56 protein-coding genes and 4 tRNA genes (1 of these 60 cut by a window edge) are annotated in these 57671 nt (G+C 37.8%); 4 read left to right on the top strand and 56 right to left on the bottom strand.

All coding sequences use genetic code 11. The features are described from left to right. Positions 1-15: 15 nt before the first annotated feature. From QSJ81_RS06735 to nadE, 12 genes are all read right to left on the bottom strand, one after another. Positions 16-92: transfer RNA gene (locus tag QSJ81_RS06735), tRNA-Arg, on the bottom strand. A gap of 95 nt (positions 93-187) precedes the next feature. Then, entirely contained in the window at positions 188-1123 is a 936-nt protein-coding gene (cysK, locus tag QSJ81_RS06730) for a cysteine synthase A (RefSeq protein WP_285716664.1), read from the bottom strand. 327 nt (positions 1124-1450) lie between these two features. Continuing rightward, positions 1451-2389, bottom strand: coding sequence for an N-acetylmuramoyl-L-alanine amidase (locus tag QSJ81_RS06725; RefSeq protein ID WP_285716641.1), 939 nt, complete (start codon positions 2387-2389; stop codon positions 1451-1453). Positions 2390-2547: 158 nt separating this feature from the next. Beyond that, the gene (locus QSJ81_RS06720; RefSeq protein WP_285716640.1) at positions 2548-2694 is read right to left on the bottom strand and encodes a hypothetical protein; all 147 of its coding nucleotides are present in this window, start codon (positions 2692-2694) and stop codon (positions 2548-2550) included. A gap of 69 nt (positions 2695-2763) precedes the next feature. Then, a complete protein-coding gene (locus QSJ81_RS06715) occupies positions 2764-2886 on the bottom strand; it encodes a hypothetical protein (protein ID WP_285716639.1) in 123 nt (40 codons plus the stop codon). Between the two features lie 135 nt (positions 2887-3021). Beyond that, complete coding sequence (locus QSJ81_RS06710; RefSeq protein WP_285716638.1) at positions 3022-3954, bottom strand: hypothetical protein; 933 nt, start codon at positions 3952-3954, stop codon at positions 3022-3024. A 596-nt stretch (positions 3955-4550) separates the two neighbouring features. Beyond that, complete coding sequence (locus QSJ81_RS06705) at positions 4551-5669, bottom strand: acyl-CoA dehydrogenase family protein (RefSeq protein ID WP_285716637.1); 1119 nt, start codon at positions 5667-5669, stop codon at positions 4551-4553. An 87-nt stretch (positions 5670-5756) separates the two neighbouring features. Next, on the bottom strand, positions 5757-5999 hold the full coding sequence (locus QSJ81_RS06700; RefSeq protein WP_285716636.1) for an acyl carrier protein: 243 nt from the start codon (positions 5997-5999) through the stop codon (positions 5757-5759). A gap of 78 nt (positions 6000-6077) precedes the next feature. After that, positions 6078-7148 (bottom strand): hypothetical protein, encoded by a 1071-nt coding sequence (locus QSJ81_RS06695; protein ID WP_285716635.1) that lies wholly within the window; start codon positions 7146-7148, stop codon positions 6078-6080. 1 nt (position 7149) lies between these two features. Next, the gene (locus QSJ81_RS06690) at positions 7150-8718 is read right to left on the bottom strand and encodes a class I adenylate-forming enzyme family protein (RefSeq protein ID WP_285716634.1); all 1569 of its coding nucleotides are present in this window, start codon (positions 8716-8718) and stop codon (positions 7150-7152) included. 33 nt (positions 8719-8751) lie between these two features. After that, positions 8752-9702, bottom strand: coding sequence for an adenine nucleotide alpha hydrolase family protein (locus tag QSJ81_RS06685; RefSeq protein ID WP_285716633.1), 951 nt, complete (start codon positions 9700-9702; stop codon positions 8752-8754). A 40-nt stretch (positions 9703-9742) separates the two neighbouring features. Continuing rightward, positions 9743-10741, bottom strand: coding sequence for an NAD(+) synthase (gene nadE, locus QSJ81_RS06680; protein WP_285716632.1), 999 nt, complete (start codon positions 10739-10741; stop codon positions 9743-9745). A gap of 913 nt (positions 10742-11654) precedes the next feature. Here nadE and QSJ81_RS06675 point away from each other — a divergent pair. The 3 genes from QSJ81_RS06675 (at position 11655) to QSJ81_RS06665 (ending at position 13271) form a co-directional block, all read left to right on the top strand. Beyond that, the gene (locus QSJ81_RS06675; RefSeq protein ID WP_285716631.1) at positions 11655-12350 is read left to right on the top strand and encodes a FadR/GntR family transcriptional regulator; all 696 of its coding nucleotides are present in this window, start codon (positions 11655-11657) and stop codon (positions 12348-12350) included. Between the two features lie 133 nt (positions 12351-12483). Continuing rightward, on the top strand, positions 12484-12843 hold the full coding sequence (locus QSJ81_RS06670; RefSeq protein ID WP_285716630.1) for a sulfite exporter TauE/SafE family protein: 360 nt from the start codon (positions 12484-12486) through the stop codon (positions 12841-12843). Then, the gene (locus QSJ81_RS06665) at positions 12840-13271 is read left to right on the top strand and encodes a sulfite exporter TauE/SafE family protein (RefSeq protein WP_285716629.1); all 432 of its coding nucleotides are present in this window, start codon (positions 12840-12842) and stop codon (positions 13269-13271) included. Before QSJ81_RS06670 ends, QSJ81_RS06665 begins: the two co-directional genes overlap by 4 nt. A gap of 142 nt (positions 13272-13413) precedes the next feature. Here the strand turns inward: QSJ81_RS06665 and QSJ81_RS06660 are convergent, their stop codons facing one another. From QSJ81_RS06660 to QSJ81_RS06545, 24 genes are all read right to left on the bottom strand, one after another. Next, positions 13414-13935 carry a gamma carbonic anhydrase family protein gene (locus tag QSJ81_RS06660; protein WP_285716628.1) on the bottom strand — a complete coding sequence of 174 codons (522 nt, stop codon included), beginning with the start codon at positions 13933-13935 and terminating at the stop codon, positions 13414-13416. A gap of 209 nt (positions 13936-14144) precedes the next feature. Further along, the gene (locus QSJ81_RS06655; RefSeq protein WP_285716627.1) at positions 14145-14294 is read right to left on the bottom strand and encodes a hypothetical protein; all 150 of its coding nucleotides are present in this window, start codon (positions 14292-14294) and stop codon (positions 14145-14147) included. 325 nt (positions 14295-14619) lie between these two features. Then, positions 14620-14696: transfer RNA gene (locus tag QSJ81_RS06650), tRNA-Arg, on the bottom strand. 21 nt (positions 14697-14717) lie between these two features. Then, positions 14718-14791 (bottom strand) — tRNA-Gly (locus tag QSJ81_RS06645). Positions 14792-14813: 22 nt separating this feature from the next. Continuing rightward, positions 14814-14890: transfer RNA gene (locus QSJ81_RS06640), tRNA-Pro, on the bottom strand. A 228-nt stretch (positions 14891-15118) separates the two neighbouring features. Beyond that, the gene (sdhB, locus tag QSJ81_RS06635) at positions 15119-15877 is read right to left on the bottom strand and encodes a succinate dehydrogenase iron-sulfur subunit (RefSeq protein WP_285716626.1); all 759 of its coding nucleotides are present in this window, start codon (positions 15875-15877) and stop codon (positions 15119-15121) included. A 17-nt stretch (positions 15878-15894) separates the two neighbouring features. Continuing rightward, positions 15895-17646 (bottom strand): succinate dehydrogenase flavoprotein subunit, encoded by a 1752-nt coding sequence (sdhA, locus tag QSJ81_RS06630; protein ID WP_285716625.1) that lies wholly within the window; start codon positions 17644-17646, stop codon positions 15895-15897. Between the two features lie 22 nt (positions 17647-17668). Further along, the gene (locus QSJ81_RS06625; RefSeq protein WP_285716624.1) at positions 17669-18283 is read right to left on the bottom strand and encodes a succinate dehydrogenase/fumarate reductase transmembrane subunit; all 615 of its coding nucleotides are present in this window, start codon (positions 18281-18283) and stop codon (positions 17669-17671) included. A gap of 303 nt (positions 18284-18586) precedes the next feature. Beyond that, positions 18587-19144, bottom strand: a complete 558-nt coding sequence (locus tag QSJ81_RS06620) for a Fe-S-containing hydro-lyase (RefSeq protein WP_285716623.1) — start codon at positions 19142-19144, stop codon at positions 18587-18589. Between the two features lie 14 nt (positions 19145-19158). Beyond that, positions 19159-20004 (bottom strand): fumarate hydratase, encoded by an 846-nt coding sequence (locus tag QSJ81_RS06615; protein ID WP_285716622.1) that lies wholly within the window; start codon positions 20002-20004, stop codon positions 19159-19161. 264 nt (positions 20005-20268) lie between these two features. Further along, complete coding sequence (locus QSJ81_RS06610) at positions 20269-21672, bottom strand: aspartate ammonia-lyase (protein WP_285716621.1); 1404 nt, start codon at positions 21670-21672, stop codon at positions 20269-20271. 119 nt (positions 21673-21791) lie between these two features. After that, positions 21792-22841: a [citrate (pro-3S)-lyase] ligase gene (gene citC, locus QSJ81_RS06605; RefSeq protein WP_285716620.1), complete on the bottom strand. Its 1050-nt coding sequence runs from the start codon at positions 22839-22841 to the stop codon at positions 21792-21794. 2 nt (positions 22842-22843) lie between these two features. Then, complete coding sequence (gene citF, locus QSJ81_RS06600) at positions 22844-24385, bottom strand: citrate lyase subunit alpha (RefSeq protein ID WP_285716619.1); 1542 nt, start codon at positions 24383-24385, stop codon at positions 22844-22846. Beyond that, a complete protein-coding gene (locus QSJ81_RS06595; protein ID WP_285716618.1) occupies positions 24385-25257 on the bottom strand; it encodes an HpcH/HpaI aldolase/citrate lyase family protein in 873 nt (290 codons plus the stop codon). The genes citF and QSJ81_RS06595 overlap by 1 nt, the downstream gene beginning before the upstream one ends. Then, positions 25257-25550 (bottom strand): citrate lyase acyl carrier protein, encoded by a 294-nt coding sequence (gene citD, locus QSJ81_RS06590; protein WP_285716617.1) that lies wholly within the window; start codon positions 25548-25550, stop codon positions 25257-25259. Before citD ends, QSJ81_RS06595 begins: the two co-directional genes overlap by 1 nt. 112 nt (positions 25551-25662) lie before the next feature. After that, on the bottom strand, positions 25663-26568 hold the full coding sequence (locus tag QSJ81_RS06585; RefSeq protein WP_352230872.1) for an alanine-tRNA synthetase second additional domain-containing protein: 906 nt from the start codon (positions 26566-26568) through the stop codon (positions 25663-25665). Positions 26569-26598: 30 nt separating this feature from the next. Next, positions 26599-27849 carry a methylaspartate ammonia-lyase gene (locus tag QSJ81_RS06580; protein WP_285716615.1) on the bottom strand — a complete coding sequence of 417 codons (1251 nt, stop codon included), beginning with the start codon at positions 27847-27849 and terminating at the stop codon, positions 26599-26601. Between the two features lie 90 nt (positions 27850-27939). Next, a complete protein-coding gene (locus QSJ81_RS06575) occupies positions 27940-29394 on the bottom strand; it encodes a methylaspartate mutase subunit E (RefSeq protein ID WP_285716614.1) in 1455 nt (484 codons plus the stop codon). Between the two features lie 5 nt (positions 29395-29399). Beyond that, positions 29400-30782 (bottom strand): methylaspartate mutase accessory protein GlmL, encoded by a 1383-nt coding sequence (glmL, locus tag QSJ81_RS06570; protein ID WP_285716613.1) that lies wholly within the window; start codon positions 30780-30782, stop codon positions 29400-29402. Between the two features lie 13 nt (positions 30783-30795). Beyond that, a complete protein-coding gene (gene glmS / locus QSJ81_RS06565; protein WP_285716612.1) occupies positions 30796-31212 on the bottom strand; it encodes a methylaspartate mutase subunit S in 417 nt (138 codons plus the stop codon). Positions 31213-31260: 48 nt separating this feature from the next. After that, a complete protein-coding gene (locus tag QSJ81_RS06560; RefSeq protein WP_285716611.1) occupies positions 31261-32217 on the bottom strand; it encodes a GntR family transcriptional regulator in 957 nt (318 codons plus the stop codon). Positions 32218-32509: 292 nt separating this feature from the next. After that, the gene (locus tag QSJ81_RS06555) at positions 32510-33589 is read right to left on the bottom strand and encodes a type II asparaginase (RefSeq protein ID WP_285716663.1); all 1080 of its coding nucleotides are present in this window, start codon (positions 33587-33589) and stop codon (positions 32510-32512) included. A gap of 191 nt (positions 33590-33780) precedes the next feature. After that, positions 33781-34638 (bottom strand): response regulator, encoded by an 858-nt coding sequence (locus QSJ81_RS06550; RefSeq protein WP_285716610.1) that lies wholly within the window; start codon positions 34636-34638, stop codon positions 33781-33783. A gap of 102 nt (positions 34639-34740) precedes the next feature. After that, a complete protein-coding gene (locus QSJ81_RS06545; RefSeq protein ID WP_285716609.1) occupies positions 34741-36087 on the bottom strand; it encodes a sensor histidine kinase in 1347 nt (448 codons plus the stop codon). 295 nt (positions 36088-36382) lie between these two features. On the opposite strand from QSJ81_RS06545, the gene QSJ81_RS06540 reads away from it, so the two are divergent. Further along, positions 36383-37636, top strand: a complete 1254-nt coding sequence (locus QSJ81_RS06540) for a dicarboxylate/amino acid:cation symporter (RefSeq protein ID WP_285716608.1) — start codon at positions 36383-36385, stop codon at positions 37634-37636. 44 nt (positions 37637-37680) lie between these two features. On the opposite strand, the gene QSJ81_RS06535 is transcribed toward QSJ81_RS06540, so the two are convergent. The 20 genes from QSJ81_RS06535 to QSJ81_RS06440 form a co-directional block, all read right to left on the bottom strand. After that, positions 37681-38160 (bottom strand): metallophosphoesterase, encoded by a 480-nt coding sequence (locus QSJ81_RS06535; protein ID WP_285716607.1) that lies wholly within the window; start codon positions 38158-38160, stop codon positions 37681-37683. Next, positions 38157-38753 (bottom strand): XTP/dITP diphosphatase, encoded by a 597-nt coding sequence (locus QSJ81_RS06530; RefSeq protein WP_285716606.1) that lies wholly within the window; start codon positions 38751-38753, stop codon positions 38157-38159. Before QSJ81_RS06530 ends, QSJ81_RS06535 begins: the two co-directional genes overlap by 4 nt. After that, positions 38750-39493 (bottom strand): ribonuclease PH, encoded by a 744-nt coding sequence (gene rph, locus QSJ81_RS06525; RefSeq protein WP_285716605.1) that lies wholly within the window; start codon positions 39491-39493, stop codon positions 38750-38752. Before rph ends, QSJ81_RS06530 begins: the two co-directional genes overlap by 4 nt. Positions 39494-39523: 30 nt before the next feature. Continuing rightward, positions 39524-40840, bottom strand: a complete 1317-nt coding sequence (locus QSJ81_RS06520; protein ID WP_285716604.1) for a histone deacetylase family protein — start codon at positions 40838-40840, stop codon at positions 39524-39526. Continuing rightward, entirely contained in the window at positions 40840-42498 is a 1659-nt protein-coding gene (locus QSJ81_RS06515; protein ID WP_285716603.1) for a hydantoinase/oxoprolinase family protein, read from the bottom strand. The genes QSJ81_RS06520 and QSJ81_RS06515 overlap by 1 nt, the downstream gene beginning before the upstream one ends. A 300-nt stretch (positions 42499-42798) precedes the next feature. Then, positions 42799-43467 carry a coenzyme F420-0:L-glutamate ligase gene (locus tag QSJ81_RS06510; RefSeq protein WP_038672204.1) on the bottom strand — a complete coding sequence of 223 codons (669 nt, stop codon included), beginning with the start codon at positions 43465-43467 and terminating at the stop codon, positions 42799-42801. 11 nt (positions 43468-43478) lie between these two features. Continuing rightward, the gene (locus tag QSJ81_RS06505) at positions 43479-44027 is read right to left on the bottom strand and encodes a hypothetical protein (protein WP_285716602.1); all 549 of its coding nucleotides are present in this window, start codon (positions 44025-44027) and stop codon (positions 43479-43481) included. A gap of 106 nt (positions 44028-44133) precedes the next feature. Beyond that, positions 44134-44943, bottom strand: coding sequence for a glutamate racemase (gene murI, locus QSJ81_RS06500; protein ID WP_285716601.1), 810 nt, complete (start codon positions 44941-44943; stop codon positions 44134-44136). Between the two features lie 42 nt (positions 44944-44985). Further along, positions 44986-45408 (bottom strand): acyl-CoA thioesterase, encoded by a 423-nt coding sequence (locus QSJ81_RS06495; RefSeq protein ID WP_285716600.1) that lies wholly within the window; start codon positions 45406-45408, stop codon positions 44986-44988. A gap of 176 nt (positions 45409-45584) precedes the next feature. Then, positions 45585-46271 carry a TVP38/TMEM64 family protein gene (locus QSJ81_RS06490; RefSeq protein ID WP_285716599.1) on the bottom strand — a complete coding sequence of 229 codons (687 nt, stop codon included), beginning with the start codon at positions 46269-46271 and terminating at the stop codon, positions 45585-45587. A 197-nt stretch (positions 46272-46468) separates the two neighbouring features. Beyond that, positions 46469-47650, bottom strand: a complete 1182-nt coding sequence (locus QSJ81_RS06485; protein ID WP_285716598.1) for an acetyl-CoA C-acetyltransferase — start codon at positions 47648-47650, stop codon at positions 46469-46471. Positions 47651-47711: 61 nt separating this feature from the next. Continuing rightward, on the bottom strand, positions 47712-48389 hold the full coding sequence (locus tag QSJ81_RS06480; RefSeq protein ID WP_285716597.1) for a 3-oxoacid CoA-transferase subunit B: 678 nt from the start codon (positions 48387-48389) through the stop codon (positions 47712-47714). Beyond that, on the bottom strand, positions 48389-49048 hold the full coding sequence (gene atoD, locus QSJ81_RS06475) for an acetate CoA-transferase subunit alpha (protein ID WP_285716596.1): 660 nt from the start codon (positions 49046-49048) through the stop codon (positions 48389-48391). The genes QSJ81_RS06480 and atoD overlap by 1 nt, the downstream gene beginning before the upstream one ends. Before the next feature lie 260 nt (positions 49049-49308). Further along, positions 49309-50730: a sigma-54 interaction domain-containing protein gene (locus tag QSJ81_RS06470; RefSeq protein ID WP_285716595.1), complete on the bottom strand. Its 1422-nt coding sequence runs from the start codon at positions 50728-50730 to the stop codon at positions 49309-49311. 72 nt (positions 50731-50802) lie between these two features. Next, the gene (locus QSJ81_RS06465; RefSeq protein ID WP_285716594.1) at positions 50803-52779 is read right to left on the bottom strand and encodes a methyl-accepting chemotaxis protein; all 1977 of its coding nucleotides are present in this window, start codon (positions 52777-52779) and stop codon (positions 50803-50805) included. A 212-nt stretch (positions 52780-52991) separates the two neighbouring features. After that, positions 52992-53300 (bottom strand): AtuA-related protein, encoded by a 309-nt coding sequence (locus tag QSJ81_RS06460; RefSeq protein ID WP_285716593.1) that lies wholly within the window; start codon positions 53298-53300, stop codon positions 52992-52994. A 1-nt stretch (position 53301) separates the two neighbouring features. Then, entirely contained in the window at positions 53302-54642 is a 1341-nt protein-coding gene (locus tag QSJ81_RS06455; RefSeq protein ID WP_285716592.1) for an acyclic terpene utilization AtuA family protein, read from the bottom strand. A 30-nt stretch (positions 54643-54672) separates the two neighbouring features. Then, entirely contained in the window at positions 54673-55971 is a 1299-nt protein-coding gene (locus QSJ81_RS06450; RefSeq protein ID WP_285716591.1) for a CitMHS family transporter, read from the bottom strand. Positions 55972-56484: 513 nt separating this feature from the next. Continuing rightward, positions 56485-57114 carry a DsbA family protein gene (locus QSJ81_RS06445; RefSeq protein ID WP_285716590.1) on the bottom strand — a complete coding sequence of 210 codons (630 nt, stop codon included), beginning with the start codon at positions 57112-57114 and terminating at the stop codon, positions 56485-56487. Positions 57115-57174: 60 nt separating this feature from the next. Then, positions 57175-57671, bottom strand: partial view of an NAD(P)-dependent oxidoreductase gene (locus QSJ81_RS06440; RefSeq protein ID WP_285716589.1) — the 3' portion only. It continues 136 nt past the right edge of the window; only the last 497 of its 633 coding nucleotides appear in the window; its start codon lies beyond the right edge, outside the window — the gene reads right to left on this strand; its stop codon occupies positions 57175-57177.

The raw sequence follows: 57671 nt of genomic DNA, 5'->3' as shown, positions 1-57671 counted from the left end.
TCTAATGACCTAATATGGTGACCCCGGCAGGATTCGAACCTGCGACCTCTTGATTCGTAGTCAAGCGCTCTATCCAGCTGGGCTACGGAGTCGATTTTTGTTTGCCTTACTTGAATAAGTATACTTGTTTTAATTAATAATGTCAACTGTTATTTAAAATGTTTTTGAAGTATCTTGTCAGATTCAATTACTCTTCCTGAAATAAAGGAGTAGATAAATATCTTTCTCCGGTGTCAGGTAGGAGTACAACAATACTTTTCCCCTTATTCTCAGGGCGCAAGGCTAATTGAGTCGCAGCAAAAAGCGCCGCACCAGAGGATATTCCTACCAACAACCCTTCCACTTTAGCTAAGTCTCTAGCAGTTTTGAAAGCGTCTTGATTTTCTACCTTGATAATTTCATCAACCACTGCGGGATTGAATATGTCTGGCACGAAACCTGCACCAATGCCTTGTATTTTATGTGGACCTGGCTTTCCTCCAGATAATACAGGCGAATCACTTGGTTCAACGGCTACAATTTTAACCGCTGGATTCTTTTCTTTCAATACCTGACCTACACCTGTTATAGTACCACCTGTGCCTACACCAGCAACAAAAATGTCTACGTGTCCTTCTGTATCTTGCCAAATTTCTTGTGCCGTCGTCTTACGATGAATTGCAGGGTTCGCTAAATTCTTAAATTGTTGAGGCATGTAGGAATTAGGAAATTCCTCTAGTAACTCTTCCGCCTTAGCAATAGCCCCCTTCATGCCCTGAGTACCTGGAGTCAAGACTATTTCAGCCCCTAACGCCTTCAATAAATTCCTTCTCTCAATACTCATCGTATCTGGCATAGTCAAAATTAGCTTATAACCTTTTGCTGTAGCGGCGAAAGCCAAGCCAATTCCTGTATTACCACTAGTAGGCTCAACAATGACAGTCCCTTCACGAATTAGCCCTTTTTCCTCTCCATCTACAATCATGGCATAGCCTACCCTATCTTTTACACTGCCCATGGGATTAAAATATTCTAGTTTAGCAATTACCTTTGCATTTAAATTCTTAGTTCCGTTATAATTACTAAGTTCTAGCAAGGGCGTGTTACCAATTAAATCTGTCAAACTCTTAGCAATTTTCATTATTACCACTCCTTATCTTTCAAAAAAACTATACTTTTTTATTATTTCCTATTTTGTTTGTAGAATCCTGCCTACAGTAAAAAATTGACCTAGTGAAATGAATCTTTTGCCAGTTTGGCTCTCAATGATAATGTTAACCGGAAAGGCTCTAAACAAAAAAGCTTCCAACTCAGTTTTTACTGGAGGGAAGCCTTTATTTTTAATTTAAGAACACAGTACGACTCCATCGGTTTTCGTTTCCTTATCGATATATTGGGTAAGGATTATATCTTTTAATACATAGGCAGCACTAAATAATTCACTCCGAAACATATACTGGTTCGGTATTAGTTAGAATATGCCAACCCCTTGTTGTTGATACCAGATTGCTTTTCCTCGCAAAACATTACCGCCTTCTCCTTTAGGAACACCTGGCATAAACCACAAGTCCCAGCGTTCCCAACTAAAGCCAGGTCCATATTTCCCATCGGGATATCCGTTAACTTCATAATCTGGATTAAGGCCATCCATATTATTAGCAGCCTCTGCATGTGTCATTACCCGGTAAATATCAATTGTCAAATCCAATGCTTTGCATAATACAGCGATTACTTGACTCATTGCTTCAATCTGCATTTCTGTAGGAGGCTGATATCCAAGGCTTTCTGTTGTGGCATTGTAACAGCAAGCTAGCGATATACCAATTGCACCTGTATTACGTTTATATGTATGAGACTTAATTGTATGTAAATTACCACTACTTACATAAATACTACCATCCTTATCAATATTGATATGATACTCATCAAAAAATTGTCCATAACGCCCGGCTGACCAATGAAGATATAACTTTACATCTCGCCCCACGCTTTGCGCTGCAGACCATAGTTCGCTTTTGCTCTGTAAAGCCAGCTGATTAAGTTCTAGCAGAGTTACTTTCCTCATCGCATTCCTATCCTCATGCAAATCGAGAGTTTCTGTTGATTGCTGCATTTTACGAATTGCGGCAACCTCCGAATCAATAATCCAGCCAATTAGCCCCGTTGGAATTAAAATCTTTTGCCAACCTAAAATTTCATTAATTTGTTGTATAGCTCGAGACCGTTTCTCTTCATTTTCCATTTGATCAGCAAATTCATCTAGTAGTAAAATTATACCCCGGATAGCAAGTTTTAGTCTACTGTCCTGCATTTTTGCAAATATCACGAAAAGTGTCATTGCTAATACATTGACCGACAAAAGTGCCCCTACAGCCCAGATAATAATTTGCAACTCGTTGGAAATCCCCATATTTAACGCCCTCCTTTTTCTTGGTTTCAGTCCAAGCAATCGCCCTTCCATGTATGCTATGTTTCAAGCTTCTTAATTGTGAATCGACTTCTTGATTACTTATTACCAGGAAATAATATAGTAAGGACAAAAAAACCGCCATCTGGGCGGTTTTTGCGTTAATCAATTTCTTCAATTGATATTTTAACTGTGCTCCCATCTAAAAAGTACTCATCTAACATACTCCATAGATCACGATCGCCTAACATCAATTTTGGCATTTCTGCATCCATGTCTAGTTTTCCTACTAAAACAATTCGGTTCAATCTATCGCCCCCAAAATGTCTTTTAATCCTAAATAATAGTAAAAGGTGGCTTTCGCCACCTTCGTTATTTTAACAATCTTTTTGTCTTTTTTGTTCTTCTTTTCTTCTATTTTCATTGTTAGCAATTTCTTTTGCAAACTCGAGGTTTTTGTTTTCTTTACGTTGTTCTTCTTGTTTACATTCTTTTCTCATATTTATCACCTCCCCAATACTAATATGTCCATAATTAATATTGAAAAGTAGTGGAAATTAAACCCTGAGAATTATTTCCACTATCGATTATTAAATTACAGTACCGGCTGGTTATCAAAAAGGAAAATCCCGTGTTCAATTAGTCATTTTCTTTTCTTCCAAGCAAGTCGCTCGAACTAATCCCTGTTTAAAATGATGCCTCATTCTCCTTATAACGAAATCTAAACTAACTCTTTGTCTTGTTACAACAAAAAACACCATTGTTTCACCAATAGCCCAAGTAAAGGCATATGCTAATGCCGCTTTTACCACTAAGGCTGATTGATATGGAATTGATCTTAGAATAAGAGTAGCAATTTCTTTTGAAGCCTTTGCTAAACTAAATAATAAAATAATATCTAACACATGTTTTAATTGTATTTTTTCACCCATCAGACCTATAATTTCAAACATTAGCTTGATCTCATTAACGGTAAGAACAATGAAATCCGCAAATATTTCTAAAGGTGCAACAATCATTTTATGAGGAGCAGGCAAGAAGCTGGGTAATGCAGAGATAAAGACCCAAGCCGCATTTTGAGTAGCCGTCTCTTGAATTTCAATTTTAGCATGCTCAGGACGAAAAACAGGAAAATTATGTGATAAGGTAAATCTTATCCTTTCATGATTAGCTAATATCTGAGCTGCCAAGCCAGCGTCGTTGATATCGAAAATATAAACTTCTAAATGATGTTCCTTTACCGCATCGGCTAGACACGGCTCAACAATACAAAAATTTGAAGCTTTTATCAAATTTCCATTGATCTCCGCTCCTACCAAAGTGGGAACAAGTAGGAGTCGCTTCATTACCTCTTTTTTATTGTATACCTTATAATTACCATCTATCGGTAATTCCAAGGAGGTATAAGGGAAACTAATTAACCATTTTATCATTTCCTCAATCATTTCCGAAGAACCTATTAGTCCAATTTGAAGATTCTGCTGACATGCTCGATTTATTTTATGCATATTTATCCCGCTTAATTCATCCCATAATTTCTTAATAATGAAAGTCTCTTCGCCAGCCATTTTAATATCCCCCCCTTCTGATAGGATCTCTATTTTAGCATTTCCTATCCACCATAATAGATAGTGATTTTTGGAAGATTTATATCTATCTATTATGGCGGGAATGGAAGATGGATAAAATATGGAGCAACTTACAGAAAAGCCAAGATACAGGGTTGCCTACCTCCCCTCCACTTTGTCTAATGCTTTTGTTGTGTCACAAATGCCATAACCGCGTTAGCGGTAATTATTCGCTGTAATTTGATGTAATTCTATTGATTAGCATTGACTACTATACACACAAACAAAAGAAGTACCACCAAACTATTCTTTATTGAAAAACAAGAAAAGCCCTCAAGGTTAATTGAATTCCCCTTGAAGGCTTGAATTTATTGATATTTACTGTGCCTGGAGCGATTCGAACACCCGACCCACGCCTTAGAAGTTATAATGCAGGGTTATTAGAATTTTAGGACAGTAATACCGTTACTTTCGAATATTATGAGGTAGCAACAATACTAATCCCATTATTTAGCATATTAATTAACAATGATCATGAAGAAGAGTTCGATTTTCGGGGATCCCGTGTAAAAGCAATCCTTTCAAACAATATATCTCTACCAAACTATTCTACCCTTTCCGATCTTAGTATTATTAAATAATGCGTTTCGTAAAACGTTATTAGACCCACCACCACTTGACAGCGGTGCAATATCCGAATATAAAGTTCCTAAAATAACATCCTGCAAATATCCATTTGCCCCTTCTAATTGCATAAGGTCCTGCAAGATTTGTCTTCCTGTTTCCGTTGAATTGATTTTTGATATTAGAACTTCCTTTATACACGACTTACCTTCAACTAATAACTTAGCAGTATTGGTAATATAATTTTTAATCAATTGATATTCTTGATATTTATTAACCATACTGTGCTGTATTAATTGATAATTCATTAGTGACATCTCATCATGCTTCCTATCGCACAAGTATTCCACTGTACTTTTTATTCCTAGCTTCATCGCTATCTGACAATATAAGGAAATATCCATTCTCTCATGATTTAACAACCGTGGCATCATAAGATAACCATTCCCTACTGATCCTAGAATGTATTTACTGTCCAACCCTACGTTATTAAAATCTATTTGAGAAATGCCTGCATGGTTATTCCCATGGATATTCAGGCCTTTTGTTATAACCCCATGTGTTTCTTTAGGTATAAGGAAAAAAGTAATGTTAACTTTTTCATCAATAGCGGTATTAGCTGCTACTATAAAAAAATCAGCAAACTCTCCATTCGTTATAAATTTTTTGGTACCATTAATTTGCCATACTCCATCAACATTTCTGCCAACAGTTTTTAGATTTGAATAATCTGAACCAAATTCCGGCTCAGTAAGACAAAATGCTCCTTTTAGAATACCCTTAGTAACCCCATCAATAATGTTAAATTGATAGTCATTGCTTGAAAGTTTCTCCAAGCAATGAATTACCCACCCCTGCGTGAGAAAAGTTAATACTAATCCGCTTATTGATAATGCAGTAAGTTCTTCCAAAACTGCGCAATGTAAATCTAATATATCAGAGGATTTGTTCTTAACCGCCTTATGGAGTAAACCAAAAAGCTCCATCTCTCCTAACTTAGGCCATAAATTAATGAAAGGACTATCTTTCTCAACATTAACCTTCCTAATGTTAGTTATTACTTTACTTATCTCTGAATTATCAATGATCATTTTACAAAAACTCCTTCCCTAACACTGGGGCTTTTCTTTAACTCTTTATATTTCTAAAAGTCTACGCATTTTAAGTTTAGTTGTTTTCTAACATTTCTCTCTAATTAATTTTACTAATGAATTCAGAGAATTGAAATTTGCAGGTATCAATTCATTATCATTTATTGATATCTTAAATGTATCTTCTAAAAACATAACTAATTCCAATATCCCTGTAGAATCTATGATTCCTTCATCCAAAAGTCTAGTATTATCATGTAGCTTTATCTCAGGTTCATTTACCCAAAATTTCTCAACAATAAAATCCTTTATTATATTTTTAGTTTCCATAAATGCCATCTCCTCTATTTTTTTATTTCGCATTTTATCTGTACTTCTCAGCTCATTAAGCAATGCTTTTATGTTATCCTACCCAATTGCGTATCCAACTGTATTACTGTTTTTTATGTGTTTCTTTATCATGTTTTCAATATAACTGCCACTTCTAGGAATATCCCAATCCTCACCATTAAAAAGCCAATTATTTCGTATATTACATTCTCTAAGGCAACCCCTTATTCTACCAAAGGCAATGATATAGTTTTTTTCAGCATCTTTAATAACACCTCCTGTAATGTTTTGCATAAAGACATCCAGTTGATTACCGACTAATGTCTTAAGAGTAAAAAACGAGCTATTTTTACTTTCAAGAAAGCTTATGATATTTAATAAAATCCTATTGAAGTTCGTATCATCAATATCTATATCAATATGGATATCCGTTATCTCAGAACCTCGTACATCATCTTTTTCAATTTCCTTATATACAAAATATCCAGCAGGAACATTCTGTAACATAATCATGCAAAATTGATGCCTGTCTGGAATTTCCAGATATCTCCATGTCAGATATTTCTGATCTTTTGCATATTTTAAATATCCTTCATTTGATTTCCCTAAAATTTCGTGTAGTGTTACAGGAATATTTATGCACTCGAAAATGTCAACTTGAGAATCATCATCACTGATAAGTTCCTTAATAGATTTACAGGATGTGACGAACCAATTATTAATTTCATAGGATTCATAATTATTAAACAATAATCTCAAAGCAAGATATGCTTGCCTATTTATTGGAGAAAAGAAATAACCATCGTAATTTTCTTTACCTTCATCCATGAATTGGTTGATACTAGCCGAATAATAACCGTTTTCTCTAAATACAGGATTGATAATAAAATCGCTGAACTCTACAATTTTATATGTCGCACCGCAGTAATTAATGTTTTTCGCTTGGACACCAAAATATCCGATATTGTTATTTAATTCACTATTAATAACGTATGCCTTGCAGTCTTTCCTATTAAGGTATTTATAACTATACATTTCCACTGAGTGTGAGCGTAAACACCAGCTATCCTGTCCCCAGAATTCTCCCCATAAACGAGCCCAATCTAATATATTTTTTTTATCAAGTTCTCTTATTACTACTTTATTCATCTTAAGCTATCACCCCACGGTGATACATATCTTTTAAAATACTTCTTTGGAGTTTTCCACTTGATGTTTTTGGCAATTCATCAACAAAACATATAACCTTGGGGATTTTATGCATAGGCAGCTGCTGTAGACAATACTTTATTATGCTTTTTTTATCTATTTCATCCTTTTTCACAATACATGCTACTATTTCATTACCTATATAATCGCTCAATGCCTCGCTACCTGAATGATCTTTACAATAACCTATAACCGCAACTTCCAATACTTGAGGATTTTGCATAATTATTCTCTCAATTTCTAAAGGAAAGACCTTTTCTCCCCCAACTTTTATCATGTCATCTTTTCTTCCTTGCACATATAGATAACCTGCCTCATCAAGCCATCCATAATCTCCTGTTATAAGCTTATTCCCACCTTTTAATTTGTGGCTGGTTTCAGTAGAATCGTTCCAGTATCCTCTCATTATATTCGGACCTGATGCAACAATATCTCCCAACTGTCCAGGCGGCAACAATTCCCCTTTATTCCCGACAATTTCAATAATAACATCTTTAATCGGCCTACCAACAGCACCTTTTTTTGTTTCTAATTCTTCAGATTTTAGAATTGTTAGTCTTGCCGTTGCTTCTGTCTGCCCATACATTATAAACACTTTAAGTCCGGGAAATAATCTCATCAACTCTTCTATAATCCAATCTGAGATGGGTTCACCAGCAAACGTCACATAACGTAATGCCGTCAAATTACGTTTACCTATATTTGATCGTTTTAAAAGCATAACGAAGTTAGAAGCCACGCCAGCCAGGCTATTGCACTTCTCCAAATTATCCAAAATTAGATTAGGGAACAAAGAGTTGTGATTTAGTGTCAATGTTGCTCCTTTATCCAAATGACTCAAAATAAGCGAATTTCCATAAGAATAATAAAATGGAATAATGACTAACATGTTATCGCTGCTATTTATACCAATCCTTTCATTTATCGCTTCCATGTTCGACAGTAGATTCTTATGAGTTAAACACACTCCCTTTGCTTTCCCCATCGTCCCAGATGTATATAAAATTAATATTGTGTCTTCTTCATTTATCTTATTACTTTGAAGGTAATCCCGACTATAACCGTGGTTGACTAATGCCTCTTTAAATGAAATACAATCATCATCCTCAACGTAATCACCTGTTTCATTACTAAATGTGCAATCCACTACTACGATTTTTGACTTTGGATGAATATCGTTTAAATTTGTTCTACTTTTACTATCAGTAAATAACAGACTGAAACTGCAATCTTTAAGAATGTGTTCAAGCATTTGTCCCTTTAATTCTGGATTAACAGGAACTGCAATATGACCAGCGCGTATTATTGCGAAATAACAGATAATATATTCAATAGAATTTTTCAACATTATTCCAATAACACTTTGGGGAGGAAACTCGGATAAATATCTTGATACATTATACGATTTGTTTTCCAAATCTAAAAAAGTAAGTACCCTATGATCGCTTTTTATAAAAACATTGTCGCCGTATAAATGAGCACTTTTATATAAAATATCATGTATCAACATACGATCGACTCCTTAAAATGCAAAATAATTTAATCATAATAATTCATTTACACCCAATTTTTCTGCATTTGCGGATACCATCTCTAGACAATATCCATTCTTCATTTTATTTAAAGCCGCTTCTCTGCTGATCATGCCTTTTCTTATTAACTGACTAGCGTCTTGAATATAAGGATTATATCCATATTGTTTTTCGTGAAAATAATTTGCAAGACTATTTAGCAAACAATTAGTTGAATTTGCATCAGTATCTGAGGGTTTTTCCCATCCAAGTTCGCTCAATACTTTATTTATATTGTCCATATTGTAATCATTGAAGTAAAGCGGATTTATATAATATGGTATATCCGAAATATGATGTTGCATTTCATCTTTCGTAATAAAGTAATTATATATATCATCACCTACAGCACCAACCAATTTATCGGTAAATGTCTTCTGAGACGCCAATAGAAAGTCAGGTGGCAATTTTACTATCGCAGACTTTTTTGAAATTTGCCCCGGATCCCACCCAAAGACTATCATCGGTATTTTCTTTTCAAGTGCAAGTTTTAATGAATTATATTTAACAAAATTTATACAAGAGTTGCAAATAGCAGATGCTCTCTTTACAGCTGCATGAGAAAAAAAATCATTGGGTAAAATGCACGCTCTGAATACATTCTTCATTACATCAAATCTAGGTTGAAAAATAATATTGTCTACATTTAGGTTACTAGTTACTTTTTGTATATTTTTCTTTGCGTAATCCGATAGAAATCCATTATCAAAAGTGTAAGTCAAAACGTTAAGTTTATATTTTTCTTTTAATAAATACAAAGTATACGTACTATCTTTGCCACCGCTATAACATAACAAACAATCATATGATTGTTTATTCTTTATATTTCCTATTATTTCTTCAAAGTTCTCATCAAATGATGCGATTTCATTATTATCATCCGCTACATTTGTTCTGCAATAATTACAACTCCCATCTTCCATAAATGAAATCCCAGGATAATTTTCATTTAATATACATTTATTACAAACCTGCATAATTACAACTCGCTTTCTGTAAAGATATCGACGGAGGTAATTCTTTTAAGTAATATGTATTTCTTTGCTTTATTAAAAAATCTTTGTATAACCTTTTCACTTTTTCTTCCTCTAAGTTTAGAAGATTAGCGGCATTATTACTAGATATCTCATTTGTATAAGCATACAAGGCTTCATCCAATATATTAAATGGCAATGAAAAGAAAAACTCATCGTCACTAACAAAAGCGCTAAATACATCTGGTGAAGGAGTACGGGCAATAATCTCATCTGGAATTGCAAGATGCCGTGCTAATTGATAAACTTGGGTTTTATATAGATGAGATATTACTTCAAAATCAACCCCGCCATCACCATGCTTACAAAAATTCCCCAGTTCATATTCTGATCTATTAGTTGTACCTGCAACGAGTTTATTATGTTTTTCTGCAAACTGATACAAATAAATCATCCTAGTACGCAACTTAATGCTAGTCGCTGCTTTTATGGAATTATAATCTTGTAAGCTTAGTCGTCCTTTAAAAACCTCTTCACCATTTTTATTTTGAACAATTAATGAATAAAAATTTATTTGATCTTTTTCTAATAAATTTTGTGGCAAAACAATTTTAAACGAATAAGAATCATTGAAATCCATAAAGTACTTTTTTACTATATTATTCGCTGCACTATAAACCTCAAAAGATTCTAATGCATTAGTAATATCTTTTACTACTAACTCGCATCCAAGAGAATCTGTTACCCGTCGAGCAAAAACCAATGAATCTTTACTAGATTGTTTTTCCGGTAAGGATACTGCTATAACATTTTCCTTACCTAAAGCTTTTATACAGAGTGATAATGTTACAGCAGAATCGATACCCCCACTAACACCCACAACTGCGCCACTTTTTTTAAACTTGCTATGAACACAATTCTTAATAAAATCGATAATCTTTATTGTCTCTTTCTCGCAATCAAGTTGCAATTTTATACTATTATTCATATTTTTACTCCTCCAATAAATTTATTATCTTGCTTACATCATCAAACTAGACTTCAATTTATTTCTGCTACTATATCTGAATATTCCTTACTTCAGTACCATCTGATTAGAAATGAACATTTTATTAAACATAGGTCACCACCCTTTAAATATAATATCATCATATGTTTAACTCCAAATTATACCTTATATTTGTTAAGTAATCCTCGTTTTAGGACATTAATTCAAAAGATTTATTATTTTGCCCAACTACTCAGCTACTCTTTTTTTTATTTTATATTCCATCTCCCTTGCTCAATAATTAAATTTTATTTTTTCCTTTATTATACTATAATGTTTAATTTTGTCAATTTTTTTATCGTATATTATACAATCTAACGTGAATAATATACTCGTCTGAAATAAATGCAACGTTTACATTTGTTAAATATAATATCATCATACGTTTAACTCAAATCATACTTTATATTTGTAAAGTAATTCTCGTTTTAGATATTAATTCAAAGGATTTATGATTCTGCCCAACCATTTAACTATCTTTTTATTTTTTTCTATTCCCATCTCCCTTTCTCAATAATCATAACATCACCGTCTATTTTTACACTTTTATTATACTCTAATGTTAAATTCTGTCAAATGTTTTCTATATTGAATTTTATCATAAAACATAAATAGTAATGGATTTATACACTACATAAATGGTAGTGTAAATAAATTCAAAGGAAATTCTATTTAAAAATGGGAAAGATTCTATACGTAAACGTATCCGTGGATAAAATCACTAAATAATAATCAAGTCCCCTGCTATTGTTTGTTATTGCGCCCGCGATTCACTCAATAATTCGAATTTATTGACAATTTCTCCTAGTAAGTAATATAATTAAATATTATATTACTTACTAGGAGAGATTATATGAATCTACCAATAGGATTAAAAATAGTTAAACGTAAACGGTTGGTTGATGAAGTTATAAAACAACTTCAACAGCAAATTTCTTTGGGACTTTATCCAATCGGAAGTAAAATCCCGCCGGAATCAGAACTTGTAACTCTCTTAGGAGTTAGTCGCACCACACTACGTGAGGCTATTCGAGTGTTATCCAATACAGGACTCCTTGACGTGAGACAAGGAGACGGAACATATGTTCTTGCGCGTTGCAGGGATGTTGAGCCCTTTGAACAACGTCTTCGAAGAGCTAGTCTATTAGAAATATATGAAGTTCGCCAATTACTAGAAATGGAGATAGCTAAACGCGCAGCTACGCTGCGAACAGAGGAACACTTAAACGTAATGCGTGAAAGCTTGAGGAAAAGAATAGATTCTCAAAAAGCAGGAAACATTCGCGAGTATGTGGAAAGTGATATTGCTTTTCATAATGCAATTGCAAGTGCAAGTGGAAATAGTATTTTATCTGATTTATATCTTGCTTTTTCTAATGTAGTCAGTGACGCTTTAACTAAACTTGTCCAAGACACGGTCCCTTTAGATTATGAAAATATACTTAAAAGTCATCAACAACTTTTAAAAGCTATTGAAGACAGAGATGAAGAAGAAGCTAAAAAATGGGCAGTCGCGCATTTGAACAAAATTATAAGTCGCTTAATTTAAATTTATATTTATCATCATAGTTTGTGGCTTGACAAACATATGATGATAATATAAATTCAAACATATGATGATATTACTTTTTTCGGATAAAATAGTTTCATTTAATAACAAATCATTTATGGAGGGATGACTAATGGAAAAAAAGATTAAAGCTATACTGATTGGGCTTCTCGGTGGGTTGGCTGGCGGATTAGTAGGCATCGGCGGAGGAATTATCATGGTCCCTTTAATGCTCTATTATTTAGGCTTTTCTCAGCATGCCGCCAATGCCACTTCTTTAGCGGCTATTGTTCCTATCTCGGTCATAGGTGCTAGTATTTATGGCTTTTACGGGAATATGGAATTGACTCTAGCAGGTCTGTTCGCAATTGGTGGCATAGCGGGAGCATATTTAGGATCGGCGCTCATGCCCCACGTTAAACCAAAAATATTACAACGTATGCTGGCTATTGTGGTTATAGCGGCATCAATAAGGATGGGATTTGATTTATGATGATAATATTAGCTATCTTGACAGGTATGATTACTGGTATAATTAGTGGTATGCTGGGGATTGGCGGTGGGGCAATCATGGTTGTTATCGCCATTGCTCTTCTCAACGTTTCTCAACACGTAGCACAAGCTGCAGCTTTAACAGCTATCATTCCAACCGCATTAACAGGAGTTTACAAACACCATCGCAATGGTCTGATAAATTGGCAGATAGGACTTTATATGTCCATAGGCGGTGTCATAGGAGGCTTAGTGGGTTCTTATGGGGCCAATATAATGGATGAAGTAGTATTACGTAAAGTATTCAGCATTTTTTTTGCATTAATAGGCATCAAACTTTTAGTATCTTCCTATAAAAAAGATACTAAAGAAAAAGCACATTCTTCTAGCAGTGATAATTATAATACGAATTCCCAAAATTCTAGATAATAACAAAGATAAGTGAAGGTATTGCTTTTTTCATCTCTAATTATAGTGAATTAAGTATTATCTGAACTGAACCCCTTGTATTGAACATTTATAATGTTCAATACAAGGGGTATTTTTGCATTTAGCTCTTAGGTGTCGCCCCTTACAAATTTAAAAGGTAGGATTGAGCCTTTTCACTATACATAACGGCCAAGTGGTGAATTACTTCAATGTCTTTCTCTGTCACCGTACGTAAAATCTTACTCGGCGATCCCATTACCACTGAATTGGGTGGAATTTTTCTTCGTTCGCTAATAACGGTCCCAGCACCAATTATGCAATTCTCACCAATCTCGCTATAACTTAAAATTATCGACCCCATACCAATAATACAATTATCCCCAACCCGGCAACTATGCAATATAGCGTTGTGCCCCACAGTAACATAATCACCTATAACAGTAGGTTGATCTTGCAGAGTATGAATGGTCGAATTATCCTGTATATTTGAATACTTTCCAATACGAATATGGCTCATATCACCTCGAACAACACTATTAAACCATATACCAGAGTTAGCCTCAATAATTACATCCCCAATAATATATGCGCCCTTAGCTATAAAAGCCTCATTATCCACTTGAGGAAATATGTTTTTGTAAAGCAACAAATTAGTTTTATCCATATTATGCCTCCTATTTTGCTCATTAATTTACTAATTTCTACTTATCTACGTTAAATTCCTCCCATTTAATTGAAAATATTCAATTAAATTACTTTATTGATTTTAAGCAATGCTGTTAAGTTATTTATTCTTATTTAACTAACTATTAAGTTTACTGCCAATATCCATAGACCACTGTCAAGCCATACTCCCAACATCATTACTTTAATTTAAATTGGGCAGCCATATGAGAATACTACCAATACAATGTGTGTGAACAGAGCAAAAAAAAAAAAACTGAGGCCCACTACCTCTTTGACTGTTAACCCCTCTTCTAAGCGCATTCTGACAGCTTCTTCTTTAATTTTTTTTCCAGACATAACGAAACCTCCTATGGTAGTTATTTTCATCCTACCGCAGGAGGTTTTTTCTTTCATCTTTCATTTTAGGGGTTCAGTTCAATTAAGGGATTTCAGGTGTTTTTAAGCCATATGCATAGTCCAGTTGAGATGAATATACAAAGCTTACCACCTAAGACCTTCTTATTTTAAGTACTGATGATAACGTTATCACCTATCGAGACTTTTAGTATCTTATATTTCATCTTTATACATACAGTAACATAGATTTTATATAGTATTGCCTTCCTACTTTAAAATAAGAAAAGCCTTCAAGGTAATTCCCCTTGAAAGCTTGAATTGACAATGGTGTGCCTGGAGCGATTCGAACGCCCGACCCACGCCTTAGAAGGGCGTTGCTCTATCCAGCTGAGCTACAAGCACATATATTTTTATTGATACAAATGGAGCGGGTGAAGGGAATCGAACCCTCGTAACTAGCTTGGAAGGCTAGCGCTCTACCATTGAGCTACACCCGCATATAACATGAAACAAATTTGATGGTCGGAGCGGCAGGATTCGAACCTGCGACCCCCTGGTCCCAAGCCAGGTGCTCTACCAAGCTGAGCCACGCCCCGTTAATCACAATATCTATTATACCGCAGTGTCAGTAGTTTGTCAACATCTTTTTTTAAGAAGTTTTCTTTCTTCCACTCATAAATTAGTTGTAATCAAGTTTTGTCTTGATCACCCTTAACTCACTTAACTATAATAACATAATGACTTTATTATGTCAAGAACCTTGTAAAAGAAAAATCTACATTGTATCCAAAGATACAATGTAGATTTTCTTCTCACCTTACAGCTTATTTATTAAATAAGCTCTTCAGTGCTTGCTTATTTGTATCACGATTCAGTTTTGCGATATACTCAGTCAATTTAATCTCTTTCGGACATGCTTTTACGCAGTTTTGGCTATTACCGCAACTTGCTAAGCCGCCTTTTTCCATCAATGCATCCAAGCGCTCTTCTTTCTGATATTCACCAATTGGGTGCAGATTAAAGAGGTGTGCTTGTGCAATAGGAGCAGGCCCAATGAACTCAGAGCCCTGATTTACATTTGGACAAGCATGCATGCAACAACCGCAAGTCATGCAACGAGAAATCTCATAAGCGGTAGTTGCAGTTTTTGGATTCTGACGCGGAGCATCATTATGGACTTCCCAAGTTCCATCTACATCTACCCATCCGTGTATACGTTTTAAACTATCAAACATTACCGAACGGTCAATCGCAAGGTCACGGATAACAGGGAAGGTTCTAGCAGCACTCAAACGAATTGGTTGTTCTAGATGATCAATTAGAGCAGCACATGCCTGTTGTGCTTTACCGTTGATGACCATCATGCAAGCGCCACAAACTTTTTCCAGACAATTACATTCCCAAACAACAGCAGTTGTCTTTTTGCCGTCTTTTGTTACAGGGTTCTTTTGAATCTCCATAAGAGATGCAACAACATTAAGCGCAGGGCGATAGTCAACTTCAAACTCTTCTGTATAAGGTTGGGAATGAGGACCATCTTGTCTTTCTATAATAAAATGTACTTTTTTCTTTGTTTCTGCCATTATTATTTACCTCCTTCTTACTCTTTCTTAGCAACAGCATAGTTACGAGGACGGGGTTTAACTAATGAATGATCAAAATCAGCATAACTGATCTTAGGCTCTGCTGTTGCCTGGTCATACTCAGCGACTGTGATTTTCATAAAGCGTTCGTCATCACGGGTTGGAAATTCGCGTTTGTAGTGAGCACCACGGCTTTCATCACGCATACGTGCTGCTTTGGTTACAACTAAAGCGTAAATAATCATATTACGAAGCTGTCTTGCGAACATACCTTCTTGGTTCGCCCAGTTTGATTTATCGTCTACACGGATATTGTCCCAACGTTTAAGAATTTTCTTTACTTCATCGAAACAATAATCAAGGTCTTTGTTCACACGTTCAATGGTAACGTATTGGTTCATTAAATCACCAAGTTCATGGTGAAGCTGATGCGCATTTTCTGATCCATCCATTTTTAAGATAGCATCATATTCTTCTTGGCACTCTTTTGCTGCTTTTGCTAAATCTTCATCAGTAAGTTCTGAGCCTTTTTCTCCTTCTTTAGCCCAGCGCATAGCTTCCGGACCGGAAACAGTACCAGAATAAGCAGCAGAAAGAAGTGAGTTTGCACCAAGACGGTTTGCACCGTGATATTGATAATCACATTCACCAGATGCCATAAGACCAGGAATGTTTGTGTTATGTTTTGTATCTACCCAGATACCGCCCATGGAATAATGAACGGATGGATAAATTTGCATTGGAACTTTACGTGGGTCATCGCCAACGAATTCCGTATAAATTTCCAAAATACCGCCTAATTTACGTTCAAGGTAATCTGCTGGAATATGAGAAAGATCAAGATATACTTTGTTTTCACCATTAATACCAAGTTTTTGATTTACGCATACATCGTAGATAGCGCGAGATGCCACGTCACGAGGTACAAGGTTGCCATATGCAGGGTACATTTCTTCTAAGAAGTACCATGGTTTACCATCTTTATATACCCAAACTCGTCCGCCTTCACCACGGCAAGCTTCAGACATCAAACGGTTTTTATCGGAACCAGGAATAGCTGTTGGATGAATCTGAATAAATTCAGGGTTACCAATAAGAGCGCCTTGCTGATATACAGCAGATACTGCTGAGCCATTACAGATTGTCGAAGCAGTACATCTACCGAATACCATACCAGGACCGCCTGTTGCAAGAATAACCGTATCAGCACGGAAAGCTTTGATTGCCATAGAATTCATGTCTTGTGCTACGACACCGCGGCAAACGTTTTCTTTATTTTTAATAATTTTAATGAATTCCCAGAATTCATATTTCTTAACAGCACCTTTTACTTCCCATGCACGAACTTGTTCGTCAAGAGCATAAAGAAGTTGCTGACCTGTTGTGGAGCCAGAAAACAAAGTACGTTTATTTTTCTGACCACCAAAATTACGAAGGTCAAGTAAACCTTCTGGTGTACGAGTAAATGTAACGCCCATACGATCGAACATTTTAATTAATTTTGGAGCGGCTTCACACATGCCTTTTATTGCAGTCTGGTCAGCAAGGAAGTCACCACCATAAACAGTATCATCAAAGTGTTCATGGATAGTATCATTTTCACCCTTTGTATCCATACAAGCATTCATACCGCCTTGTGCACAAAGGGAATGAGAACGTTTTACGGGGCAATACGAGAATAATTCTACTTCTCCGCCAGCTTCACAAATTTTAAGTGTTGCCATGAGGCCGGATAAACCGCCGCCAACAACTATAATTTTCTTTTTCACTAAGCTCTCTCCTTACTTTTAATTATTTCACAAAGTGCGTAAGAGCAGTAAGCCCTACACTTGAAATGAGTACAAATAATGCCATAGTTGCAATGCTTACGATACGTTGTCCACGCGGTCCTGCAACAATGCCCCAAGTAATTGAGAAACCCCATAAACCATTGGTAAAATGGAAAATGGAAGATAATAGTCCAATTACATATAAAGCAAAAGTTAGAGGATCAGACAATACTTTATGCATAAAGTCGTAGCCAATCAGATGACCACCCATTGCCTTACCGACAATACGTAAAGTCCATACATGCCAGATAATAAAAACAAAGGCAATATAAGCAGTTATACGTTGTAAGTAGAACATCCAGTTGTTCCAATACCCATACTGAGTAGGATTATTTTTCGCTTTTAAAGCATATACCACACCTAGTATACCGTGGAATGCGATAGGTAAGCCGATAGCGATAATTTCAATTGGAACCAAAAACGGCATAGAGGCAAGTGCCGCTACTGACTTATCAAAGTTAGCTGGCCCCCCAATTACTGTTGAAACAGTAAATATATGCTCCAATAAAAATGCACCGATTGCGACAACACCTGAAAGAGAATGAATACGACGGATCCAAAAATCTAAATTGTTCATGCTTTTACCTCCTGTAATATTTACATAGTTGACATATAAGATTGCCAACATACTGTACAAATAATGCTATTTCGACGCTAGTCTGGTTTTTCCTTCATTGGTTTTTTAACAACTGTGAAATTATTCGCAAATAATCATTTCCAATTATTAAGTTTGATTAATATTGCGGGAGCACCTTAGTAGCTACTTGCACCACCGCAGGTATCCACTAAGGTACTCCCGCAATACAGAGATTCTAAAAAGTGCTAACGATAGTTAGCTTGTCCTAGTACAAACCGATATATTTACTAACAATAGCAATTACTATATTTTGCGGTAAGGTTTTTGACCTTCTTCATAATAATTGTTGCCATCACAGTCAATCGCTACGATTGCAGGGAAGTCTTCCACAGTTAGTTTAGCTAACGCTTCCGCACCTAGCTCAGGATATGCTAACACTTCATAAGCTTTAATGGTTTTTGCGATTAGTGCTGCTGCTCCGCCAATGGCTACCATGAAAACAGTACTGTTCTTTTTCATCGCTTCCACGACTTCTGGAGAGCGATAGCCTTTACCAATCATACCACTAAGACCTTGTTCGATCATTTGTGGCGTATATTTATCCATGCGGCCAGCAGTGGTCGGACCAGCTGAACCAATAGGATCTCCAGGTTTAGCTGGTGTAGGTCCTAGATAATATACAATCTGATTTGTAAAATCTACAGGCAATTTCTCACCACGATCTAATGCTTCTGTCATAACCTTATGGGCTGCATCACGAGCACTATATATAGTTCCAGTAATTAGAACACTATCACCAGCTTTTAAGGAACGAGCCATTTCTTTTGTTAATGGAGTGGTAATACGTTTTACTTCTGCCATTTTCTCTACACCTCCTACAGTTCAACTTCAGCATGCCGTGTGGCATGGCAGTTAATATTAACAGCAACTGGTAATCCAGCAATGTGGGTAGCAAAATATTCAACATTTACTGCCAATGCAGTCGTTACGCCACCCAAGCCTTGAGGGCCTACGCCCGTTTTATTAACCATTTCTAGCAGCTCTTCTTCTAATTTGGCATAATCAGGATTTTCATTGCGTTTATTCACGGAACGTAATAACGCTTTTTTAGCTAGTATTGTAGCTTTTTCCATGGTACCACCAATACCAACACCAATGACCATCGGAGGACAGGCATTAGGCCCAGCTGTTCTTACTGTATCAAGAACGACTTTTTTTACACCTTCTATACCGTCAGCAGGTACTAGCATTTTTAAAGCACCCTTATTTTCACTACCGAAACCTTTTGGTGCTAATTTAATTTTAACTTTGTCCCCAGGAACAATGCTAGTATGTAATATAGCAGGGGTATTGTTGGTTGTATTTTTACGGTTAAATAAAGGTTCGCCAACAACTGATTTACGTAAATAGCCTTCAGTATAGCCTTTAGCAACACCAGCATTTACTGCCTCTTCTAAACTACCACCTACAAAATGAACATCTTGTCCTACTTCCATAAATATTACTGTCATGCCAGTATCTTGGCAGATAGGTCTTTGTTCATTTTTAGAAATATTAGCATTTTCCACTAATTTCCCAATAATTTCCTTACCAAGGGCTGATTCTTCTTTTCTTCCAGCTGACACTAACGCATCATAAACGTCCTCGGATAAATAATAGCAAGCATCCATGCACATCTTTGCTATCGCCTGAGTAATTTGCTCTACCTCAATTGTACGCATGCTCATCCCCCTATTCTAATATACAAGTGTATTATATCACAAACTTTTCAGGTAAACCACTTAATTGCTATGATAAGATAAAATTTATAGAATATTTGCGTTATGTAATTTCTACCATAGCAACGAAGAAATGTTTAATTTCCATGGCTACCTGGCGGCATTTTGACCAATGTCACTTAAATATTACAAATTTGCGGTCAAAAAGTACTACCACTACAGTAAGTATCCCTTTTGACCGCAAATATAATTCATCCTATCATCTAGCTATTTTAAAAATTGTTTACCGGCTATACCTGGTTGTGTCATTTCACCTGGCGATAAAATAATTTCTAATTGATCTGCGGTAAGTAACTTTTTAGAAATAACTAACTCTCTAACAGAAGTTCCTGTTTTTAACGCCTCTTTTGCAATCATTGAAGATTGTTCATAACCGATATGAGGTAATAATGCGGTAACGATGCCAACACTCTTATCAATCATTTCACGGCAACGCTCTTCATTGGCTTCAATATCTTTCACACATTTGTAATTAAAAGTATTAATTACATTCGTTAAGATGGTTAAGGAATTAAAAAGGTTATATGCCATTACTGGCTCCATAACATTAAGTTCAAACTGTCCATTTTCTACAGCCTGGCTAATCGCTAAATCATTGCCCATAACTTGGTAAGCTACTTGGTTCACTGTTTCGGGAATAACAGGATTTACTTTCCCAGGCATAATAGAAGATCCAGGTTGTTTCGCCGGCAAGGATAGTTCCCCTAATCCACAACGGGGACCTGATGCCATAAGCCTAATGTCATTAGCAATTTTACAGAATGCTAACGCAGTGACCTTCAAGGCACCTGAAAACTCAGCAATTTGATCTGTATTTTGAGTAGCATCCACTAAATCAATAGCGGATTGAATCTCTTCACCTGTTAGCTTAGAAAGTTCTTCTACTACATATTTAATATATTCAGGTTCTGCATTTAGGCCCGTACCAACTGCCGTCGCTCCCATATTTACAAAATGCATATTCCGCACATTTTCTTTAACCCTTTTAACCGCCCGCTTTGTGGCTTGGGCATATGCGTAAAATTCCTGACCTAAAGTAATGGGCACAGCATCTTGCAAATGAGTACGTCCCATTTTTAAAATATGATTAAAGCTATCACCTTTTGCTGTAAAGGTAGCTTCCATTTCTTCTAACGCAGCAATTAGTTTTTTTGCTTTTGTAATTGTACAAATACGCATAGCTGTTGGCATTACGTCGTTTGTAGATTGAGCCATATTTACATGATTATTAGGTGAAATCAGAGCATAATCCCCTTTTTTCTCACCTAAAATTTCAAGGGCACGATTAGCAATTACTTCGTTGGCATTCATATTCATGGATGTACCTGCTCCACCTTGAATACAATCAACGACGAATTGATCATGTAATTTGCCTGCAATGATTTCTTCTGCAGCTTGTACGATGGCATTACCAATTCTGCTAGGCATACGTCCAGTTTTCATATTCGCTTTGGCCGCTGCCGCCTTTACAATACCAAAGGAAACGATAAAATCATCATTTAATCTATGTCCAGTAATCACAAAGTTTTCTAATGCTCTAGTTGTTTGTACTCCGTAATAAACTTCATCTTTTATTTCAATTTCGCCAAGAAAATCATGCTCTAAACGCACAATACAGCACCTCCACTAGTTTTTTCACCTTATTATAGCATGGCATATGTATTTTGTATACAATATTCTCTCAATTAATTACAAAATTCATTCTATTCTAATAAGAGAAAATAACCTTCTCAATGTCGTGATGCACTGGCCTTTATTTTCTCTATAATTGGGGTGGCTGCCGGTGAACGTAAATATTGATAGGTAGTCTCAGGTACTAAAGTTCTTATTTCTTCCCATCCATCTTGTCTGATAAGTTCCCGTACTCTAGAGGCACTTACAATACTGCCTTGAATGGCAATCCTTGGCATTTCGAGGACATCAATATGATAAGTTGGTAAAATAGAGAGCATTGCTTCATTATATGCTCTTGTTACCGCACAATAAGGTTCATCTCCCACATACCGGCGGGTAATGCCCATAGCTGGCGCTATATATTGAGCAAATACAGTAACATCGAGTCTAGTTTGCGCTGTTACCGTTTCATCTCCCCTTGTAAAGTAACCAGGGAAGGTTGCGGCAGATACAATATATTTACCGCCAGGAATAACCATTATATTATCATAAGCAGCCAATCCTTCCTTTACCAGGCGAAAGCGAACATCAAAAGGAAACAAGGAACCTTCCTCACTTACTACCAATACAATAACAGCTGCATTTTCTTTGGCTGCTTTTGCAATAACCGCCTGATGCCCTAAAGTAAAAGGATTACAATTTACCACTAAAGCTGCCCGATTCCCTGCAGGTAAATTGGCCGCCTGAGCAGCCAATTCCTTACAATAGGTAGTAATTGATCCAATACCAGATTCCAATAGGACTGCGAAAGGCAGAGCCCTAGCTATTTCCTTGAAACCTAATTCTTTAAACAAATGTGCTTTATCCGGTTTGGTGAAAATGAAATAGTGATAAATGCCACGCCGTCCTGCTTCCTGCATTAAATGACTGATTACCGCAGATGTCAAACCCTCTCCCTGCAGGGATTCGTCAATGGCGATATTTCTCAATATTTCTCCTGACAAAGAACCTGTAGCCACGATCTTATCTTCTTTATATAAAGCCATAGTATAATCTACTTTTTCGTTAAAAGTCAGTGAAAACCGGGATAAGAATTCCCTTACGGCGGTGACCTGTCTCTCATTATTGAGATTAATCACTCGCTCCTCTATATTACCCCATAACATAATTAGGCCTCCACTTGACGCACAACATCAATAATTGTGCCATCACGATACTCTACCACCGCAACAATATTTTCTCCCGTTTTTAAGTTTTTAGGTGTTCCTGCTATTTTCTCTGCTAATTGTTTTAGTTCGCTTATATCTTTAACAGGTAGGCCAGCCGCAACTAACCTTTCCCTTAGATCGACTCTTCTAGGATTGACTGCCACACCCCGTTCTGTAACAAGAATGTCAATGGTCTCACCAGGCGTAGTAGCAGTCAGCACTTTGTCCACAATAATTGGCAAACGGCCGCGCAATAAGTTCGCCACAACAATAGTTACTTTTGCACCAGCTGCTGCATCCGCATGACCACCTGAGCCCCCCATAATGACACCATCAGAACCAGTAACTACGTTTACATTAAAATCAGTATCCATTTCAGTAGCGCCTAAGATTACCACATCTAGCTTATTAACTGCACAACCTGCGTTAAAAGGGCTGGCATAAAAATCGGCACCAACTTCCAAGTGGTTTGGATTTTCTGCTATCGAACGAATGGCTTCTAAGTCAAAACCTTGAACATCCATTAGTTTTTTGAATAATCCTTTTTCCAACATGTCTACCATATAGCCTGTAATACCACCTAAGGCAAAACTACCTACAATATTATCTTTCTCCATCATTTTGCGTACAATGGAAGCTGTCGCTAAAGAAGCACCACCTGCTCCTGTTTGGAAGGCGAAACCATCTTTCAAAAGTCCAGTAGCCTGAATGACTTTTGCTGCCGTTTCCGCAATTTTAAGCCCAACTGGATCTTTGGTAATGCGAGTTGTGCCCGATACAATTCCCTTTGGATCACCAACACAATCCACTTTTACTACATAATCTACCCGGGTTTGTGGTATTGAAATAGGGGATAAAGGATATTCTCCAAGAAAATCCGTAACAGCCACTACATGATCCGCATATTGGGCATCAGGAAATGCATACCCTAATGATCCACAAGCGGCAGGTCCTTGGACGCCATTCAAATTTCCGTATTCATCCGCTGCAGGTGCAGCAATAAAAGCAACATCGATTTTAAGCTGTCCACTCTCAATGGCCCGTCCACGTCCACCATGGGTGCGCAATACTACTGGTTTTTCAAATAAACCGCGTGATACTGCCTGTGCAACTGGACCGGACATATAGTTGGTATCTAGTGCCGTTACAACACCATTTTTTACATGTTCGATCATTGGTGCGTGAACAGGAAAAACAGAACTTAACGCCACTTTCAGATTTTTTAATCCTAACTGGGCAGCTGTTGCTAATACCATATTAACAACTCCATCTCCATTTCTAAAATGGTGGTGGAAAGATAATGTCATACCATCTGTTACTGGTATCTTTTTAAATACGTCTACTAAATTATCTACTAGTTTATTATCTGTAGGGCGCACACCTTTGACACTAGGTGCTTGCCTATTCATGTCTGGCTTTGTAGCAAAGGCACCCGCAAAAGGCTTAACTTTTCCAATGCCAGGAATATTTTCAGGTATTTCACGTCCAATTGCATTTTTCATTATTTTACCTCCTCAATCAAACCTAAAAGCCGTGCCAAATGTAAAATACGCTCTGCACGATTCACGATAGGCAAATCAACCATCTTACCATTCAAAGAAGCTACACCAGATCCTTCTGCTTCCGCTTTACGAATGGCGTGGATGACTTGTTCAGCCCAGTCAATATCACTCATACTAGGATTAAAGACATTGTGAATTGTATCAATTTGTCTAGGGTTAATGGACAATTTTCCTTTAAAACCAAGACTTTTTGCTAGTTTAGTATCAGCAAGTAATCCTTCCTCATCGTTAGCATCTGTGTAGGGAGTATCAATAGATTGAATCCCTGCAGCAGCTGCCGCATTAATTACAAGAGTACGTGCTGTAAAAATTTCATTTCCCTCTCTGGTACGCATAGCACCTAAGCCTGCCGTATAATCTTCTGCTCCTAAGGACAAAGCAACTACCCTTTTATCCGCTTTCGCAATCGAATAGGCTTCGGCAATCCCACAAGGTGTTTCTAATAAAGCAATAATTTTTACTGGAGTCTGACCTGGTTTTTCTACTGCCGCAATCATGGACACCACTTGATGAATATCTGCAGCACTTTCTACCTTAGGTACTAATATTGCATCAGGACAACAAGGAACAATTGCTTTAATATCTTCAGCAGCAAAAGTATCTAACGGATTAATCCGAACTACCTTTTCGCTCGTCCCATAATCCACTGTTTGTAAAGCATGCGCTATTAAAAACCGAGCTGCATCTTTTTCCATTGGCGCTACTGCATCTTCTAGATCCAAAATTACTGAATCTGCACCAAATACACCACCATTTTGTAACATGCCCGGATTATTTCCTGGAATAAATAACATACTTCTTCTCAAATCCATTACAGCATTTCCTCCTTTAGCACTGCACCAGCACGACTTAAGGCTGCCAATAAACGGGCAGAAATCGTGCAATCCAAAGCTCCCCGATCCACTGCTTTTATATAAACATCTATTATACCCTGTTTCTGAACTGTACTAAGTAAAATGGCTTTTATGTCTTCGCCATATTGAGCCAATACTATACTTTCTACTTCTATTACAATACCGCTATCTTTTGCACCAGGTGTAACTGTAATCATAACGTCGCTTGATTCTAACGTACCCGCTTGAGCCGTTTTGCTAATACTTGCCATTGATGTAGCCTCCTTATATAAGAAAAAACGAAATCTATTCTAATGTTGATGCTCTTATGGGTACTGCCTTCTAGATGAAGACAGTACCCATTTATAGCTTAATTATACACTTTTACATAGAAGCATGATAGATCATGCCGGAAAAACCATCGAGGTTTTCCACCTGAGGTCCTACTAAACCAATAATGAGGTAGGTTTTGGTTTTCGGATCATATTTATATTCATACATTAATCGGAAGCCTTCAATATCTTCCGTGTTGTGTACGTGAGTGCGAGGGCCTGTGCAAGCCCAAGAGACATCACCAATTTGAATATGACCTTCATCGGAGTAGCAAACCTTTACACCTTCATCAATGATGGCCCCAACCTTTTTTTCTACGTCTTTAAGATTCGCATCGAGTTCTACTGGATATTCTAGCACAAAACCATGATGAACATCCCGATGTCCGAAAGGTAAAATAGCACCATAGTCTTTTAACAAAATGCTTTCCGTTAAATCTTCAGCCGTATGAGCCATTTTACGATATCGCAATGTCTTGATTACCACATCCGCAATTTCTTGAGGAAAAGGGCCAAAGACATTAGGGCGAACAACGATTACTTCTCCGCCTACACCTAAGAGCACATCTGCATTCATACCTAGAATGGGATATAGTAAATCAAAATGCTCTACAATGACCCTCTTATCATGAGAAAGTGCCTGTTTTATCGCCTCTGCTAATACATGAATTTGTGTGAATGCCAGTTCGAAGCGAACATCAATATGATAGGTATGACTGGAAAAAAAATCTTTTTCAATATTTTTCAATATTGGTAAAGGCCGTACATTCACCCCATCATCATCATTTGTTAATTCTAGCCCAGGAAACATCCCTTTAATTAAGGAAGATTTTCCTGCACCAGGACCACCTACGATGCCAATTAGCCGATCAAGGGGTGACAAATAGCGTTCGCTAATCTGCTGCCCCAAGACAAACATTCGATTGCGTCCTCTTGGTGCAAAATAACTAGCGTGCATTAGTTGTTCATGCATTAACATTCTCATAATTTACGCCTTACGCGCCTGACGCACTGCTAGAATACGTTGCATTTCGTTATAAACAATCATTACACCTTCATCTACGCCCATACCTGGTTTAGCCAACATTTGTACAGGTTTTGTTGCCATAGCAAGGTGAACACAAACTTGTGCAGATCGATCAGTTTCGTTGCAAGTACCGCCTTGGTATGCACCTACACCTTTTTCTTTACAATATAAAACAGCTTCAATCGTGTTATTAATACCGCCCAAATCAGGAGTTTTAATTTGCAGCATATCGCCAGCATTGTTGTCAGCAAAATATTTAATATCTTCTAACGTGTTACACCATTCATCAGCAACAACTTCTACATTAATTTTTTCTTCATGTAAGCGAGCTGTTATTTCTTTTAAAGCTAACATTTGTTTTTCGCGATCTTCTACATCCATAGGTCCTTCAATTCTAAGTTTCAAAGGAGCTGCAGCTTTTTCTAATTTTGCAAAATAGCTTACCATCTTTTCGGTATCAAGATTAAACGCTGCGCCAATTGTACCATATACATCAATATGAAGTACTGGATTATAGGATTCGCTAGTACGCAAGCTTAATACACGATCTTTAAGCCATGTAACATATTCTAGTAATAACTCGCCATTTTTACCTAATTTTTCTTCCACATTATTAATCAATGCGTGAGGCAATACTTGAGCGCCTTTGATGATCATTTTGTCAGCGTTATCATAACGATTGTCCCCAGATTGAGTAAAGATGTTGATTTCTTCTTCACTTACTGTAGTATTGTATTCTTCAGCAACTACTTCGCACATCAATTTATGTTTTGCTTTGGATACCGCATCTAAGATAGCTTGGGTTACACCATAACGTAATGCAGTATGAATTAATTTACCTGTTTTAGCATCTTTCATGCTATCAATTTCTTCAGCTATTTCTCTGAAAGAATTTAGTTCACGTCCTACTAAACGAGGTTTAATTTCTTGCTCAATGACAGGAATAAAATCTTCTGCTAAAAATAAAGGATCACGTCCGCCTGCTCCGCTATATTGTACTGCTGCGCAGTCTCCATATGCTACTTGTCCATCTTCTAGAAGGATCATAACAGATACTGCTTCACCAGACTGACGAATAGAGTGAAATCCTGGAGTAACGGGATCCCCTACATACGTAAATCCATCATGTTGAGCACCAGCCTTAATAGCCCGTTGATCATCAAAATAAAAACCTGTACGACCTTTAGAACATACAACGTTTACAATTTTCATTATTACACTCTCCCTACTTATTTTCATGATGACAGGCAAAAAGCATAGTACCTTCTACCCGTCATCTTAGTTATTTATTGTCTTCCTATCTTACTTGTTAGGTCTGCCGACTAAGCGACCTTTTGAAATGGCATAAATGTCATCAATAACCATTTGGAAACTTGCTTTACGGCCTTCTGCTTTAGCACGTTCATCGATTTTACCTTTGTGGAAATCAATGATATCTTGCGTGAATGGTAGATTTCCTACATCAAATAAACGTACAGCGCCATTATTATCACGAGCTGGTAAAATTTTATTCAATGAATATTGGCTAGGAGCGAATGGTACGTCAAGTACGCCTGCTTCAAAAGCACGAACGCTGCCGACTGCATAATCTCCGTTACCAAGTGCAAATACTTTATCTAAAATACAACGTGTTTCTGCTTTGATCATAGCTACTTCAATATCTACTTCTGCAGTCATAGGGAATGGTTGATCTGCCAGCATATTAATTAATTGTTTTGTTGCACGAAGCCCCATAGCATTCGCTTCTTTAGTTGGAATACCTAAAGCTTCATGAGGAGTCTTAACGATAACTTTTGTAGCTTTCGCTAATGCAGCAGCTGCCGCACCCCAAGAAATTACAGCAAAAGCCTTAGCTTCGTCTTGCGGGAAGCCACCCATCCATTGATGGAATACAGTTGTTAATACACAATCGCCATAACCGTGTTTTGCTAAATATTCTTCAGCCAATTGTTCTAATGCTTTAATGGCTGCGACATCCTGGAACAAGTTACCACATTGGCCATAACCCAAAGTGATATTTTTAACACCTTGTTCAGCTGCTAAAATACCTTCAATAATAGCTACTGCATGGGAAATACAAGGTGGCACTAAGGTACCAGTTAATGGTCCAAATGGTTCACGATTAATCTCAATACCATGCTCTGCATAAATACCTACTAAGCGGTCATTATACTGCCAGTCTAAAATTGTTTTTTCTAACGATACACTTTTTGCATAAGGGATATTGTAGGAAATACCGCCACCTTCGTAGGAGGTAAAACCACCAGCCAAAGTAATTTCCGTTAATAAACGAGCATCAGGAGTACCATGACGTACTTGTAGAGGACCATCAACACTTTCTACTAATTTACGTACACCATGAACACCATGATTTACTGCAGGAAAGCCATTAAGTAGAGAACGGCCAGCTTTCATACTTTCTTCGATGGCATTTGCGCAATTTTCATATTGATTTTGACGAGTATAACTGTCAATAGTAGTAGGCAGAAGATCAGCTTCCCCTTCTTTACGTAAGAAGTTTAAAAGATTAATATGTTCATCTAGTAAGGCTACCCCTGCTCTAGGCTGTGTTAATGTTTCACCATTCTTTTTCGCTTTTACTAAACGTTTTGCAAAATGTTTTTTAGCTGGAATCGTCTCATGATATTTTACGGCTTCCTCAAAATTTACATCTGCACCTGTTGGCCAATGATTTATAATCTCTTTGCGTACAGCATAAAATTCATCATGGGTCCACTTCTTATTTTTTAATTCCACAACTGTTACCTCCGCACAATATATTTTTTCATCATTCTTACTGCAATATCAGGATATTCTTCACCTAACAGCCCCATAGATGCCATGATATAGTCTTCGTCAATTAAGAACTTAGGACATCCTGGTTTTAACATAGTCGGTGTACTTTCGCTATATGTCGCGCCTTTTAAAATTTCATTGGGTTGTTCATGGTGGACAATAACACCACCAGTTCCTACCACTGTTTGTACCTCACTTAGGTCTTTCCCTTTTTGAACATAAGCGGAACCAGCTAAAGTAAATACAGTTTCAAGTTGTCCGACATGACGCTCTACCGCCAAGCAGGTACAAACTCTCCCCATAGCAATTTCCACTTTTCTTTCTACATCATTTTGCGGCAAATATTCGATATTTTCTTCAACTTTTTTCACATAGGCTTCTACATTGTCTTCAGAAACGCCCGCATGATCTGCAATTCTTTTTACACTAGCTGCCCTGACTAAGGCTGTTGCGCTGTAGCGCATTCCTAGGTCGCCTTCTACTGTACGTTTAGCAAAGGGTTCTGGCAGGCCTCTTAGAGCAACATTATTTTTGGTTGGATCACCTTTGGCTATAGAATATACATCCGTAGTGGCCCCGCCAATATCAATTACCATAAGATCCCCCAAACCTGATTCGTACTGGGTGCCTTTTCCTAATAATTCAGCAGCCTTCAGCACTGCAGCTGGTGTTGGCATCACCATGCGGTCCACAAATTGATTTGCCCGGTTGAGGCCCTTTGCTTCCACAATACGTCTTAAAAACACACCGCGGATAGTTTCTCGGGCTGGCTCAATATTTAATTCATTTAGCTTAGGCATTACATTTTCTGTATGTACCACCTCTGTCATACTTTCGGATAAAATTCTAACAACCTGTGGTGCTACAGACTTATTACCTGCTACAATGACGGGAATATCTTTACCAAGAGTCGTCAGCATTCTGGCGTTATGCAATATAACTTCCTTATTACCACCATCTGTGCCGCCAGCCAATAAAATAATTTCAGGATTTAAATCAGCTATTTCTTTTATTTCATATTCATTTAATTCATTACCGTAAACACCCATTATCTTGGCACCAGCCCCTAAAGCAGCTCTTTTAGCTGCTTCCGCTGTAAGTTCAGGGACTAATCCAACGGCTACCATTTTCAAACCACCAGCTGCACTAGAACATCCTAATACTTTTATAAATTCAAGCTTACCAGTTTTTGAGAATAATTCGCCTAAAGCCTGATTAAGTCCTTCCATAATATCAGTTTCTACAGTGGTAATACCACGAGCAGTACCTAATACTATTTCTTTTTCAATATCCACTGCGGTAATCTTGGTGTAGGTACTACCAAAATCAATCAGTAAAATATTTTTCATCACAAAGACTCCCTTACATACCTAAATCATTCTTTAAATCAATCACGACTTGATCTGGAAGTATGCCTGGTTCATATACTCTGTCATAACCCATTTCAATAAATTTATTGTGTACTTCAGTAAAATCAGTTTTACCAACTACCAAATTACCACCAACATACAAGAGAATATCGCCTAGACCAGCCTCGCGACAACGATCTTTTAATCCACGGCAATCAATTTCTCCATGTCCATAAAGAGATGCTACTAAAATAGCCTTTGCATCTGTTTCAATAGCGGCATTTACAAACTCTTCTTGTGGCACGAGTACCCCTAAATTGATTACTTCAAATCCTGCGGCATTTAACGCATAATTTAAAATTTTGTTACCCACAGCGTGACAATCGGCTCCAATAACTCCCAAAACCACTTTAACTTTACTGTTTTCCATCCTAACTACTCCTTTGTCATTAAATTCTACATGTAGTATTTTCATCATTTAGAGTGCCTGGCTAATCAATTTCATCATAACCTGATTTAAAGATCCACGATCAATTTCATAATAGAAAGTAATAACTTCGTGAACATCACTAACCATTTGGCGTACGAGCATCTCACGCTCTTCACTAACAATTACTACCTCATAATCAGCAATAAAAGCACTTACCTCCGCATAGTCACTTGATTGTATCACTTTAAAATCTAGATGATTGATCGCCGTTTTTTCCAATAACTTCTTTAGATTAGCTACGAATTCATTGGATTTTGCTACAATTGGCACTTGGGTATTGGCAGGCAAGCGAGCTAATTTGATAACCGCTTCCAGATTTGGTACAGTAGCTACCCCAATGACCTTGTGTGCATTACCCATTAAACCAACTACCGTTGTTTGGTGCACCAGAGTAGTAACAACCAAATCACATGCCTGTAATAATTCAATAGGTATTTTTCCTGCTACTAATTCAGATAGTATTACCGTTTCAAAACGCACATTTGCAATTTGCCCAATCTGATTAATAAAACGTTGAATATATTCTGAAGCACAGTCGACGACAGCTACTCGCAGCTCTTTTACTGCTTGATTTTTCTCAATAGCTCGTATACTGGCAATAGCAGCAAATTGATCCACTGTAAAACCTAGTTCTACTACTTTGGACATTGCCTCATCAATAATTTTAACCAGTCGTTCTCTTTTGCCACCCACTACTGTGTCGTTTGCAGCATCAGTAGTGTTTTTTACATAAGTTCCTCGCCCTTGCTGTGCTTCTAGTACACCTTCCAGCAGCAATTCCTTATAAGCGGCACTCACAGTATTCCGACTGACCTGTAATATAGTGGATAATTCTCGTTCAGTTGGAATCTTGGTTCCAGGAAGATACTCTCCAGATTTTATTTTGTCCAAAACATAACTTTTAATCTGCAAATAGATTGGAATACCCACTCGCTGTAAAATCATTTCTGCACCTTCCAAATTGGATTAATCCATTGATCCAATTTATTGTTCATGTCTTATTATGTCATATCTTTTAACAAAAGGCAATATCTTTTTTACTAAATTGGGTAAAGAATCTGAAAAATCTAATTGTTAATTTTCTATCCTTTGTTCTATAAATAAGTCACAGATTTGATTATTAGCTAAAAGGATACCTATTGAATAAAAGGGTCCATGTTAGCTCAGCACTAGGCTGGCAACATGGACCCTTTATACTTTAGCTATTCTTCTATATTAGAATCTACTTAAAAGCTTTTTAATATTCCCAAAACATCCGTTGGATTTCTTTTACATCATTTGTTTTGGTGAGCGCTAGCATCAATAATATGCGAGCCTTTTGAGGATTTAAGTTATCGCTAGCGATGAAACCATATTTATCATCATCTGCTTCCCCATTGCGAGCAATAATGCCGCTGCCGACGCGAGCACTTCTTACTACTACTACACCTTTTTTAAGAGCATTTTCAATTGCTGGATATTCCGCTTTGCCAATACTACCATCACCAGTTCCAGCGTGAACAATACCTTTTGCGTCTGCATGTACAGCAGCATCTATCATTGTACCAGCATTACCAGCATAATGGTAAACAATATCAACACGAGGTAACGTAGTCAAGTTTGTAACATCAAATTCTGTGGCGGTAGTATTTTTACGTAAGGATTGGCGATAGAATACAGGTTTGTCACCCGTGAAAACACCAAGTGCACCAATAATAGGAGCTTGGAAGGTATCTACGCGGTCTGTAATTGTCTTCGTTACTTCCCGGCCAGCATTAATGGTATCGTTAAGCATAACCATTACACCTTTACCAACAGCTTCCTTTGTACCAGCAAGAATTACAGCACGGTACAGGTTGAGAGGACCATCAGCACTCATAGCAGTTCCAGGGCGCATGGATCCAACTAGGACAACAGGTTTATCACTTTTTACCACTAAATCAAGGAAATATGCAGTTTCTTCTAATGTATCAGTACCATGAGTAATAACAATACCATCTACATTATCTTGAGCAAGAAGTTGATTAACACGTTTTGCTAAAGTAAGCCAAATGTCCATTGTCATGCTTTCACTAGCAATTTGAGCCACTTGCTCTCCACTTACATTTGCAACCTTTGTAAGCTCAGGAACGTTGGAAATAAGCTTGTCTACCGGGGTTACAGCAGCGGTGTAACCTACTGTTGTGGTACTAGTAACACCTGCACCTGCAATGGTGCCTCCAGTCGCAAGAATTACAATATTCGGTTTTGCTTGGGTCTCTGCTGCAAACGCGACAGCTTGAAAGCTAAAAACTAGTAGACATAATGTAATGAAAATTCCTAGGATACGTTTGTTAATCATAATACCACTCCTCATAAAATTTTTTAATCGTCAATTTGACAATTAAATACTATTTCTTCAGTACTTTTGTAAATCCTTCCAACCTAAGTAGACATTTTTATAAAAATTTAAAATTTTCAAATAAATATATATAAAAAAAAAACAATGATCCTAACTACTTACACTCAGGCTGTAGTCAGGATCGAGCTTTAATGTTCAGCGAGAAACAATAAACCTTCAATAAACTTCTTTACGTTGATTTTGCCACGATATTGACTTTTTCCTTGAATAAAATTCATTTCTTGCCTTACCTCTTTGAAGTCAAATAAGGAAGAACTATGGGATTGAAATGTTTCATTATAGTAATCATCAATACCTACATTGGCAAGGTTGTGTAGGCCTTTCATTGTGGTACGGCGGACACGTTGTTCAATAGACTTTGCATCTTGTTCTAGTTCTTCTGCCATCTCCTGATAAATATCAATCAACTGATAAGACTTGCTTTCTGTCCCTTGCTTCGTAAGTAACTGTACCATCCGGTAAATATCCTTTACTCCCGCCTCCCCAATGATTCCCAAATCCGAGAACACTTTGTAAATACGGCTCTTTTGTGTATTTTTAGCTCCCTCATCCACTGGTCGAGCATGGGAAAACTGTGAAATGGTCTCTTGCATTAAAGACATGAGTTGCTTTAACTTTCGATGCTCTCGCACTTTATTAATAACAGAAACAGTTTCAATGACATTAATTGGTTTATGTATAAAAAACTCAATCCCAGCTTCGTAAGCCTGGGTAATTAACTGTTCACTAGTAGCCTCTGAAACCATAATAAAAGAAGTGTTCGTACCAGCTGCTGTCACTTTTTCAATTAATTTTACGCCATCTTGTCCTGGCAGCAGTAAATCAACTAGTGCAATGTCAGGCTGACATTCTTTTATCACTTTTTCCCCTTTTAGTCCATCATTGCACTCCTCAATTACGACTCCTAGTTCATTTTGTTTAATAATTCGTTGAAGTATCCTACAGATACCAGCATCATCATCCACAATTACAAAACGTAAGGACATTGTTACGCACCTACTTTCTAAATAAAAAATACCAATTCAAAATTCCGAATTGTTGTTTCAATAGTAGCTAATACTATGAATTGGAATGAATCATTAAATTTTCTATTTTTTCATGTCATTTCCCGCTACTATTATGCTAGAGCGGGGAAGGGCAATAAGAAACCTAGTGCATATACCCGGATTGGATTCTACCCGAATAGTACCACCGAATAATTCAATATAATCTTTCACATGAGCTAAACCAAGCCCAGTTGATATTTTACCAGTCCGTGGTGAAAATTTGGTGGAATAGCCTGGATTAAAAATCAAATCAAATTCTTCCTTATCAATACCGGTGCCGTTATCTTCTACGCAAAAAAACACCTCATCCTTTGATGTGGTTTCCATCACTCTTATCATCCCATTGTCACCACATGCCTCAATGGAGTTGATAAGCAGGTTGTCCAATATAGAAACTAAAGTATAATGCCTGTCAGTAACAAAATCTTCCGTTTGTTCATAAGTCACACTTATTTTTTTATTTATGACATTAAGGTAGCGTATCGTATTTTGTTCAATAATATACAAAATATCAGACAACTTTATCTCTTGTGCCTTACTTGTTGTCTTAAGAATGTTTTCAATTCCTGTCTTAACACGGTAATAATCTTTTTTCACCTCATGAATTTCTCTTGCAACACCTAAAGCTTGCTCAGCTAATAATGGCTGGGCTTGATGGATTTCTTGCTTCTGAGAATTCAATTGTGTATAAAGTAAATAGGCTTTTTCCATAACATCTTCAATGTCTTGGGATGATTTCTCAAGATAAAATAATTCACTCTTCAATTTGGCTACCATAAGAGTCTGTTCAATGTAGCGTTCTGCTTGCTCATTAGCTAATATAAACGATTGATATTGCTTTAACACATAGTAACCAATAATAGCTAAAATCGCTCTTACAACCGCTACTACTATAATACTAGGTAGAATCAGAGCAAATTTAGCAGGAATTAACTCTGAGCGGAAGAGAAGCTCTACAACATTACTGATAATATCAGTCATACTTAAAAGCAGAATCAATTCCAGTATATTATCGGTACGATCGCGAACGGATAATAGATAAAACAAGGAGCCAAAGGAAAGATAATATGCCAAAGCAGGCAAATTCGTCAAAAGAGCACCTGCGTAGCCACTGGCACCCGATAAAAAGTCAATCGTTGTCCGAAAAATTAAAATTACCAATCCTGTTATTACTGTGCCAGAAACGATGGGTAATTGTTCAAAGAATAATAAGAAGGTTGTCAATAATACAATAGCTAAGGTAAAGCGAAAGTAACTACCAAAAGGATAAATATATACTATGCTAGTTAGGGTTACAAGCAACACGGTGCTTAATAAGGGTTTCTTTTTTTGCCAAACTTCTTTGACAAAATTACTGATTTTATTCACTTTTTCTAAGAAAGAAACCAATTTGAACAATCTCCTTTTCCAGTCCCTGTTCTTTATTATTTCGACAACTAAGAGTAGATCCCCTACTTCAATGCATACTATTTCTCTATAATTCTGAATTGCATGATAATAATTCAGAATTGCATAATAACTTTTTGTTGTTTGCTGTAGTTTACTAATAGTCTCTATATTATACTGAAAACAGTTAATATTGCAACAATCCCAAACTGGATGCAAAAGACATTGACCAAGGCAATGCCTTGATCGATATATTATCCTTAGTAACAAGATATCAAATAAAAAGGGGGATTGCTTTATGGAAAAAGGTAAAAAGGGTATAGGTCTTACAACTCAAATTTTTATCGCTCTTATTCTAGGTATTGTTTTCGGTTATGTTTTCCCTACCTATGGCCAAGCATTAAAACCAGTTGGTGACGCATTCATCCGTATGATCAAGATGATTGTTGTACCTCTAATCTTCAGTTCTTTAATCATGGGTATCGCAGGTACTGGTGACTTTAAAAAACTGGGCCGTTTAGGTGCAAAAGCGATTATCTGGTTTGAAGTAGCAACTACACTGGCATTATTTGTTGGTATGTTTGTTGCAAATACTTTCCATCCGGGTGTTGGTGTTGCTCTTGCTACTGGTACTGATGTTAGCAGCGCTGCAGCAGCAGCCAAGAAAACTATTAGTATGGTGGACATGTTCGTTAACATTGTTCCAACTAATATTGTTGATGCAATGGGTCGCGGTGATATGCTCCAAATCATCTTATTCTCTACTTTCTTTGGCGTAGCGGCAGCTCACATGGGAGCAAAAGGCAAACCAGTAGTTGATCTTGCGATCAGCGTAGCTGAAATTATGTTTAAATTTACTTGGTATGTAATGAAGTTAGCTCCTCTTGGCGTATTTGCCTTAATCGCATTTACAGTTGGTAAATTTGGTTTAGGTATGCTGATTCCTCTAGCTAAACTCATCGGATCTTTATATTTCGCTTTAGTATTGTTTATTGTTCTACTGTTAGCGTGTGCTTCTCTTATCATTCGGATGAATTTCTTCCAGCTGTTAAGAGCAATTAAAGAACCAATCTTGATTGCCTTCTCTACTGCATCTAGTGAAGCAGCGTTACCGATTGCTATGGAAAAACTAGAACAGTTTGGTGTTCCTAAACATATCGTTACTTTCGTATTACCTACAGGATATACTTTTAATTTAGATGGCTCTACATTATATAGTGCGTTGGCAGTTATCTTTATTGCCCAAGTATATAATATTGATTTCCCAATGTCTACTCAGCTAGTTATGTTAGTCACTCTTATGATGTCAACAAAAGGTATTGCAGCAGTACCTGGTGCATCCCTCATTGTTATTGCTGGAACAGCCGCAGCCTTTGGTCTACCAGTAGAAGGTATTGGTATTATCCTTGGTGTTGACCGTATTCTTGATATGGCTCGTACAGCTTGTAACTTAATTGGTAACTGTGTAGCTGCAGTTGTTGTAGCTCGCTGGGAAAATGAATTACCTGATGAAGTTCTCAAAGTAGCTTATGCAAAAAATTATGACGAATAAAAATAAAACAGTTCTTTAAAAAAAGCGCCGTAAGGCGCTTTTTTTTATAACTCAATTTCAATAATTTGTTCCCTTATTTTACCCTCATTAGTAATTTCTATAACACCACAAGTCCCAGAACCTACACGTGGCTCAGCGGCACTACCTGGGTTAAAAATTAGTAAACCTTCACACCAAAGCTGATCTGGTATATGAGTATGTCCATAGATAATAATGTCCACCTCATACTGTCTACCCCATTCTATTAAATCACCCGCACCTTGTTTGACACTATAACGATGTCCATGGGTAATCCAAATTTTCTTACCTGCAGCTTCTACAAACTCATCGATTTTTGCGGAAGTCTGCCCATCACAATTTCCTTTTGCAGCATATACAGGAACATCTACTAGACTAGCTAAATATGCTGCATCCTGACTATAATCACCAGCATGTAACCACATATCGGCATTCGGAACTACCTTAACCGCTTGTTTGATCGATGCTCGGTCACCATGGGTATCACTGATGACCCCTATTCTCATTTTAAATACTCCTCTAGTCTACTAGCCATACCTTTTAAAGCCTCTCCTCGATGGCTAATCTTATTTTTTTCAGTTTTTGAACATTCCGCCATTGTTTTTCCCATTTCAGGCATGAAAAACAATGGATCATAACCAAAGCCCTCTGCCCCCCGCATCTCTTGACCAATAACCCCTTCTTTACTGCCATCAACAGTGATAATCATTCCATCTGTATCTGCAAAAGCCAAAACACAGCGAAACCTAGCACTCCGCTTATTGCTTGGAACACCTGCTAATTCTGCTAGTAATTTTTGATTATTCATCGCATCATCTGCGTCTTCTCCAGCATAACGTGCGGAGTAAATACCTGGCGCTCCATCTAAGGCATCTACTTCTAATCCAGAATCATCGGCCAAACAAGCTTTTTTAGTATAAAAAGCGTAATGCTCTGCTTTCAGCTTAGCATTTGCAACAAAACTATCACCAGTTTCCACTGCTTCAGGTATACCCTTAAAATCACTTAGTGCTACTATTTTGACTGGTAACTTGGCCAACGCCAATTCAATCTCAGCTATTTTGCCTTTATTGGTCGTTGCCACCACTATTTCCTTCATGGCTCACGTCCTACCTTCCATGACAAGGGCCCTAATATATCTTTTTGATAATCAATTAGCTGTTCAACCGCCTTTTCAGCAACCTCGAGCATTTGCTGTAACTCTTGACGGCTATAGGGACGTTTCTCTCCTGTACCCTGCACCTCTACAAACTGTCCACTCCCAGTCATTACAACATTCATATCTACCATGGCTGCCGAATCTTCCTCATAACATAGATCCGCAATCACTGTGTCTTTTACCACACCAATACTCACAGCAGCCAAGAATTCTTTTACCGCAAAAGGTTTTTCATTATTCGTATAAACGCTATTTATTGCATCGACCATGGCAACGAAAGAACCTGTTATCGCCGCCGTTCTTGTACCTCCATCAGCCTGTATTACATCGCAGTCAATCCAAATCGTCTTTTCACCTAGCGCTTTTAAATCAACTACACTCCGAAGAGCCCTACCAATTAGTCGTTGTATTTCATGAGTTCGACCTGTCACTTTTCCTCTAGCCGATTCACGAACGTTACGAACTTGTGTAGAGCGTGGTAACAAGGAATATTCAGCAGTAATCCAGCCTTCCCCGGTGCCTTTCATAAAATGGGGCACTTTATCTTCGATAGTAGCAGCGCATATCACTTTAGTATTACCAACTTCAATTAGCACTGATCCTTCAGGATATTTTAAATAATTGCGAGTGATCTTTACTGGGCGCATAGCACCAGCTTCTCGTCCATCCAATCGATTCATTGTTTTTTTATTCCTCCTCAAATTTGACGCTTACAATATTTCTAGCCTATCTTCCATCTTATTTTGTACAAAATATAACTGCTGCTTTCCTTGTTTTTTTGCCTTATATACCGCATCATAAGCTGCCTTTTGACAGGTTGGACAAGCCTGATTGGGGATAGTAGCAATATAAGCAGATTTATAACCAAACATACCATATGCCTCTGTTTCTATCGTAACATATCCAGAACAGTGAGGACATAAACGTACCACTTCTTTTTGCCGTTCGTCTATGCCGGCATCATCATAATAGATATTACGCCCTCTTTGCCAAAAGTCACCGGCCTTAGCAATTGCCTCTTGTTGCAGTTTTTCTTTTGTTGCCCACATATTTTGTCGTTCTTTTATTATAGCAGATATGGAGCGAGTGACAGCAGAAGATTGGACGGGGCAAGTAGCAATATCAGGCTCTATGACTTTACTATAGTCCATTCTAGCCATCGCCAATATAATTCCTACATTCACGTAAGGCAGAGCATTCTCAATCGAATACCCCCCTTCTAATACTGCAATATCTGCCTTTAATTTATCTGCAAGCCTAGCATACCCTTGCGCCGTAATTGCCATATTCGCTAAGGGATCACTATAATGATTATCTTGCCCAGCCGAGTTAATAATAATATCCGGTTTAAAGTCATTTAGGACTGGCAAAATTAAATGATCCAGTACCTCGTGAAGGCCAGCATCTGTAGTTCCAGGCGGCAGGGGAATATTTAAAGTCGTACCAATTGCATTGGGACTACCCATTTCATTAGTAAAACCAGTTCCCGGATACAGTGTACGTCCATCTTGATGAAAGGAAATGAACAAGGTATTAGGATCATGATAAAAAACATCTTGGGTGCCATCTCCATGATGTACATCAGTATCTACAATAGCAACCTTACCAATGCCATAATTTTTCCGTAAATACTCCACCATAATTGCCTCAATATTAATTGTACAAAACCCTCTCGTACCATGGACCACACGCATAGCATGATGTCCTGGCGGGCGCACTAGAGCAAATGCTCTATCCACTTCGCGCCTCATTACTGCATCTGCAGCGGCAATAGCCCCGCCCGCAGAAACAAGATGAGCATCGGTAATAAGTGACGATAAATCTGGAACACCAATATGTACTCGCTCCAAATCTTTATACTGCGCTATTTGGGGTTTATATTCTCTTATACAGGGCATGTCGAGCAAACCCTCTTCTACAATTTGGTCCCTAGTATATAACAACCGTTCTTCGCGCTCAGGGTGAGCTGGACTAATAGCCCAATCAAAAGCAGGGAAAAAAACTAATCCTAACTTTTGGCTAGCCATTAGAACACCTCCTTACTAGGCAATAATACACCAGGCTTAACTTGTAACCGGCAGGTTATAATCTTCCCCACTGTATTAAAACCACGAATTACATTAAATTCTTCTGCCTGTATTAATTCTGTCTCACCAAGAAAAATTCCGGTAACCTTGGCTAATTCTGCCAAATGCTGTTCAGCTAATAAGGATGCATCTTCTAAGGAAAATCTAGACTTTGGCAGTCTATTTTTTATCCCCAGTTCGGCAACGGTATAAAATCCCTTTACCGTATCTGCTCTTAACGTAAGATCTAATGTAGGCCTAGCTACCGCTGCACCAATCGCATTGGCTACCATACCATGATCTGGAAGCTGGTAACTTAGCCCCATCTTCTTAGCAACTAAAGGTATAAGCCCTGTGGCTCCACCTCCAACACCAAGAATTTGTTCGATATTTATTCTCCTGCCCTGCACAATATCTTCAACGCGATATACAGGCTCAGCCTCCTGTTCAGCCAATAAGGACATCACAGCCTGGTATATGCAAGTAACAGCCTCATCCAATGCCATATTTGCTACTTCATACGGTGTTTGCCCTTCTAAGGCCAACTCCTTCATAGCATTTAACGCCAATTCTTTATCACCAAACTCAATCAATCCACTAGCAATCATCGCATCGGTTATCGTTGGTTTAGACCCGCCGACAGCCATGGCAGGACCATAACGCATGGGACCAACCTTTAAAGCATTCTTTTCCCACCGCACAAAACTATCGCCACCGATTCCTATGGATTTAAGGCGAAACCCACGAACTGATGTTGCATAGCCAGCAACCTTAGCTCCCTGCTCAGCAAAAATTGGTGTGCCTTTCTGCCACAATGCAATATCTGTAGTAGTACCTCCAATATCAAGTGAGACAGCAGGACTTCTCGTCGGATGTAGGGACATAATACCTAGTACACTCGCTGCTGGACCAGTAAAAATAGCTTCTACTGGAAATTCGCGAGCAACTGCCAAAGGTAAGGTTCCACCATCTGCTTTTAATACATATACAGGGCCAAAGATTCCCCTCGATAATAAAGCATCTTCCACCGCCGTAGCGAATTGATTAAAATGACGCCATACCGCCCCATTGTAATATGCTGAGTTTGTTCGCCGCAAGAAATTAAGAGATCCTGATACCCTTGCCCCTAAACTGATATGACTTGGTTTGACCTTTTTCCTAATCCAATCAGCAATCATCGATTCATAACTAGGATTACGCACGGCAAATTTCCCGGAAATAGCAAAAATATCGCATGACGAAAAATGACGACAAGCTGACATCACTTCTTCCTCTGTCGGCCGAGCAACCTCATGGCCACGGTGATCAATATAGCCCGATACAATATAGGGTTCTTTGGGCAGGGCATCTTTTATATTCATTCCTGGGCCTGGCATAATGCATAAGCCAACCTTATCAATCTTGTCTTCAACTAAGGCATTGGTAACAATCGTAGTGGATAATGCGATTCTTTCAAAATTTTTATTACCGGTATCTAGGACTACTTTATCAATTGCTCTTAAGATACACTCTAGAAGATTATTATGAGTCGTGGGGGTTTTTACTGTACTGATAATTTTTCCTGCCGAAACTGCTACCCCGTCGGTAAATGTGCCACCTACATCAAGCCCTAAGAACATATAGTATCCCCTCTTTTTTAGGAATATACAGATATACTTTCTAAAGATTGCCTTGATATCATTTAATTCTACAATAAAAATAAGAAAGAGGATAGTTTTTATTCTATCCTCTTTCTTAGCCTGCTAGTCAACAGACAAGAGATTTTATCCGATGACTAAACCGCTCTAAGACTCCCATCTTATATAAGCGGGAGTTAAGAGCGGCTAAGTCCCTGGATAAGTGCGACTAAGATTCAGATGGAGTTTTAACTCCATCTGAATCAAGTCTTCTTTATTATGCACTCTAGACAGAATCTATTTTTATGCCTGGCTTTTAGCCATTTTCGCAACTACTGCATAATTCTTAATAATAACGATTGGTGTTCGCTGAGATGCATTGCCAAAAGGATTATCGATTAAAATTTTCGCTAAATTTTTAGGATCAAGACCTTCTGAAACACCAAGTACTGCAGCCCGCTTTAGATCATTTACATCAGCTACTGCTGCACCATAGCAGCCTAACCGACGCTTAATTTCTTCGGCAACACCATTGGGATCATGCGGTCCATACACCAAGCATTTATCAAAAGGCGGCATAGTACCCGTCACATCATCTACTAAAGCAGCCTGTGGACCAGCCAGCTCATAGAAAACACCATTCCTACCTACGATCTTAGCTAACATCCCAATAATCATTGCAAACAAAATACGCCATTTTCCTTCCGCATCCATTGCTGACTGCATGCCATATACGCTGGATAGGCTACCCTTTTGAGGAACAAAACGGCATAAAACCCTTGCCATAAAACATACTTTTAAATCTTCTGGTCTTGTCACTCTTCCTTGGGTAATCGCAACTACACTTTCTGCTACGGATACCACGTCATCTGGCCCAATATCTTGTTTTGCATATTTTTCAATCATATCTACAATATTGTCTTTATCAGTTAAAATACGTGTACCTACTGGTTTAAGTTCAAGTTCTGCCATTACTAGCCCTCCTATTCTGCAATATTCTGCGCCCGCATAGCTGCTATAATTTCATCACACGTCATAATCATACGCGTCTTATGAATATACCAAGGAGTACGCGCTACAATTTGGTATGTAATATCAATAGGCATATCTACGGATAACTCATATAAATTGTCTAAAGTATTTTTTATATTACCATTTTTTGCTGTAAAAGTAACTGTAATAATCACTGTTCCGCCTGTTCCTTGCGGAACGATAACGGCTTCAAAATAATTATCAGTCCGCGGTGCTGTAGTAAGCTCCATCCTAGAACTAACCTCTACACCATCAAACTGCTCATAGGGCAGTAGATGACGCGGATAAGCATCCATAATTGTACCATCTTGGGATCCTTTATTTATAAATGGTACTTTACAAGAAAAAGTAGCTGCTTGCTCCGTTTGTTCAACTAAAGTGAAATTAGTCCGTTGACTAACTATAAATTCAAACTCTGCATCACCTTGCTTTGCAATAAACAACCACACGACAACTGCCACTAATGCAGCTAATAATACTATTGTCACCAAGAATTCCACAAAAAGGCCCCCATCTCAAGAAGAATTATTTTTTACCTATACTAGTATACCAAAATTTTCCCTTCAGGGCTATATAACTTTCCCAGTACTACTTGAATTTAACCTGTTATTGAGTAAATTCTTCTAAATTCACTAATTCAAACTCTACTTCCTTTATATCAAACATAAAACTAGCCATTTTTTTGGCCCGTTCCAAATCTGTTGAAAAACACAATCGTACTTTACCTTGCGTTCGATTCGATAATTGTCCTTGTGCCTCTAATAACTGCTTTGCTTCCATTGCCGTTTCTCTAGCAGGATCGATAATACGAATATCATTCCCTATTGTTTTCTCGATAACCGAACTTACAAAAGGATAATGAGTACAACCTAATATCACAGCATCAATACCTGCCTGCTTCATTGGCAGCAAATATTCGGCAATTGCCAATTCGATATCCTGTCCTTCAACCTGCTTGTTCTCAATTAAGGGAACCAATTTAGGACACGGTTGTTGATAAACAAAAGCATCCAGATCCTTTTTATGAATTGCCCTAGCATGATTTTCACTGGTAATGGTGGCTTGGGTTGCCATTACACCTATTTTTTTATTTTTACTAACCTCATACGCTAAATCTGCTCCTGTATTCACCCCAACTAAAGAAAAAGGATATTGGGTTTTTGCCATTTCCAAACCTAAAGCCGTCATTGTATTACAGGCAACTACTGCCAATTTCACCTCTTGCGCTGTAAAAAAGCTAAGGATTTGATGCATAAATGAAATAATTTCTGCGGGAGGACGAGATCCATAAGGTGTGCGTGCCGTATCCCCAAAATAAATTAAATCTTCTTGCGGCATGAATTTCATCAATTCCTTCACAACCGTAAGGCCGCCAATCCCTGAATCAAAAACACCAATGGGTGCATTCCTATTCAATACCACACCTCCTAACAACATATTCTATCTAAATATTTTTTGTTATATACATTGATTTTCCTTGTTTTCAAAAGCCATTTTAAGCTTATTAAAATAAACACCTGGCAAGCGAACAATTTTTCCCTGACTAGTAGAAAAAACATTTATAGTCTTACCAGCAGCTAATAATACTCCATCAATTTCTCTAATAATTCTATATGTAAACACCATTTTCACAGGCGATACTTCCGTCAATGTCGTTTCAATTAAAATATAATCGTCAAATTTGGCAGATGCACGATACTGACACTCAACATGAGTAATTGGAAAAACAATTCCCTCATTCATCAGATCAATCAACGAAATACCTGCTTGGCGTAAATACTCTACCCGCCCCATCTCAAACCAGCGAAAATGATTGGAATGATGTGCTACTCCCATCATATCTGTTTCTACAAAGCGCACTTTCTCTCGTACCGTAATCATATACTCAGCCTCTCTTATCGAATTTTACTTTTCTAGTATTTGCTATGGCTACGCAAAGCAAACGCCCACCAGCAAATAACTTATGCCGTGGGCCGTAAAAAAGCTCGCTCGCATTTATAAAACGCAATATAATTGTACTTTTCTTTTTTATTTTTGTCAAAAAAAGTTTCTCCTCTTTAGTGACTTTGGCTCTTTTTGTGATGTACAAATAAGTAGTACGCTAGTGCGGAAATTACTGCTAATAAAGACAATCGCACTACATGCTCCCGATAAGATAGCAAATCATGCCCTAACGTAACTTCTATAAATGCCGATGGCAGCTTCCCAATAAATGTTGCTATGGTATAGTCTGCTAACCCAATACTGCTAAGTGCTCCTATGGCAGTAATGAGCCCGGATGGGACAAAAGGAATACTCCGTGCCACTAACATAATTTGCAAGCCCCTTTTCCCACTAAAGTCATCAATCCTCTTTAGGCTCTTGCTACGCGCAATGATGCTCTGTGCGTTAGTGCGAAACAAATACCGCATTAAAATAAAACTAATAATTACGCCGACTGATTCTCCAATCCATGAAATCAGCGTGCCTTCTACTACACCAAAAATGACTCCATTGGCTGCTACAATCAAAAAATTGGGCAAAACGGCAACAATGTTAATAAATACTATAATTAGAAAACTCACAAGCATGGCATAAGGCCCATATGATTGGATAAACTCAATACTTCCAGCGACATTGCCTTGCAAAAACAGATGAATCATCCTGTTTATAAAATCGGGTGCCAACAAATAACAAATGACAGACATAATACCAACAACACCAACTACGGCAGTACGCATCACAAGTTGACTATTGTTTCTCATAAATATAACAATTCCTTTCTCTCACTCACGATACAAAGTTTTCGTTATTTACGCAGTAGCGTTCACTGCAATGATACCACAATTTTGAAATCCATGTAGCTTATCTAATTAAATTAGAGTAATATCCCCTTAATTCCTCTTCCTTTCATGCCAATAATAGTAAAGTGATTGCAGTTTTATCTGCAATCACTTATAAATCACATTTTTTCTACTATTGTCGCTACACCTTGTCCCCCACCAATGCAAAGTGTCGCCAAACCTACCTTAGCATTTCTTCGTTTCATCGCATGAAGCAATGTTACTAAAATTCTTGCCCCGCTGGCTCCTACAGGATGACCAAGAGCTATAGCACCACCATTTACATTCACTTTTTCTTTTTCAAGACCCAATTCCTTTCCTACTGCTAAAAATTGGGCTGCAAAAGCCTCATTGGCTTCAATTAAGTCAAGATCTTTTACAGTTAGCCCAGTTTTAGCTAAAGCCTTAAGGGATGCAGGTACAGGTCCCATTCCCATAATACTAGGATCTACCCCCGCAGAAGCAAAGGAACGAATGCGGGCCAAGGGTGTAAGCTTTAATTCTTTCGCTTTATCAAGAGACATAACAACAAATGCAGCTGCCCCATCATTAAGACCAGAGGCATTTCCTGCCGTTACAGATCCGTCTTTTTGAAAAGCGGTTCGTAAAGTAGCTAACTTTTCAACTGTGGTCCCCTTTTTAGGATGTTCATCTGTATCAAATACGATAGGATCTCCTTTTTTTTGCGGAATAACTACAGGGACAATTTCCTCTTTAAATCGTCCCTCAGCAATCGCTTTAACTGCATTTTCTTGACTAATCGCTGCCAATTCATCCTGCATTTCACGAGTAATATCATACTTTTGCGCCACATTCTCAGCGGTGATCCCCATATGATAGTTGTTTGTTGCACACCATAGACCATCTCTAATCATGGAGTCGATTAATTCACTATGTCCCATTCGATAACCACGGCGTGCTTTTTCCAGTAAATACGGAGCATTGCTCATGCTTTCCATGCCGCCGGCTACAATAATATCAGCATCACCAGCTAATATTGCCCGTGCAGCCAAATTAACAGCCTCCAAGCCCGATCCGCATACCTTATTAATACTAAGGGCAGGCACTTCGATTGCTAATCCAGCTTTAAGAGCGGATTGACGAGCAGGGTTCTGCCCTAAACCAGCCTGCAGAACGTTCCCCATAATGACTTCTTCCACTTCTACTGAATCTATTTTCGCTCGTGTAATCGCTTCTTTAATTACTAATGCTCCCAATTCCACTGCAGAAACTTCTGCTAAACTACCATTATAGCTACCAATTGCCGTACGCACCGCACTAACAATTACAACTTCTTTCATCTTCGCTAGCCTCACTTCTAAATTTTATTGCCATCCAAAAACTTGGATCTAAATTGAAATTTTATATGTTATCTAATTTACTTATCCCCTTCATAGGAGCCAAGGTATCACTGATCGTTAGTTGTGCTTCCGTCTTTGCAATTACTTCTTCCAAAGTAACGTTAGGCGATATTTCTTCAAGTACCAGCCCTTCAGATGTAACTCTAATTACAGCAAGTTCAGTTACAATCAAAGAAACAACCCCTTTACCTGTGAGGGGAAGATTGCATTCTTTAATTATTTTTGCTGAGCCATCTTTTGCTGTATGCTCCATAGCAACAATAACCTTTTTTGATCCAGCAACCAAATCCATTGCTCCCCCCATGCCGGGAATCATCTTCCCGGGAACCATCCAATTGGCTAAATTACCACTTTGATCAACCTGTAATCCACCAAGCACTGTTACATCAACGTGCCCGCCTCGAATCAAGGCAAATGACATTAGACTATCAAATGTAGCTCCCCCAGGGAAAATACCTGCAGGCTTACCACCTGCATTGACCAAATCTAGATCAGGAGCGCCACTTAATGGAGCTAAGCCTAAAAACCCATTTTCCGATTGAAGAGTAATTTTTATATCTTCCTGCAAATAGTTTGGAACTAGAGTTGGTAAACCAATTCCCAAATTTACCACGTCCCCATCCTCCATTTCCGCTGCTACTCTACAAGCAATGATTTCTTTTGCACTATACGCTACCATTAAATACGCCTCCCACAGCAAACAATTTTATCAACGAGAACCCCTGGGGTCATTACTTCATCTGGAGCAATCTGTCCAATTTCAACAAGTTCTTCTACTTCAACAATTACCATATCTGCAGCCAATGCCATAATTGGATTGAAATTACGAGCAGATTGACGAAAAACCAGATTTCCTGCCCTATCAGCCTTAAATGCTTTCAACAATGCTATATCAGCTTTTAGCGGAACTTCCAGTAAATATTCTTTTCCATTTACCAGTAATTTTTGTTTCCCTTCTTCAACTACTGTTCCAATACCCGTAGGAGTCAAAAATCCACCTAGTCCGGCACCACCCGCCCGAATTTTTTCGGCGAGAGTCCCTTGTGGTGTAAGCTCTACCTCTAGCTCGCCTGCTATCATTTGTTTGCCCGTTTCTGGATTTGTCCCGATATGAGATGTAATTACTTTTTTTACTTGCCGATTTACAATTAATGGTCCAACACCAGTATCAGGAGTAGCTGTATCGCTAGCAATCAGTGTAATGTCTTTGATTCCTTTGTCTACTAAAATGCCCACTAAGGACGTAGGTGTTCCCACTCCCATAAATCCGCCTACCATAACTGTCCCATTATCCTTAAAAAGGGAATATAGTTCTTCATGTAGTACTACTTTATTCAAGATTTTTTCCTCCCCTTGGTCAATAAACAAACCAAATTGCGAATCTTATCATCAACAATAACTTGCAAAAACCATGCCAAGATCACTTCACTAATAAATAAAGGAGCCATCATAATGGCTCCTTTAATAATTTCTACATTCTTATAAATCTTTCAATAAATCAAAACACGGTATCTACGCAAAGCTATTGCAAACAACCTATACGGCGTTTCTAACTTTTAAGAAACATATGATTAAATTTCTCAATTAATAGAATTCTTTCACTCTCTATTTTGTGTTTCCAATATTTTAATTTTATTATAAAGCGTAGCAACAGAAATACCGAGTTCTTTTGCAATCCTCTGCTTTGCCTCTACACTCGATCCATAATGTTGTATGGCATTTTTAATTGTTCTTCTTTCAAAGTCCTGCACCATCTCCGCTAACGAACTAGTAGGAATTCTTTGGCGTTCATCATCAATCTTAAACCACTTGGGCAAATGTAATATAGTTATTATATCGTTCTCATCACACATGTTTACCGCATACTCAATTACGTTACGTAGTTCTCGCACATTACCAGACCATGAATACTGCAAGAGGACTTCCATCACTTTTTTATCTACTTCAAAACTTTTGCCAATTTTGCGAAAATAGAACTGAAAAAAATTATTTGCCAATAAAGTTATATCAAATCCTCTCTCTTTAAGAGGTGGCAGGTGTACATTCAATACATTGAGACGATAATAAACATCTGCTCGAAACTTTCCTTCTTGCACCATACGATACAAATCTTTATTGGTAGCTGCCATAACTCGAATATCAATCGAAACTTCACTCGTTTCACCAATACGTCGTATTGACCTTTCTTGTAATACCCGTAGTAATTTAGCCTGTACTTCAAGACTGAGTTCAGCAATTTCATCTAAGAAAATTGTGCCACCACTTGCAATCTCAAATAGACCAATCCTACCTCCTTTTTTTGCTCCAGTAAATGCCCCCTCTTCATAGCCAAATAATTCGCTTTCGATTAAAGAAGGAGCAATAGCAGCACAGTTCAGCGCCACAAATGGGCCCATTTGTCGATTACTTGCATTGTGAATTGCTTGGGCGAAAAGTTCTTTACCTGTACCACTTTCTCCCGTAATCAGTATATCCGCCTCTCCTTGGGCTGCTCTTTTTGCCACTCTTATTGCCTCATTCATTGGAATACTATTTCCTATAATATCATCAAATGTGTACTTTGCTTTATAGATCCGATCAACCATTGTTTTTAAACGGCCTGTCTTTTTGGCAATTTTTTTAACTTCTTCCGATAATCGTCGGACTTCAGTAATATCTTTCACTACTGACACACCACCAACGATATTTCCCTCTACAATGATTGGCGCCATGTCTACGATATACTCAACCTCTCCCTCTCGTCTATATTGTCCAAGAAGAGGTTTTCCCGTCGTAACCACTTGAGGCAGCAAAGCACCAGGTCGAACTTTAAGGAGGTGAAATCCTATGATTTCATCCTCCTTAACATTTGTAATGCGGGTATATTCCGAATTGATATAGCGAACAACTAGTTGTTCATCAGTGACTAAGATCCCATTATTTATTGAATTCAGTATTTGTATATACCATTTTTCAGCAGATTCTGGAGAAGACAACACATTTTTAAGATCATCAACATTATCTTGTCCCTTGTAAGACATACTTTCCTCCTTCAGTTACCTTGCTCCTATCGATATTTTTGGGGGAACAAAGGTAAATTCCGCATTCCTAGATCAAAATTTAAATTTATGTACGGCTTCTTGCAATTCCTCGGCCATCATGGCTAAACTTTTGCTTGAAGAAGCTAGTTCTTCTGATGCTGCTGATTGTTCTTCAATCGTTGCAGAAATTTCTTGCGTTCTTGCCGCCATATTTTTACTGGCAATGTCTACATCACGTACTTCACAAACAATCGTCTCACTATTTTGTGCCATGATTCCGATTTGTACTTTTATATCTCTTACTTGCCCAGTAACTTCTTTAACTAACTGAGAAATCGCACCAAACTTTACTTCTGCATTATTGATCACTTCTGTACCTAATTGGGCCTCTTTCGTCCCCTTGTTCATCGCTACTACTGCTTTATCTATTTCTAACTGAATTTCACTAATTAAATCCGCAATGCGACTAGCAGCACTGTGAGACTGCTCAGCTAATTTGCGTACTTCATCAGCTACTACTGCAAATCCACGGCCTTGTTCACCAGCTCTTGCTGCTTCTATGGCAGCGTTTAACGCTAAGAGATTTGTTTGCCCTGCGATCTCAGAAATTGTTCCAACAATGTCCCCGATTTCCTTTGATCTTTCTCCCAATATTTCTACTACTTTGGCAGAATCAGTTACAGCATCTTCAATACTCTGCATTTGGTAAATAGCGTCCTTGACAACCTTCTCACCTTCCATAGAAGAAACAGCTGTCTTTTCCGTCGCCTCTGTCACAGTATTGGTTTTTTCAACTACATTTTGTATTCCACCATTCATGTTTTGCATTACCTTTGACACTTCATTTGTAGAAGCCTTTTGCCCTTCCGCCTCATTTGCCACGACTACTATCAAGGATGCAACTTGACCGGAAGCTTGGGCCGACTGTTCAGAGTTGGCAGTCAATTGCTGTGAAGATGCAGCTAATTGTTCTGCTGTTTGTCCAATCTGTCTTAATAGATTGCGTAAATTATTTGCCATTAATTCAAACGACTTTGCTAAGCTTCCGATTTCATCTTTTGCGCTAATTTCTAGACCTTCCCCTGTTAGATCACCGTTAGCAATACGGTTAACAAAAACACTTAGCACTTGAATGGGTTTCGCTAAATAGCCTGCAAAGAAGAAAACAATTCCAATTGTTAATAAGAGTATAATAACAAAACTAATACCTGCCGAAAGCATAAAGGCTTGAAGTTTTCCCATGACCTCAACAACTGGAACATGCACTCCAATACTCCAATTCGTTCCACTGATGGGAGCATACGCTATATAGGTATCAATATTATTATCAGAGTAGTGGGTAATGCCACTTTCCCCTTTAATCATTTTTTCTGTTGCAGCTTTTAAGCTGATGTCTACATCCTGGTCAGACTGTAAATTAGCTTTCATTATTTTAGTCGCATCTGGATGAACAATCACTACACCGTCATTTTTTATTATAAAGGCGCTGCCTGTTTGCCCTACTTTTACTTTTACGACGTCACTTGCCGCATTCTCCAAAGACACGGAACCGCCTAAAATTCCCACTACTTTATTACCTTTTTTTATCGGAGCTACTACAGTAATGATCGGCTTTCCATCTACACGTGAAATTACTGGATCGGGCACAAATGCTTGTCCCGTTTCCATAACCTTCTTAAAATAATCACGTTGAGCAATATTTGCACTTGTTCCATCTGTATAAAAAACAGTTCCTAATTGATCCGTGAAAAAGAATCGAATATATTTTTTATTACGTTGTTCTTCATCTTTCAAATAGCTAGTAATTGCTTGCTGATCTCCCCCTACTAAAGTAGGCGAGCTTGCCATCAAACTAATTTCGGCAACACGTGAATCAAAAAAATCTCCTACTTGTTTCCCAGTTGTTCCAGCTTGTAACGTAAGATATTCCTCTGTATCTATGATTAACAGTTGCCTTGTATTCCAATAGTTAAAAGTCCATAAAATGCCTAACGATATTGAGATCAATAAACCAACGACAATAATTAACTTTGTTTTAATTGAATTCATTTTTGTCCCCCTTACCATTAGTACTAAGCTATTTCTACTTTTTTCTACAATATCCTTTTTTAACTAATATCTTTTACAAATTACACATATTTTACATACATTTACAAGCAGTTCAACGCATAAAGACATTTATCTTACTAAATGTCCTTATGCGTTAGCTTTATTATTGTGACAATGGTAAATTGTTTATTTTTAACTGCGTTCCAAATTTGTTACTCAATTGGAATTTCCAAATTCATAAGCGCAGAGCTGAGAGATTTCCCATGGGCATCTAAGGATAATGTACGCGTTACTCCACCGCCAAGAGCACTATATAAAACAAAGTTAAGTGCACCAATATTGGGAAGCTCATAACGTACAACCTCTCCTTTTACAATTTCGGAGAAAAACTCTTTCACTTTTTCTGCCGTGACATATTTTTTGAGAATAGGATATTGCCCTGGATCATGGGCAATTACTGAAATATTTGAGATATTACCTTTATCCCCAGTTCGAGAATGAGCGATTTCTCTTAGTTTCATCTTAAACCACCTCATAATATAAATTGTAATTTACTAATGAACGAGGTACAAGAGCAGACACCATTGCTACAACTTGTTTGGCAGACTTGGTGGCACCGCCGCCTCCTGCTGGGCCATTGGTATATAAGGTTTCCACTTCATTACCGATGCGAATGGCTTCCTTCATATTTTGCGTACGACCAGTCACCCTGACACGAACTTCATAGGGTTCATGCTCAGTCTTAGAAATATTCGAACCATGAAGAGAGTCAATTCCAATAAGATCAAACTTAACTTCTTGATACTCTACGCCCACAATCTTAAGTCTTTCCTCAACAATTTTTAACGCTAATTTCCCGCGAGCGACTGCTCCAGGACCAGCATAACTGATTTGCCCTTCTCCCATATAACTATCAATGTACCCTATAGAAGCTTTAAGAAAATCTGTTTTTGCCAGTCCTTTTCCTCCTTTAACCTGTACCTGATCTTCCCCTACTTGAGTAAACTCTACACTAGTAAAATCAGCCACAACATCAGGAGTAATATAAGCTACAGGATTGTGTATCTCATACATCAATTGCTCTTTACAAGTAGCAAGAGTAACTTTACCACCCGAACCTGGAACCTTAGTAATAATAAAAGTACCATCTTTTTGCACTTCAGCAATAGGGAAACCTAAACGTGCTAATCCTTGCACATCCTTATAACCTGGATCGGCAAAGTAACCACCCGTTATTTGTCCTGCGCACTCCAATAAATGGCCAATTACAGTACCTTGCCCCATCATATCCCAATCTTCATCAGACCAATTAAACTCATATATTAGTGGTGCCAAAAATAAAGCTGGGTCGGCGACTCGTCCTGTAATAATAACATCTGCACCATTTTTAAGCGCTTCCACAATGGGCTTAGTTCCAAGATAAGCGTTAGCAGATACAATTTTATCTTTTATCGTTGCTAAATTTTCGCCAGTCTCTAAAATTGAGTAATCTCCAGATCGTACAGTTTCTACTACATCATCACCTGTCACCGCAGCAATCTTTAGTCCTGTAATGCCTAACTGCATTGCAATTTCCTTAATCTTTTTCGCACCGGCAATGGGATTGGCAGCCCCCATATTTGTTATTATCTTAATTCCTTTTTGTTTGCAACCAGCTAAAATCGCTTCCATACGCTCTACCAAAAGCCCATCATATCCCGCATTTGGGTCTTTCATTTTGGCTTGTTGAGCTATTGCAATTGTTCTTTCTGCTAAACACTCAAATACTAAGTATTGAATATTTCCCTTTTCTACTAATTCTACAGCTGGTTCAATCCTGTCACCTGAATATCCAGCACCGGATCCAATTCGAATTTTTTCCACGCTTAACACCTCTCTATTTTTCTGGGACCCCTAAAACGGGAATACCCCAATAATCGCACAAGTAATCGTCATAATTATAGAAGCCAGCCAAAGATATGGGATGGAAAATTTTTGATGTTCACCTAATTCTATACCGGTTAAGCCAATAATAAGAAAGGTAGCAGGAGTTAATGGGCTAACGGGGAAACCTACCGTCATTTGTCCCATCAGGGCCGCTTGCGCCACTGCAATTGGCTGAACTCCTAACATTTTACCCACTTCAGCCACTACTGGCAGTACACCGAAATAAAAAGAATCGGGATCAAAGAGTAAACTAAGGGGCATCGAAATAATTCCCATAGCAAAAGGAATGTGCTGAGCTAAGGCTGGGGGAACAAAAGAAACTGCCACCTGAGCCATGGCTGTAATCATTTTTGTACCACTCATGATTCCTACAAATGATCCAGCAGCTAACAAGATACTAGCCATCATTAAAGCCGCTTTCGCATGGGCATCGACTCGAGCCTTTTGTTGGCTTACTTCTGGATAGTTAATTATCAAAGCTAATACCGTGCCAATCATAAACATAGGTGCGGGATCAACTACACCAGCAATCATTACACCCATAACAATAATAGCAAGTACAGCATTTACCCAAAACATTTTCGGGCGACGTAGTGCAATCTCTTCGTCTTTTAATTCTCTTTTCAACACGATATCTGTTGTTTCACCATCTTTAATACCAAGGCGACGTGCTTCTTTTTTACCCAATAAGTAAGCTACTGTAAATACGTAGATAAGACCTACAAGTTGCGGGATGACCAGTGGAGTAAAAACCTCAGTAACTGGTACCTTAAATGCTGCGGCAGCTCGTAAGGTAGGGCCCGTCCACGGCAAGTAGTTTACACCTGCTGCCATAGATACCATTAAACAAAGAAGTCTTTTGTCCATTTTTAACCGTTCATAAATCGGAAGCATTGCCGGAATGGTAATTAAAAAGCATACCGCTCCCGATCCATCAAGATGTATAAGTAACGCCAATAGGGCAGTACCCATTAATATCCGTGTGGGTTTTGCACCAACAGCTTTTAGTACTCTATTAATAATTGGATCGAACAACCCTGCGTCGCCCATTACACCGAAAAATAGAATTGCAAAAACAAACATAGTCGCTACCGGAGCAATATTTTGAATACCGCTGATAATAAATTTACTAGTACTTAGTCCAAAACCTCCAAGCAGCGATGCGATAACAGGTATCACAATTAAGGCAACCAAAGGTGACATACGCTTAGTAATAATCACACCTAGTAAAATTACTATTGTTAACAAACCTAATAGTGCTATCATCTTCTTTCCTCCTTGATATTTAGGCTGGTAAGTTTAGCTACAATACATTTTACACCAATAATGATCATCTCCATTCTTTTTACTATTGCTCAAACTATTTATACAATAGTATTACTAGCAAGAATCGTGCCAATATCAAATATGCTCTAAAAATGCTAATGAAAGGGTGTTCCAGGAGAACATCCTTTTATTAGCATTTCTAATATTTAAGAATAATCTGCAAATATATCCTATAAAGAAACTAAAAACCCAGCCCTAGTAATGTTTATAAATTTTTAGAAACATTACTAGTTTTTTAGAATGAAGAATGTTATTCCTAATTTTACAATTCACTTGGTGCCCCTTCATCATGATACACCTTGTTAATTTTTATACAAAAATCCTTCTAGCAAGAAATCGCTAGAAGGATTGAATGTCTTTATGGTGCGTCATTGCTCCCAGAAAGGCTACATCAATTTATGTCATTAATATTAGCAGTAGAATATATCCGCCTACCATACTTAGCATTGGTTATCAGATATACCGATCAAGTATTACCTCTAACTCACTCCACTCAACATATCCCTGAGATATTAATTTAGCTTTCCCCTCGATTACAGCTACTACACTAGGATAGGTTGATACTCCTAACTGCTCTGCGAGTGCAAAACAGTCGTTTACGATTTTTGCATGTTGTTCAGAAAAATATTCTTTTTTAAATATTTCCTTAGAAACACCAAAATTCTCAGCAATATTAGCATAAAGTTGCCAATCATTCGTATCCTTTCCATGGATATAAAAAGCATTCTGTATTTCTTTTAAGTATTCGAAAGACTTTTCTTTTTTTACTGTTTGCATAACAACAACGGCTTTTGCACCAGGTAAACTATCTAGAATAGCGACCTTGTTTTGCAGTATATTTTTTTCAAATCCATCACCAAACTTTTTCCCTGTTAATTTTGTGAGTGTTATATTGTGAGTTCTGATAAAGTGACTAAGGCTGTCATTCATTTTTTTTACATTCTCACCAATCCACATTCCAGCCGGCAAAATGGTAATATCCAAATCACTCTTATACTTCTCATGAGCTTGGTTGATTACATCACTAAATCCATAACACCATCCACACATTGTATCCATAACATAATAAATTTGCGGTTTCATTTCATAAGTCTCCTTTTAAATAATGACTGATAATAAAGATGATCTAAAGATCGCCCTTGCTTAGTATGCGATAGTAAACCTTTTACGGATAAAACGAGGCTTTTCTACTTCATCTAACATAGCAATGGCATAATCTTCTGTAGAAATTCTACTTTCCCCCTTTTCATCAACTACAAGCTGATCGGTACCAATTCGAAATACACCTGTACGTTCTCCTGGTTGAAACATGGCCGCAGGACTAAAATAGGTCCAGTCCAAATCTGCCTTACGATAAATTTCAAGGGTTTCAGCCGCAGACAATGCAATTGCTTTCCAAGCCTCAGGAAAATCTGGTGTATTGACAAGTTTGAGACCTGGAGCCACTTCTAGGCTTCCAGCTCCACCTACGATTAACAACCGTTGTACTCCAGCTTGTTTGACAGCATCAATCAATCCTTGGTTTACAGTCTGCATAGTATCTTCGGCTCCATGTGATGGTCCATAAGCACTTATGACCACATCATAACCTGCTATCGCCTTACGAATGCTCTCATCATCTAAAAGATCTCCCACTACTA

This window comes from Pelosinus sp. IPA-1, from assembly GCF_030269905.1.
Classification (GTDB): Bacteria; Bacillota; Negativicutes; order DSM-13327; family DSM-13327; genus Pelosinus.
The sequence above is the reverse complement of the archived record's forward strand: the minus strand, read 5'-3'. Positions and strand labels throughout refer to the sequence as shown.

What these genes read in the sequence shown, in the direction of transcription:
- QSJ81_RS06690 (WP_285716634.1), bottom strand. Translation starts at nt 8,718, where the DNA reads ATGTTGATACATGATATTTTATATAAAAGTGCTCATTTATACGGCGAC.
- QSJ81_RS06490 (WP_285716599.1), bottom strand. Translation starts at nt 46,271, where the DNA reads ATGAGAAACAATAGTCAACTTGTGATGCGTACTGCCGTAGTTGGTGTT.
- glmL (WP_285716613.1), bottom strand. Translation starts at nt 30,782, where the DNA reads ATGAAAAATATTTTACTGATTGATTTTGGTAGTACCTACACCAAGATT.
- QSJ81_RS06665 (WP_285716629.1), top strand. Translation starts at nt 12,840, where the DNA reads ATGATGATAATATTAGCTATCTTGACAGGTATGATTACTGGTATAATT.
- QSJ81_RS06540 (WP_285716608.1), top strand. Translation starts at nt 36,383, where the DNA reads ATGGAAAAAGGTAAAAAGGGTATAGGTCTTACAACTCAAATTTTTATC.
- QSJ81_RS06725 (WP_285716641.1), bottom strand. Translation starts at nt 2,389, where the DNA reads ATGGGGATTTCCAACGAGTTGCAAATTATTATCTGGGCTGTAGGGGCA.
- QSJ81_RS06655 (WP_285716627.1), bottom strand. Translation starts at nt 14,294, where the DNA reads ATGTCTGGAAAAAAAATTAAAGAAGAAGCTGTCAGAATGCGCTTAGAA.
- QSJ81_RS06585 (WP_352230872.1), bottom strand. Translation starts at nt 26,568, where the DNA reads ATGCACGCTAGTTATTTTGCACCAAGAGGACGCAATCGAATGTTTGTC.
- QSJ81_RS06450 (WP_285716591.1), bottom strand. Translation starts at nt 55,971, where the DNA reads ATGATAGCACTATTAGGTTTGTTAACAATAGTAATTTTACTAGGTGTG.
- citD (WP_285716617.1), bottom strand. Translation starts at nt 25,550, where the DNA reads ATGGCAAGTATTAGCAAAACGGCTCAAGCGGGTACGTTAGAATCAAGC.
- QSJ81_RS06615 (WP_285716622.1), bottom strand. Translation starts at nt 20,004, where the DNA reads ATGCGTACAATTGAGGTAGAGCAAATTACTCAGGCGATAGCAAAGATG.
- nadE (WP_285716632.1), bottom strand. Translation starts at nt 10,741, where the DNA reads ATGAATAATAGTATAAAATTGCAACTTGATTGCGAGAAAGAGACAATA.
- QSJ81_RS06515 (WP_285716603.1), bottom strand. Translation starts at nt 42,498, where the DNA reads ATGTTCTTAGGGCTTGATGTAGGTGGCACATTTACCGACGGGGTAGCA.
- QSJ81_RS06620 (WP_285716623.1), bottom strand. Translation starts at nt 19,144, where the DNA reads ATGGCAGAAGTAAAACGTATTACCACTCCATTAACAAAAGAAATGGCT.
- QSJ81_RS06705 (WP_285716637.1), bottom strand. Translation starts at nt 5,669, where the DNA reads ATGATCATTGATAATTCAGAGATAAGTAAAGTAATAACTAACATTAGG.
- QSJ81_RS06480 (WP_285716597.1), bottom strand. Translation starts at nt 48,389, where the DNA reads ATGGTAGCGTATAGTGCAAAAGAAATCATTGCTTGTAGAGTAGCAGCG.
- QSJ81_RS06700 (WP_285716636.1), bottom strand. Translation starts at nt 5,999, where the DNA reads ATGGAAACTAAAAATATAATAAAGGATTTTATTGTTGAGAAATTTTGG.
- QSJ81_RS06535 (WP_285716607.1), bottom strand. Translation starts at nt 38,160, where the DNA reads ATGAGAATAGGGGTCATCAGTGATACCCATGGTGACCGAGCATCGATC.
- QSJ81_RS06520 (WP_285716604.1), bottom strand. Translation starts at nt 40,840, where the DNA reads ATGGCTAGCCAAAAGTTAGGATTAGTTTTTTTCCCTGCTTTTGATTGG.
- QSJ81_RS06675 (WP_285716631.1), top strand. Translation starts at nt 11,655, where the DNA reads ATGAATCTACCAATAGGATTAAAAATAGTTAAACGTAAACGGTTGGTT.
- QSJ81_RS06695 (WP_285716635.1), bottom strand. Translation starts at nt 7,148, where the DNA reads ATGAATAAAGTAGTAATAAGAGAACTTGATAAAAAAAATATATTAGAT.
- QSJ81_RS06530 (WP_285716606.1), bottom strand. Translation starts at nt 38,753, where the DNA reads ATGAAGGAAATAGTGGTGGCAACGACCAATAAAGGCAAAATAGCTGAG.
- QSJ81_RS06470 (WP_285716595.1), bottom strand. Translation starts at nt 50,730, where the DNA reads ATGTCTTACAAGGGACAAGATAATGTTGATGATCTTAAAAATGTGTTG.
- QSJ81_RS06595 (WP_285716618.1), bottom strand. Translation starts at nt 25,257, where the DNA reads ATGGATTTGAGAAGAAGTATGTTATTTATTCCAGGAAATAATCCGGGC.
- QSJ81_RS06460 (WP_285716593.1), bottom strand. Translation starts at nt 53,300, where the DNA reads ATGAAACTAAGAGAAATCGCTCATTCTCGAACTGGGGATAAAGGTAAT.
- QSJ81_RS06710 (WP_285716638.1), bottom strand. Translation starts at nt 3,954, where the DNA reads ATGGCTGGCGAAGAGACTTTCATTATTAAGAAATTATGGGATGAATTA.
- citC (WP_285716620.1), bottom strand. Translation starts at nt 22,841, where the DNA reads ATGTTATGGGGTAATATAGAGGAGCGAGTGATTAATCTCAATAATGAG.
- QSJ81_RS06465 (WP_285716594.1), bottom strand. Translation starts at nt 52,779, where the DNA reads ATGAATTCAATTAAAACAAAGTTAATTATTGTCGTTGGTTTATTGATC.
- citF (WP_285716619.1), bottom strand. Translation starts at nt 24,385, where the DNA reads ATGAAAAATGCAATTGGACGTGAAATACCTGAAAATATTCCTGGCATT.
- sdhB (WP_285716626.1), bottom strand. Translation starts at nt 15,877, where the DNA reads ATGGCAGAAACAAAGAAAAAAGTACATTTTATTATAGAAAGACAAGAT.
- QSJ81_RS06625 (WP_285716624.1), bottom strand. Translation starts at nt 18,283, where the DNA reads ATGAACAATTTAGATTTTTGGATCCGTCGTATTCATTCTCTTTCAGGT.
- QSJ81_RS06560 (WP_285716611.1), bottom strand. Translation starts at nt 32,217, where the DNA reads ATGATTTTACAGCGAGTGGGTATTCCAATCTATTTGCAGATTAAAAGT.
- QSJ81_RS06495 (WP_285716600.1), bottom strand. Translation starts at nt 45,408, where the DNA reads ATGATTACGGTACGAGAGAAAGTGCGCTTTGTAGAAACAGATATGATG.
- rph (WP_285716605.1), bottom strand. Translation starts at nt 39,493, where the DNA reads ATGAATCGATTGGATGGACGAGAAGCTGGTGCTATGCGCCCAGTAAAG.
- QSJ81_RS06580 (WP_285716615.1), bottom strand. Translation starts at nt 27,849, where the DNA reads ATGAAAATTGTAAACGTTGTATGTTCTAAAGGTCGTACAGGTTTTTAT.
- QSJ81_RS06485 (WP_285716598.1), bottom strand. Translation starts at nt 47,650, where the DNA reads ATGAAAGAAGTTGTAATTGTTAGTGCGGTGCGTACGGCAATTGGTAGC.
- QSJ81_RS06685 (WP_285716633.1), bottom strand. Translation starts at nt 9,702, where the DNA reads ATGGAAGATGGGAGTTGTAATTATTGCAGAACAAATGTAGCGGATGAT.
- QSJ81_RS06715 (WP_285716639.1), bottom strand. Translation starts at nt 2,886, where the DNA reads ATGAGAAAAGAATGTAAACAAGAAGAACAACGTAAAGAAAACAAAAAC.
- QSJ81_RS06510 (WP_038672204.1), bottom strand. Translation starts at nt 43,467, where the DNA reads ATGGCAGAACTTGAACTTAAACCAGTAGGTACACGTATTTTAACTGAT.
- glmS (WP_285716612.1), bottom strand. Translation starts at nt 31,212, where the DNA reads ATGGAAAACAGTAAAGTTAAAGTGGTTTTGGGAGTTATTGGAGCCGAT.
- QSJ81_RS06670 (WP_285716630.1), top strand. Translation starts at nt 12,484, where the DNA reads ATGGAAAAAAAGATTAAAGCTATACTGATTGGGCTTCTCGGTGGGTTG.
- QSJ81_RS06550 (WP_285716610.1), bottom strand. Translation starts at nt 34,638, where the DNA reads ATGTCCTTACGTTTTGTAATTGTGGATGATGATGCTGGTATCTGTAGG.
- QSJ81_RS06660 (WP_285716628.1), bottom strand. Translation starts at nt 13,935, where the DNA reads ATGGATAAAACTAATTTGTTGCTTTACAAAAACATATTTCCTCAAGTG.
- QSJ81_RS06445 (WP_285716590.1), bottom strand. Translation starts at nt 57,114, where the DNA reads ATGAAACCGCAAATTTATTATGTTATGGATACAATGTGTGGATGGTGT.